The 57,671-nt window shown below is 39.5% G+C and carries 55 protein-coding genes and 1 riboswitch (2 of these 56 cut by a window edge); of the genes, 15 read left to right on the top strand and 40 right to left on the bottom strand.

Annotated elements, in window-relative coordinates; translation table 11 throughout:
• The 3 genes from prmC to AC3EA5_RS12210 all read right to left on the bottom strand — a co-directional run.
• Positions 1-774: the 5' portion of a peptide chain release factor N(5)-glutamine methyltransferase gene (prmC, locus tag AC3EA5_RS12220; RefSeq protein WP_488608594.1), read on the bottom strand. It extends 93 nt beyond the left edge of the window; 774 of the gene's 867 nt are visible here — the first part of the coding sequence; the start codon lies at positions 772-774; its stop codon lies off the left edge, out of view.
• On the bottom strand, positions 758-1,837 hold the full coding sequence (prfA, locus tag AC3EA5_RS12215; RefSeq protein ID WP_394190321.1) for a peptide chain release factor 1: 1,080 nt from the start codon (positions 1,835-1,837) through the stop codon (positions 758-760). Before prfA ends, prmC begins: the two co-directional genes overlap by 17 nt.
• Before the next feature lie 66 nt (positions 1,838-1,903).
• Positions 1,904-2,518, bottom strand: a complete 615-nt coding sequence (locus tag AC3EA5_RS12210; protein WP_488608593.1) for a thymidine kinase — start codon at positions 2,516-2,518, stop codon at positions 1,904-1,906.
• 811 nt (positions 2,519-3,329) lie between these two features.
• Here AC3EA5_RS12210 and AC3EA5_RS12205 point away from each other — a divergent pair.
• A complete protein-coding gene (locus AC3EA5_RS12205) occupies positions 3,330-4,322 on the top strand; it encodes a nuclease-related domain-containing protein (RefSeq protein ID WP_488608592.1) in 993 nt (330 codons plus the stop codon).
• Positions 4,323-5,004: 682 nt separating this feature from the next.
• Here AC3EA5_RS12205 and rpmE read toward each other — a convergent pair.
• From rpmE to AC3EA5_RS12155, 10 genes are all read right to left on the bottom strand, one after another.
• A complete protein-coding gene (rpmE, locus tag AC3EA5_RS12200) occupies positions 5,005-5,220 on the bottom strand; it encodes a 50S ribosomal protein L31 (RefSeq protein ID WP_394190325.1) in 216 nt (71 codons plus the stop codon).
• 176 nt (positions 5,221-5,396) lie between these two features.
• Positions 5,397-6,680, bottom strand: a complete 1,284-nt coding sequence (gene rho / locus AC3EA5_RS12195) for a transcription termination factor Rho (RefSeq protein WP_488608591.1) — start codon at positions 6,678-6,680, stop codon at positions 5,397-5,399.
• Positions 6,681-6,809: 129 nt separating this feature from the next.
• Positions 6,810-7,778 carry a class II fructose-bisphosphatase gene (gene glpX / locus AC3EA5_RS12190; RefSeq protein WP_488608590.1) on the bottom strand — a complete coding sequence of 323 codons (969 nt, stop codon included), beginning with the start codon at positions 7,776-7,778 and terminating at the stop codon, positions 6,810-6,812.
• An 84-nt stretch (positions 7,779-7,862) separates the two neighbouring features.
• On the bottom strand, positions 7,863-9,155 hold the full coding sequence (gene murA / locus AC3EA5_RS12185) for a UDP-N-acetylglucosamine 1-carboxyvinyltransferase (protein ID WP_488608589.1): 1,293 nt from the start codon (positions 9,153-9,155) through the stop codon (positions 7,863-7,865).
• A 33-nt stretch (positions 9,156-9,188) separates the two neighbouring features.
• On the bottom strand, positions 9,189-9,839 hold the full coding sequence (fsa, locus tag AC3EA5_RS12180) for a fructose-6-phosphate aldolase (protein ID WP_488608588.1): 651 nt from the start codon (positions 9,837-9,839) through the stop codon (positions 9,189-9,191).
• A 96-nt stretch (positions 9,840-9,935) separates the two neighbouring features.
• Complete coding sequence (locus AC3EA5_RS12175; protein ID WP_488608587.1) at positions 9,936-10,793, bottom strand: class II fructose-bisphosphate aldolase; 858 nt, start codon at positions 10,791-10,793, stop codon at positions 9,936-9,938.
• A 100-nt stretch (positions 10,794-10,893) separates the two neighbouring features.
• Entirely contained in the window at positions 10,894-11,253 is a 360-nt protein-coding gene (locus AC3EA5_RS12170) for a response regulator (RefSeq protein WP_488608586.1), read from the bottom strand.
• Between the two features lie 498 nt (positions 11,254-11,751).
• Positions 11,752-13,347 (bottom strand): CTP synthase, encoded by a 1,596-nt coding sequence (pyrG, locus tag AC3EA5_RS12165; protein WP_488608585.1) that lies wholly within the window; start codon positions 13,345-13,347, stop codon positions 11,752-11,754.
• 214 nt (positions 13,348-13,561) lie between these two features.
• Complete coding sequence (rpoE, locus tag AC3EA5_RS12160; RefSeq protein ID WP_488608584.1) at positions 13,562-14,119, bottom strand: DNA-directed RNA polymerase subunit delta; 558 nt, start codon at positions 14,117-14,119, stop codon at positions 13,562-13,564.
• A 72-nt stretch (positions 14,120-14,191) separates the two neighbouring features.
• Positions 14,192-14,350, bottom strand: coding sequence for a hypothetical protein (locus tag AC3EA5_RS12155; protein WP_394190343.1), 159 nt, complete (start codon positions 14,348-14,350; stop codon positions 14,192-14,194).
• Between the two features lie 163 nt (positions 14,351-14,513).
• Between AC3EA5_RS12155 and AC3EA5_RS12150 the strand changes: the two genes are divergently transcribed.
• A complete protein-coding gene (locus AC3EA5_RS12150) occupies positions 14,514-16,031 on the top strand; it encodes a hypothetical protein (RefSeq protein ID WP_488608583.1) in 1,518 nt (505 codons plus the stop codon).
• Positions 16,032-16,175: 144 nt separating this feature from the next.
• Positions 16,176-17,705: a hypothetical protein gene (locus AC3EA5_RS12145; RefSeq protein ID WP_488608582.1), complete on the top strand. Its 1,530-nt coding sequence runs from the start codon at positions 16,176-16,178 to the stop codon at positions 17,703-17,705.
• A 249-nt stretch (positions 17,706-17,954) separates the two neighbouring features.
• Here the strand turns inward: AC3EA5_RS12145 and icmF are convergent, their stop codons facing one another.
• From icmF to AC3EA5_RS12085, 12 genes are all read right to left on the bottom strand, one after another.
• Positions 17,955-21,215: a fused isobutyryl-CoA mutase/GTPase IcmF gene (gene icmF, locus AC3EA5_RS12140; RefSeq protein ID WP_488608581.1), complete on the bottom strand. Its 3,261-nt coding sequence runs from the start codon at positions 21,213-21,215 to the stop codon at positions 17,955-17,957.
• Positions 21,212-21,847 carry a TetR/AcrR family transcriptional regulator gene (locus AC3EA5_RS12135; protein WP_488608580.1) on the bottom strand — a complete coding sequence of 212 codons (636 nt, stop codon included), beginning with the start codon at positions 21,845-21,847 and terminating at the stop codon, positions 21,212-21,214. Before AC3EA5_RS12135 ends, icmF begins: the two co-directional genes overlap by 4 nt.
• 12 nt (positions 21,848-21,859) lie before the next feature.
• Positions 21,860-22,999 carry an acyl-CoA dehydrogenase gene (locus tag AC3EA5_RS12130; protein WP_394190353.1) on the bottom strand — a complete coding sequence of 380 codons (1,140 nt, stop codon included), beginning with the start codon at positions 22,997-22,999 and terminating at the stop codon, positions 21,860-21,862.
• A gap of 206 nt (positions 23,000-23,205) precedes the next feature.
• A complete protein-coding gene (locus tag AC3EA5_RS12125; protein WP_488608579.1) occupies positions 23,206-24,342 on the bottom strand; it encodes an acyl-CoA dehydrogenase in 1,137 nt (378 codons plus the stop codon).
• A gap of 12 nt (positions 24,343-24,354) precedes the next feature.
• Positions 24,355-25,206 carry a 3-hydroxybutyryl-CoA dehydrogenase gene (locus AC3EA5_RS12120; RefSeq protein WP_488608578.1) on the bottom strand — a complete coding sequence of 284 codons (852 nt, stop codon included), beginning with the start codon at positions 25,204-25,206 and terminating at the stop codon, positions 24,355-24,357.
• Between the two features lie 33 nt (positions 25,207-25,239).
• Positions 25,240-26,433 (bottom strand): acetyl-CoA C-acetyltransferase, encoded by a 1,194-nt coding sequence (locus AC3EA5_RS12115; protein WP_488608577.1) that lies wholly within the window; start codon positions 26,431-26,433, stop codon positions 25,240-25,242.
• A gap of 251 nt (positions 26,434-26,684) precedes the next feature.
• Positions 26,685-28,838, bottom strand: a complete 2,154-nt coding sequence (locus AC3EA5_RS12110; protein ID WP_488608576.1) for a (Fe-S)-binding protein — start codon at positions 28,836-28,838, stop codon at positions 26,685-26,687.
• Positions 28,839-29,434: 596 nt separating this feature from the next.
• Entirely contained in the window at positions 29,435-30,889 is a 1,455-nt protein-coding gene (locus AC3EA5_RS12105; protein WP_488608575.1) for an adenosylcobinamide amidohydrolase, read from the bottom strand.
• Between the two features lies 1 nt (position 30,890).
• The gene (locus AC3EA5_RS12100; RefSeq protein ID WP_488608574.1) at positions 30,891-31,886 is read right to left on the bottom strand and encodes a FecCD family ABC transporter permease; all 996 of its coding nucleotides are present in this window, start codon (positions 31,884-31,886) and stop codon (positions 30,891-30,893) included.
• Positions 31,879-32,850, bottom strand: a complete 972-nt coding sequence (locus AC3EA5_RS12095) for an ABC transporter substrate-binding protein (RefSeq protein ID WP_488608573.1) — start codon at positions 32,848-32,850, stop codon at positions 31,879-31,881. Before AC3EA5_RS12095 ends, AC3EA5_RS12100 begins: the two co-directional genes overlap by 8 nt.
• A 142-nt stretch (positions 32,851-32,992) precedes the next feature.
• Positions 32,993-33,181: riboswitch (cobalamin riboswitch) on the bottom strand.
• A 453-nt stretch (positions 33,182-33,634) separates the two neighbouring features.
• The gene (gene argS / locus AC3EA5_RS12090; RefSeq protein WP_488608572.1) at positions 33,635-35,302 is read right to left on the bottom strand and encodes an arginine--tRNA ligase; all 1,668 of its coding nucleotides are present in this window, start codon (positions 35,300-35,302) and stop codon (positions 33,635-33,637) included.
• Positions 35,299-35,721 carry a YwiB family protein gene (locus tag AC3EA5_RS12085; RefSeq protein WP_488608571.1) on the bottom strand — a complete coding sequence of 141 codons (423 nt, stop codon included), beginning with the start codon at positions 35,719-35,721 and terminating at the stop codon, positions 35,299-35,301. The genes argS and AC3EA5_RS12085 overlap by 4 nt, the downstream gene beginning before the upstream one ends.
• Before the next feature lie 180 nt (positions 35,722-35,901).
• Here AC3EA5_RS12085 and AC3EA5_RS12080 point away from each other — a divergent pair, with 180 nt between their 5' ends.
• Positions 35,902-36,990, top strand: a complete 1,089-nt coding sequence (locus tag AC3EA5_RS12080; RefSeq protein ID WP_488608570.1) for a diguanylate cyclase — start codon at positions 35,902-35,904, stop codon at positions 36,988-36,990.
• A 286-nt stretch (positions 36,991-37,276) separates the two neighbouring features.
• Here AC3EA5_RS12080 and speB read toward each other — a convergent pair whose 3' ends face one another.
• Together speB and speE are read right to left on the bottom strand one after the other, a co-directional pair.
• On the bottom strand, positions 37,277-38,149 hold the full coding sequence (speB, locus tag AC3EA5_RS12075) for an agmatinase (RefSeq protein WP_488608569.1): 873 nt from the start codon (positions 38,147-38,149) through the stop codon (positions 37,277-37,279).
• 3 nt (positions 38,150-38,152) lie between these two features.
• On the bottom strand, positions 38,153-38,986 hold the full coding sequence (gene speE / locus AC3EA5_RS12070; protein ID WP_394191778.1) for a spermidine synthase: 834 nt from the start codon (positions 38,984-38,986) through the stop codon (positions 38,153-38,155).
• Positions 38,987-39,254: 268 nt separating this feature from the next.
• On the opposite strand from speE, the gene AC3EA5_RS12065 reads away from it, so the two are divergent.
• Positions 39,255-41,348: a transglycosylase domain-containing protein gene (locus AC3EA5_RS12065; protein WP_488608568.1), complete on the top strand. Its 2,094-nt coding sequence runs from the start codon at positions 39,255-39,257 to the stop codon at positions 41,346-41,348.
• Between the two features lie 363 nt (positions 41,349-41,711).
• Here AC3EA5_RS12065 and AC3EA5_RS12060 read toward each other — a convergent pair whose 3' ends face one another.
• A complete protein-coding gene (locus AC3EA5_RS12060) occupies positions 41,712-42,227 on the bottom strand; it encodes a YwhD family protein (RefSeq protein ID WP_488608567.1) in 516 nt (171 codons plus the stop codon).
• 67 nt (positions 42,228-42,294) lie between these two features.
• On the opposite strand from AC3EA5_RS12060, the gene thmT reads away from it, so the two are divergent.
• A complete protein-coding gene (gene thmT, locus AC3EA5_RS12055) occupies positions 42,295-42,480 on the top strand; it encodes a 2-hydroxymuconate tautomerase (protein WP_394191772.1) in 186 nt (61 codons plus the stop codon).
• 239 nt (positions 42,481-42,719) lie between these two features.
• Here the strand turns inward: thmT and AC3EA5_RS12050 are convergent, their stop codons facing one another.
• The 3 genes from AC3EA5_RS12050 to AC3EA5_RS12040 form a co-directional block, all read right to left on the bottom strand.
• A complete protein-coding gene (locus AC3EA5_RS12050) occupies positions 42,720-43,223 on the bottom strand; it encodes a YwgA family protein (protein WP_488608566.1) in 504 nt (167 codons plus the stop codon).
• Positions 43,224-43,239: 16 nt separating this feature from the next.
• A complete protein-coding gene (locus tag AC3EA5_RS12045) occupies positions 43,240-44,538 on the bottom strand; it encodes an HD domain-containing protein (protein WP_488608565.1) in 1,299 nt (432 codons plus the stop codon).
• A gap of 452 nt (positions 44,539-44,990) precedes the next feature.
• On the bottom strand, positions 44,991-45,221 hold the full coding sequence (locus tag AC3EA5_RS12040; protein ID WP_394191766.1) for a YuzB family protein: 231 nt from the start codon (positions 45,219-45,221) through the stop codon (positions 44,991-44,993).
• A 173-nt stretch (positions 45,222-45,394) separates the two neighbouring features.
• On the opposite strand from AC3EA5_RS12040, the gene AC3EA5_RS12035 reads away from it, so the two are divergent.
• Entirely contained in the window at positions 45,395-46,030 is a 636-nt protein-coding gene (locus AC3EA5_RS12035) for an RsfA family transcriptional regulator (protein WP_488608564.1), read from the top strand.
• A gap of 64 nt (positions 46,031-46,094) precedes the next feature.
• Here AC3EA5_RS12035 and lipL read toward each other — a convergent pair whose 3' ends face one another.
• Positions 46,095-46,940, bottom strand: a complete 846-nt coding sequence (gene lipL / locus AC3EA5_RS12030) for an octanoyl-[GcvH]:protein N-octanoyltransferase (RefSeq protein WP_488608563.1) — start codon at positions 46,938-46,940, stop codon at positions 46,095-46,097.
• 2 nt (positions 46,941-46,942) lie between these two features.
• Positions 46,943-47,926, bottom strand: coding sequence for a phosphate acetyltransferase (gene pta, locus AC3EA5_RS12025; protein ID WP_488608562.1), 984 nt, complete (start codon positions 47,924-47,926; stop codon positions 46,943-46,945).
• Positions 47,927-48,323: 397 nt separating this feature from the next.
• On the opposite strand from pta, the gene hemQ reads away from it, so the two are divergent.
• From hemQ to gerQ, 3 genes are all read left to right on the top strand, one after another.
• Complete coding sequence (hemQ, locus tag AC3EA5_RS12020) at positions 48,324-49,073, top strand: hydrogen peroxide-dependent heme synthase (RefSeq protein ID WP_488608561.1); 750 nt, start codon at positions 48,324-48,326, stop codon at positions 49,071-49,073.
• An 86-nt stretch (positions 49,074-49,159) separates the two neighbouring features.
• A complete protein-coding gene (locus tag AC3EA5_RS12015) occupies positions 49,160-49,579 on the top strand; it encodes a cell wall hydrolase (protein ID WP_488608560.1) in 420 nt (139 codons plus the stop codon).
• 18 nt (positions 49,580-49,597) lie between these two features.
• On the top strand, positions 49,598-49,924 hold the full coding sequence (gene gerQ / locus AC3EA5_RS12010) for a spore coat protein GerQ (RefSeq protein ID WP_488608559.1): 327 nt from the start codon (positions 49,598-49,600) through the stop codon (positions 49,922-49,924).
• Between the two features lie 174 nt (positions 49,925-50,098).
• Here gerQ and AC3EA5_RS12005 read toward each other — a convergent pair whose 3' ends face one another.
• The 5 genes from AC3EA5_RS12005 to AC3EA5_RS11985 are packed head-to-tail and all read right to left on the bottom strand — an operon-like array spanning position 50,099 to position 52,418.
• Entirely contained in the window at positions 50,099-50,479 is a 381-nt protein-coding gene (locus AC3EA5_RS12005; RefSeq protein WP_488608558.1) for a DUF423 domain-containing protein, read from the bottom strand.
• 25 nt (positions 50,480-50,504) lie between these two features.
• Positions 50,505-50,771, bottom strand: coding sequence for a YwdI family protein (locus AC3EA5_RS12000; protein ID WP_488608557.1), 267 nt, complete (start codon positions 50,769-50,771; stop codon positions 50,505-50,507).
• A complete protein-coding gene (locus AC3EA5_RS11995; protein WP_394191749.1) occupies positions 50,768-50,947 on the bottom strand; it encodes a uracil-DNA glycosylase in 180 nt (59 codons plus the stop codon). The genes AC3EA5_RS12000 and AC3EA5_RS11995 overlap by 4 nt, the downstream gene beginning before the upstream one ends.
• Positions 50,948-50,979: 32 nt before the next feature.
• Entirely contained in the window at positions 50,980-51,666 is a 687-nt protein-coding gene (locus AC3EA5_RS11990) for a uracil-DNA glycosylase (RefSeq protein ID WP_488608556.1), read from the bottom strand.
• 5 nt (positions 51,667-51,671) lie between these two features.
• Positions 51,672-52,418, bottom strand: coding sequence for a DUF4230 domain-containing protein (locus AC3EA5_RS11985; protein ID WP_488608555.1), 747 nt, complete (start codon positions 52,416-52,418; stop codon positions 51,672-51,674).
• Between the two features lie 115 nt (positions 52,419-52,533).
• Between AC3EA5_RS11985 and AC3EA5_RS11980 the strand changes: the two genes are divergently transcribed.
• Together AC3EA5_RS11980 and pdxK are read left to right on the top strand one after the other, a co-directional pair.
• Positions 52,534-52,794 (top strand): hypothetical protein, encoded by a 261-nt coding sequence (locus AC3EA5_RS11980; RefSeq protein WP_488608554.1) that lies wholly within the window; start codon positions 52,534-52,536, stop codon positions 52,792-52,794.
• 61 nt (positions 52,795-52,855) lie between these two features.
• Complete coding sequence (gene pdxK / locus AC3EA5_RS11975; RefSeq protein WP_394191741.1) at positions 52,856-53,689, top strand: pyridoxine/pyridoxal/pyridoxamine kinase; 834 nt, start codon at positions 52,856-52,858, stop codon at positions 53,687-53,689.
• Positions 53,690-53,902: 213 nt separating this feature from the next.
• Here the strand turns inward: pdxK and AC3EA5_RS11970 are convergent, their stop codons facing one another.
• A complete protein-coding gene (locus AC3EA5_RS11970; protein ID WP_488608553.1) occupies positions 53,903-54,928 on the bottom strand; it encodes an ABC transporter permease in 1,026 nt (341 codons plus the stop codon).
• On the bottom strand, positions 54,928-55,809 hold the full coding sequence (locus AC3EA5_RS11965; RefSeq protein WP_488608552.1) for an ABC transporter permease subunit: 882 nt from the start codon (positions 55,807-55,809) through the stop codon (positions 54,928-54,930). Before AC3EA5_RS11965 ends, AC3EA5_RS11970 begins: the two co-directional genes overlap by 1 nt.
• Positions 55,810-56,010: 201 nt before the next feature.
• On the opposite strand from AC3EA5_RS11965, the gene AC3EA5_RS11960 reads away from it, so the two are divergent.
• From AC3EA5_RS11960 to AC3EA5_RS11950, 3 genes are all read left to right on the top strand, one after another.
• Positions 56,011-56,361: a YojF family protein gene (locus AC3EA5_RS11960; protein ID WP_488608551.1), complete on the top strand. Its 351-nt coding sequence runs from the start codon at positions 56,011-56,013 to the stop codon at positions 56,359-56,361.
• 15 nt (positions 56,362-56,376) lie between these two features.
• Entirely contained in the window at positions 56,377-57,072 is a 696-nt protein-coding gene (gene bshB2, locus AC3EA5_RS11955) for a bacillithiol biosynthesis deacetylase BshB2 (RefSeq protein WP_488608550.1), read from the top strand.
• 161 nt (positions 57,073-57,233) lie between these two features.
• On the top strand, positions 57,234-57,671 hold the 5' end (the start) of the coding sequence (locus AC3EA5_RS11950; RefSeq protein WP_488608549.1) for a YjiH family protein. The gene runs 918 nt beyond the window's last position; the window shows 438 of its 1,356 coding nt (coding positions 1-438); the start codon lies at positions 57,234-57,236; the stop codon falls past the right edge of the window.

Genomic DNA, 57,671 nt, shown 5'->3' with positions numbered 1-57,671 from the left:
TTCTTGCACGGTCGGTCCTTGTTCGTGACCGATTTCAAGACCAATTAGTCCAGGTTTATTCATCATTGAAGGCAACTCTTCAGACAGCCGCTTATATAAATACAGACCTTGTTCTTCAGCAAATAAAGCAGAGTGTGGTTCGTATTCATACACACTATCAGATAGAGTCTCCGCTTCCTCAAACGCAATATACGGTGGGTTAGATAAAACAACATCCCACTTTTGATCAGCGATTGGTTTAGATAAATCACCTTGTTTAAAATGAATATCTGCTCCTAGTGATTCAGCGTTTCTCTTCGCCATATCTAGTGCATCTTGAGACAAATCAGTAACTGTTACTTGGAATGAAGGCTGTTCCAGTTTAAGAGAAATACCTATTACGCCACTGCCAGTTCCGATATCTGCCACTAGGACATCTGTTTTATTCGAAAAAAGAGATTTTACTCTATTTATTGTTTCGTAAACTAGTTCTTCCGTTTCTGGACGTGGAATTAATACATGTTCGTTCACTTCAAAGTTGCGACCGTAAAATTCTTCAGATCCAGTAATATACTGCACTGGTTTTCCTTTTACATGTTCTTCAATGAGCGACCAATAGTGTTCATACTCAGTTTCTGACATTGGTTCTCGCATATCCGCAAGTAATTGAGCATGCGTTTTGTTTAAAACATGTTGAAGCAGCAATCGAGCAACAGGTTCTTCTCTTTTGTTTTCAATTAAAAAAGAAGAAGCCCTAGATAGGGCCTCATATATATACTTATACATCTGATTCATTCATCCGATCTAAACGTTCTGATTGATCCGTTAAGATTAATACATCCACGATTTCATCCAATTTACCTTCCATAATTTGATCTAACTTTTGAATCGTTAAACCAACACGGTGATCAGTCACTCGGTTTTGTGGATAGTTGTACGTGCGAATTCGTTCTGAACGATCTCCTGTCCCAACTGCTGACTTACGAACAGAGTCGTACTCAGCCTGCGCTTCTTGACGGAATTTATCAGCAACACGTGCACGTAAAACCGTCATTGCTTTCGCTTTGTTTTTAATTTGAGATTTTTCATCTTGGCACGTTACAACCGTACCAGTCGGAATATGCGTTAAACGCACAGCTGACATCGTTGTATTAACCGATTGTCCACCGGCCCCTGATGAAGCGTACGTATCCGTACGAATATCATTTTCATGAATTTCTACGTCGACTTCTTCTACTTCAGGTAAACAAGCAACTGTTGCTGTTGACGTGTGAATACGTCCGCCAGATTCAGTTTCCGGTACACGTTGTACACGGTGTGCTCCGTTTTCGTATTTCATTTTCGAATAAGCACCAGTCCCGTTAATCATAAAGATGACTTCTTTATAACCACCAATTCCAGTCGGTGAAGAATCCATAACATCCACTTTCCAGCCTTGAGCATCTGCAAATCGACTGTACATGCGGAATAGATTCCCTGCAAATAAAGCAGCTTCATCTCCGCCGGCAGCTCCACGAATCTCGATGATAACGTTCTTATCATCATTCGGATCCTTTGGAATCAAAAGAAGTTTCAAGCGTTCTTCAATCGCTTCGATTTGTGGTTCAAGTTCATTAACCTCTTCTTTTACCATCTCGCGCATATCGGCATCTAGCTTTTCTTCAAGCATCGCTTTCGCTTCGGCTAATTGGGCTTTAATATCCTTATATTCGCGATACGCATCCACTGTATCTTGCAGGTCAGACTGCTCTTTAGAAAGTGTGCGTAACTTGTTCGTATCATTAACAATATCAGGGTCACTTAGTAATTCATTTAATCGATCATATCGGTCTTCTACCGATTGTAAGCGGTCGAACATGTTATCACCTCATCCGTTCATTTATATCTTTAACAGTATAATTATATAGAAAAAGAGCAGCTTTCGCTACTCTTTGTCATATGCAAGAGTTGTTTGATGAGTTACACCCGCCGGCACCTCGTGATGATGACGACATCTCGGTTCATATGCTTCCGTTGCACCAATCAGAATAATTGGATCTTCGTACCCTGCAGGCTGCCCATTAATAAGTCTTTGCGTTCGACTTGCTGGTGATCCACAAGTTTGGCAAACCGCTTGAAGCTTCGTCACTTGTTCAGCTAGCGACATCATTTTAGGCATAGGACCAAATGGCTCGCCTCTGAAGTCTTGATCTAAACCTGCAACAATGACGCGGAAGCCATGATCTGCTAATCGTTGAACGACATCTGTAATTCCTTCATCAAAGAATTGTGCTTCATCTATTCCGATCACATCATACTCGTCCGAAATATGCGGCCAAATATCTTTTGAACTTTCTACAGGCATCGCAATTACTTTAGTTCCATTATGACTTACGACTTCTTCTTCGCTATAGCGATTATCTATACGCGGTTTGAACACCGCAATCTTTTGTTTTGCAAATTGCGCGCGTCTAACGCGACGAATTAATTCCTCAGATTTCCCGGAGAACATACTTCCGCAAATAACCTCTACCCAACCAGATTGTGTCATCACGTACATAGAAGACACTCCTTTCAAAACTCTCTATTCCCTATCATACCGAAATTCTTTTTACATTACCTCTCTTTATTTTCACAAGAAGTTGTGTTAAGGGTGTCAAACCCTGATTTGGACTGCGTGCTCTTTTGGAGGGAATTCCTATGAGCTCGCGACGGTTATTGGAACAATTACAACTGAGATTGCGATAGTTCTAACTGAGATGGTCATTTCTCTAACTGAGATCCTTATAATTCTAACCAAGATCGCTAAAATTCTAACTGAGACTTCCACACACTAACAGAAACACCCGCCAAGCGCCAAGCGGGCGGGGCTATTCAGCTCTTGAAAATCTAATTTGTGCTACACGCTCTGTTTAGCAGCCTTGTTTGATTGGATTTCCTATGTACTCTCGAAAGATTTTGGCACGATTACAACAGAGATCGCGATTCTTCTAACTGAGATGGTCATTTTTCTAACTGAGATTCTTATAATTCTAACCATGATTGCTAAAATTCTAACTGAGACTCCTACACCCTAACAGACACCCGCCAAAGCGACTGCGGGCGGGGCTATTCAGCTATTGAAACCCTAATTTGTGCTGCACGCTCTGCTTAGCAGCCTTGGGTTTTTGGATTTCCAATGTACTCGCGTAAGATTTGGGCACAATTACAACTGAGATCGCGATTCTTCTAACTGAGATGGTCAATTTTCTAACTGAGATCCTCATAATTCTAACCAAGATTGCTCAAATTCTAACTGAGATAATATTATTCGATAATCCTTTGTCAAAACTTGCTCTTGCAAGCTTAATTATGATAGTTTCGAATTAGGAATGAAAAAAATATTCTATTTTAGGAGGGTCTCTATAAATTCAATAAGAACTGTTCCAAAATCTATTGAAGTATTTAAACGATTATTAAAACGTTTTCCTGAACATCACCCCTACACTAAAGTGATCGCCGATCAACTAAAATATGCGGATTCCGGATTTCATGGTGAAACATATGTTGATCACTTTTTAAATCAAATCGATTTCCCTACCCCACATGTAATTCTCAAAGGTCTTCACATTCAAATTAACCCTAATTCCTATTTACAAATCGATACTCTCATAATCACTAAAAAATATATAGCCATTTTAGAAATCAAAAATATTAAAGGTAAAGTTATTTTTCAGACAAACCCCAAACAATTGGTACGTGAGATAAATGGTGAAACAACTACATTTAAATGTCCTGAACAACAAATAATCCGCCATTATAGAAAACTTCAATTTATTTTATCGAAGTTAAACATTGATATTCCGGTAGAACAAAGAATTGTGTTTGCCTTTTCATCCACTCATATTGCTCAGCCGCCAGAAAATATTAAAGTACTAATGGGCTGTGATATTTCTAATCATCTTGATTTATTAAATCAACTTCCAGATATCATTTCCACAACAGAATTTAAGAAATTAAAAAATTTCTTAAATAAAAACCATTTAGAATTCGTTCCTAGACCATTACATGACATTTATCCTTTTGATTTAAACCATTTGAAAACAGGTATTTTTTGCTCATTATGCGAAATAACTTTAACAAATGAAAACAGATGCCCTACATGTAAAACTTCAAGAAAATCACTTCAAAAGCAAGCAATTGAAGAATGGTTTTACTTATGTAAGAACACTATTTCAAACAAAGAATGCGTATTCTATTTAAACTTAAAGAATAAATTTGATGGTTCTTACGTTTTAAAAAAATTTAATTTGGCACCAAAAAGTAGCAGCAAATATCGTCACTACACCTATTCGGAATCCTTCTGGTTAGTTAAAAAAGAATAGTAGCTAAAAAAGCAGAAGCACAAAATGCTTCTGTTTTTTTACGGTTACAATTACAACTGAGATCGCGATAATTCTAACTGAGATGGTCATTTTTCTAACTGAGATCCTAATAATTCTAACCAAGACTGTTAAAATTCTAACTGAGACTCCTACACACTAACAGAAACACCCGCCAAGCCCCAAGCGGGCGGGTCTATTCAGGCTCTTAAAACCCTAATTTGTACTGCACGCTCTGCTTAGCAGCCTTGTTTGATTGGATTTCCTATGTACTCGCGATAGTTTTTGGAACAATTACAACTGAGATGGTCATTTTTCTAACTGAGATCCTTATTATTCTAACCAAGACCGCTAAAATTCTAACTGAGACTCCTACACACTAACTGAAACTCCCGCCGAACGATTGCAGACTCGGCTATACAGTTCTTGAAACCCTAATTGTGCTGCACGCTCTGCTTAGCAGCCTTGTTTGATTGGATTTCCTATGGACTCGCGATAGTTTTTGGAACAATTACAACTGAGATTGCGATAATTCTAACTGAGATGGCCATTTATCTAACTGAGATCCTCATTATTCTAACCATAACGTCAAATATTCTAACTGAGATTCCCACACACATTAAAATCCCATCGAAAAAAGAAAAATACCCACGAAGAGCAGATGCTCTACGCGGGTATTTGATTACTACTCTTGAATTTCTTCTTTAAGACCGTATTTTTTGTTGAAACGATCAACACGGCCATCCGCTGCTGCGAATTTTTGACGGCCAGTATAGAATGGATGACATTCTGAGCAAAACTCAACATTGATGTTTTCCTTTACTGAACCTGTCTCAAACGAGTTACCACATGAACATGTAACTGTTGCAACTTTGTAATTTGGATGAATTCCTGGTTTCATAAATAAATTCTCCTCTCGCCCTGTACCATCTGGAACAGAGTTGGTTATTGAACTGTCACCTTACACGACCCGTTCAATTCCAGTCGCATATGTCACAGAATATGGTTTTTGTACCGACTTACAGTATATCAAATAGTTAAATGCAAATCAAGAGGTTGATTTACATCCTTTTTTATTTAAATTAACCCTTTGCCGTTACGTTTTTCTTTCATATCAGTATTTAATTGCTCGAAAAAGTCTTCATTCGACTTAGATTGACGCATTTTTTTCAAGAAGCGCTCTCCAAAGTCATGTGAATCAGAGAAGGTTTTACGAATAGCCCATAGCTTGTCTAACTGATCCGAAGGAATTAATAATTCTTCCTTACGCGTTCCAGATCGACGAATATCAAGAGCTGGGAAGATGCGACGTTCTGCCAAACTACGATCAAGATGTAACTCTAGATTCCCTGTACCTTTGAATTCTTCGTAAATGACTTCATCCATACGTGACCCTGTGTCAATTAAAGCAGTTGCTAGAATCGTCAAGCTTCCGCCTTCTTCAATATTACGTGCTGCACCAAAGAAACGTTTTGGACGATGGAATGCTGCTGGGTCAATACCACCAGATAGTGTTCGACCGCTTGGTGGTATAACTAGGTTATACGCACGTGCTAAACGGGTAATCGAATCCATCAAAATAATCACATCTCGCTTATGCTCAACGAGTCTCATCGCACGGTCTAACACTAACTCAGCTACTTTTACATGATTTTCTGGAACTTCATCAAATGTAGAACTCACTACATCAGCATTTACCGAACGTTCAATGTCTGTTACTTCTTCAGGACGCTCGTCTATTAATAAAACAATTAATTCAGCTTCAGGATAATTCGTTGTGATGGCATTTGCGATTTCTTTTAATAACATCGTCTTACCAGCTTTAGGAGGTGCAACAATTAATCCACGTTGGCCAAAACCAACTGGTGCTACTAAATCCATGATGCGCGTAGAAAGTTTATTAGGTTCTGTTTCTAGCTTAATATGACGATCGGGATATAACGCAGTTAAGCCTGGGAAATGAACACGTTCTTTTGCAAGATCCGGGTCTTCTCCGTTTACTAGTTCCACTTGCAATAATCCGTAATATCGCTCGTTCTCTTTAGGAGGACGGACTTTCCCCGTCACTTTATCACCGTTTCTTAAATCAAAACGACGAATCTGAGAGGCTGAGATGTAAATATCTTCTGAGCTCGGAGAATAGTTGATAGGTCGTAAGAATCCAAAACCTTCAGATTGGATAATTTCTAAGACACCTTCCATAAAGAAGAAGCCTTCTTGTTCAGCACGTGTTTTTAATATAGCAAATATTAATTCTTTTTTTGACAGCTTGCTATATGTAGATACTTTAAATTTACGAGCTAACGCATAAAGTTCTTTTAACGTCATATTTTCTAATTCTGTAATGGTCAATGTAGACATATAGTGCACCACTCTTATTCATATTTTATTGTGTTTTTGCAGGGTGAATTGTGTGGAATGGATTCATTCCAAGAAAAGGATATACGTAGAAGATGTCTGGCCCCTAAAGACCAGACATTAATTTTGAAGTTAGTCTTTCATCAAAAGATGAGGTTTTTTCTTCAAGCTGTGTCGTCCCTCTACGAAACGCACGGTACCTGATTTTGCACGCATAACTAGTGAATGTGACTCTGCATAAGCACCTTTAAATTGAACACCACGTAGGAGTTCACCATCCGTTACGCCTGTTGCTGCAAAAATGGCATCATCGCCTTTAACTAAGTCTTCCATTCGGAATACTTTGCTAACATCGAGTCCCATTCGGATACAACGTTGTAATTCTTCGTCATTTTGAGGAACTAGTCGACCCTGAATTTCACCGCCTAGGCATTTTAATCCAACTGCTGCGATTACGCCTTCAGGTGCACCGCCCATTCCAAATAAAATATCTACACCGGTTTCATCAAAAGCCGTATTAATAGCTCCTGCAACGTCACCGTCATTGATTAATTTAATACGCGCTCCTGAAGCACGAATTTCATCAATGATTTTTTGATGTCTTGGACGATTCAAAATGGTTGCTACCACGTCTTCAATGTCTTTGTTTTTAGCACGTGCAACTGCTAACAAGTTATCTGTTACAGAAGCATTGATGTCCACTTTGCCGACAGCTTCCGGTCCAACTGCTATCTTGTCCATGTACATATCTGGAGCATTTAACAGATTTCCTCGGTCTGCAATGGCTAAAACTGCTAATGCATTCCAGCCACCAGAAGCCACAATATTAGTTCCTTCTAGGGGATCAACAGCAACGTCCACTTGTGGACCGCCATTGCCTAAGCCTAGTTTTTCCCCAATATAAAGCATCGGTGCTTCATCCATTTCGCCTTCACCAATAACGACAACGCCTTCCATTGGTATGGAGTTAAAAACGTCACGCATTGCTGTAGTTGCTGCGTCGTCCGCTTCATTTTTCAAGCCGCGACCCATCCATCGTGCTGAAGCAATTGCTGCTGCCTCTGTTACACGTACTAATTCCATCGATAAACTGCGTTCCATTTTGTTAGTCCTCCCGTATTCCGGTTTAAAATCGGTCTTTTATTATCCACATTCCATTGTATCATAAGTGGCAAGATGCGATTTTTAGTGAGTTTCATCTTCAAACTTTTTTACTTTCTCATCAGGCAGTGTTTCACGTCGAATATCTGCTCCAAGACCTTGTAATTTCTCAATCAATGAACTATATCCACGCTCAATGTGTGAAATTTCATGGATTTCTGTTTCGCCTTCAGCGATTAATCCTGCAAGAACTAATGCAGCACCTGCACGTAGATCAGAAGCACGAACCGAAGCAGATTCTAACTTCGTAGGACCTGTAATGATGGCCGTTCTTCCCTCTACTCGAGCACTCGCATTCATGCGTTTCAGTTCATCGATATGTTTAAAGCGGGCAGAATAAATCGTATCCGTTATAACGGAAGAACCTTTTGCTTGCGTCATCAAAACAGAGAATGGCTGTTGCAAGTCTGTTGCAAATCCAGGGTAAACGAGTGTTTTAACATCAACTGCAGTTAAATTCTCTGCTTTTGGAATGAAGACACTTTCTTCGCCTTCTTCAACGATTACACCCATTTCACGAAGTTTAGCTGTCACAGCTTCCATGTGGAAAGGAATCACGTTATCAACTGTAATTCCATCTCCTGCTACTGCTGCCATAATCATAAACGTCCCCGCTTCGATACGGTCAGGAATAATTGTATGATTTGTACCATGTAGTTCTTCTACACCGTCGATACGAATAACATTCGTCCCAGCACCTTTAATTTTTGCGCCCATATTCGAAAGAAGTGTAGCAACGTCAATAATTTCAGGTTCTTTCGCAGCATTTTCAATCGTAGTTTGTCCTTTAGCAAGGACAGCTGCCAACATAATATTAATTGTTGCGCCAACACTAACTACGTCTAAATATATTTTAGCTCCACGTAATTCGTCAGCACGTAAATAAATGGCGCCGTGTTCATTCGTCACTTTTGCACCAAGTGCTTCAAAACCTTTAATGTGTTGATCAATCGGACGAGGTCCTAAGAAACATCCTCCCGGAAGTCCGATAACCGCTTTCTTAAAACGACCAAGCATTGCACCCATTAAATAATAAGAAGCGCGTAGTTTCTTCACGTTCCCGTTAGGTAAAGGCATTCCTTGCATTTTTGACGGGTCGATTGACATCGTTCCGTCAGCAAAGTCCACTTCTCCACCGATTTCTTCTAGCAATTCTTTTAATGTCCATACATCAGAGATTTCAGGTAATCCTTCAATGTTCACTTGCGAATTAGCTAAAATGGAAGCGGGAATTAAAGCAACTGCACTATTTTTCGCACCACTTACTTTGATGGTACCTTGCAAACGTTTTTGTCCATTTATTTTATATACATCCATTATCATTCACCTACAATCAATTCAAGAGTTAACTTATTCTGCACTTTTTCTGCTATTCCAATCCGCTAAAAATCCTTCAATTCCTTTATCCGTTAAAGGATGTTTGAACATTTGTTTCATTACGTTAATTGGCATTGTGCCAATATGTGCGCCATGTAAGGCTGCATCAGTTACATGTTGAGGATGACGGATAGAAGCTGCAATAATTTCAGTTTCAATGTTATGCAGTTCGAAAATTTGTGCAATCGTGCCAACTAAATCCATTCCATTATGACCAATATCATCTAAACGTCCAAGAAATGGCGATACATAAGTCGCTCCAGCGCGCGCTGCAAGAAGTGCTTGATTGGCACTAAAAATTAACGTGATATTTGTTTTAATGCCTTCTTTAGAAAATACAGAACATGCTGCTAAGCCATCCGGCGTCATCGGTAATTTAACCGTGATATTTGGAGCGATTGCTGCTAATTCGCGTCCTTCTTTAATCATGCCTTCAGCGTCTAAAGCAATTACTTCTGCACTTACTGAACCTTCAACTAGTGTAGTGATTTCGCGTAAACGGTCATGAAAAGAAATATTTTCTTTTGCAACGAGTGAAGGGTTTGTCGTAACACCAGATAAAATCCCCCACGCATGCGCTTCTTTTATTTCTTCAAAATTTGCTGTATCAATAAAAAACTTCATATTAGTATTGCCTCCTATTTATGGAAAAAGAGGAGAAGGCCGCAAACAATGTCAACGGACACTTCTCCTTGTTAGTCATTTTCTTGATTATTCAGCTTACGCTTTCCCTGCACTTCCAAAGTCGCGCATTTTCCCTTGCACAGTCGTTTGAATCGCATCACGGGCTGGGATTAAATACTTGCGTGGATCGTAAGCATCCGGGTTGTTATTTAAGAAATCACGAATCGCTTTTGTTGCTGCGATTTGATTTTCTGTATTTACATTAATTTTTGCCGTTCCAAGTGAAATTGAACGTTGAATATCTTTCACTGGAATTCCAGTACCACCGTGAAGTACTAGTGGTAAATCAGATAGTTTAGAGATTTCTTCCATCTCAGCAAAGCCAAGGTTTGGTTCACCTTTGTATGGTCCATGAACAGAACCTAATGCTGGTGCTAAACAATCAATATCCGTACGATTCACTAACTCTGCACATTCTTTTGGATCCGCATAGATAACGCCGTCAGCAATAATATCATCTTCTTGGCCGCCAACTGTACCTAGCTCAGCTTCAACTGATACTCCTTTAGCATGTGCATATTCAACTACTTTAGATGTAATTTCAATATTTTCTTCAAGTGGATGATGAGAAGCATCAATCATAACTGAAGTAAATCCAGCGTCAATTGCTTCCTTACATTTTTCAAAACTAGAACCATGATCTAAGTGAATCGCTACTGGAACAGTAATTTTATAATCATGCATTAAACCTTTTACCATGTGAACTACTGTTGTAAAACCACCCATATATCGAGCTGCACCCTCAGAAACTCCTAGAATTACTGGAGATTTTTCTTCTTGAGCTGCTTGTAAAATGGCTTGCGTGAACTCCAAGTTATTAATATTAAATTGTCCAATTGCATAGCCTTCTTTTTTCCCTTTGATCATCATGTCTTTCATTGATACTAGTGCCATTGAGAAATCCTCCATTTCATCTATAGGAAGTAAATTATCGTAGTTTAACCATCTCTTATCATACCAAAAGCAGCCAGTGATTGCCACTAGCTGCTTTGTTTCAATCTTGTAACATTGTGTTTACAGCATCCCGAACTTCGTAAATATCGAATGGTTTTGTAAAGTAATGAGCTGCTCCTAATTTCATTGCTTCTTGGATTAAGTCAAGTTCTCCATAAGCGGTCATCATAACAACGGGAACCTCAGGCATTTTTGATTTTAATCTTTTTAAAATTTCTATTCCATCCATACCAGGAATCTTCATATCTAATAAAACGCCATCCGGTTTTATACGCTCTGCGATATCCAAAGCTTCAATTCCATTTGCCGCTAAAAACGTTTCATACCCTTCTCGCTTAAAAACTTCATTTAATAAAAGACGAATTCCTTGTTGATCGTCTACGATTAACAATTTTTTCACGATAACCAGACTCCCTTTTTTACCCATTCAACTTACTTTTCTACAATTCTACCAAAAATCCTTCTTTTTTCAGTAATAAATGTGCAAAAAAAATATTTTGTTTACTTTTTAATAGATAAATAGGATCGACACAAGAAATCTCACGTCTATCCGTAGCAGATAAACGATCAGTTTTTTACTTTTAAAAATTTCGTGTACTTCTAAGGTTATTCGAAGATGTTTCCTCGGAAAGGATAACGGTGGGCAATTCAGATCTTAAAAACATAAATTGGTGCTGCCCGCTTCGCTTCCGCAGCCTTTACTGTTGGCATACTCTATTGAACAATTACAACTGTGATGGCGACTCTTCTAACTGTGATGGTAAAAATTCTAACTGAGAACGCCATAATTCTAACCAAGAACCACAAAATTCTAACTGAGATCCAAATCGATCCATAAAAAAAGTGTCCCAAAGTCACCTGACGTGACTAATGGGACACCCTTTTTAATTCAATCTTTTTATTCTCCAACCGATGCGCGAATAAATTCACGGAATAATGGTTGTGGACGTTGTGGACGAGAGATAAATTCTGGGTGGAACTGAGAAGCAACGAAGAATGGGTGATTTGCTAGTTCAATCACTTCAATTAATCGGCCATCTGGACTAGTTCCTGAGAAAATGAAACCTGCAGCTTCAAATTGCTCACGGTATTCGTTATTAAATTCATAACGGTGACGGTGACGTTCGTAAACAAGTTCTTGACCATAAGCTTCATGCGCTTTTGTACCAGGAACCAATTTACACGGTTGAAGACCTAATCGCAGTGTACCACCTAAGTCCTCGACGTCTTTTTGTTCTGGTAATAAATCAATAATTGGATACGGTGTAGCAGGGTTTAATTCAGACGAATGTGCACCTTGTAAATCTAAGATGTTACGTGCGAATTCAACTGTTGCCAATTGCATACCTAAACAGATTCCTAGGAATGGTACGTTATTAACACGAGCGTATTCTGTAGCAGCAATTTTACCTTCTACTCCGCGGTCCCCAAATCCACCAGGCACTAAAATACCATCTACATCGTTTAACCATTCAGTTACATTATCTTGATTTACATGTTCAGCATTGATCCATTTCACTTCGATATCTGCATCAAATGCAAATCCTGCATGTTTCATTGCTTCAACAACTGAAATGTAAGCATCTTGTAACTCAACATATTTTCCAACTAAACCGATGCGAACTTTTTTAGATAGATTTTTAACGCGATCTACTAAAGCAGTCCAATCTGTCATGTCAGCTTCGGGAGCTTTGATTCCAAAGTGATCAAGGACGATTTGGTCCATATGTTGTTCTTGTAATGCTAAAGGTACTTCGTATAAGGATTCCGCGTCACGTGCTTCGATTACTTCGCTTGCTTTAATGTCGCAGAATAAAGCAATTTTATCCTTCATATCTTGAGGAACTGCATGTTCTGTACGTACGACAATAATATTTGGTTGAATTCCTAAACTGCGAAGTTCTTTCACACTATGTTGCGTAGGTTTTGTTTTCATTTCTCCAGCAGCTCGGATGTACGGAATTAATGTACAGTGAATGTACATAACATTATCCCCACCGAAATCGCCTTTCATTTGACGAATTGCCTCTAGGAATGGAAGTGATTCGATATCACCAACCGTTCCCCCAATTTCAGTAATAACAACGTCTGCATTTGTTTCTTTTGCAACCCGTACTAAACGTTCTTTGATTTCATTCGTGATGTGTGGAATTACTTGAACTGTTCCACCTAGGTAATCTCCACGACGTTCTTTTTTCAAGACAGCAGAATACACTTTACCTGTTGTCACGTTTGAGAATTTGCTCACATTAATATCGATGAAACGTTCATAGTGACCTAAATCTAAGTCCGCCTCAGCACCATCGTCCGTTACATACACTTCCCCGTGTTGGTAAGGACTCATTGTTCCTGGGTCCACGTTAATATAAGGATCGAATTTTTGAATGGCAACATTCAATCCTCGGTTTTTTAATAAACGGCCTAGAGATGCCGCTGTGATTCCTTTTCCGAGTGATGATACTACTCCACCCGTTACAAAAATATATTTAGTCAAAGCAAATTCCTCCTTCGGTATTTTAAAATGGTAGGACTTTTATATAGGAATTTCATGCCTAGCTACGAGCGCTTTAGTCGCACTTTTCACTCTTCAATAAAAAAAGCGCCCCACCTGCAGTGTTTGCAGGGGGAGCGCATTATATAAGCGTTCAATCTCCCTTTTTAGGGAGCCCAATTAAAAGAGTAATCGGAAAGGCTAAATAAGTCAAGACCTATTCTTCGTCTTCGTCCTCGTCCTCTTCTTCATCTTCAACGATTTCGAAATCGTCATCCGTCTCGATTAAATCAACTGCTACTTCTACTTCGATTTCAGCAACTTCTTCTTCATCTTCATCATCTTCATCAATGTCGAAGTCATCATCATCGTCGTCAGCATCCACTTCAACGAATTCGTCGAAGTCTTCTTCAAATGTGATTTCGTCATCATCTGTGTCATCTAAATCATCGTCGTCAGCAGCAGCTTTCGCTTTTTTCTTGCGGACTTTGACAGTTGGTGCAGTTTCTTCTTCAATTTGTTCTACAGGATACCATTCACGTAAGCCCCAACGATTTTCAGAAATCGCTAAAAAGCGTCCATCAATATTCATATCTGTATAGTATTGAAGCATGCGCTCTTTCATTTGTGCATTTGTGAAACCGTTTAAAGCCTGAATCTCATTTAACAACTCTTGTAAAGTTAATGATTCATGCTTTTCTTCTAGTACTGCATATCCCAAATCGATAAACGATTCTTCTTTTAGTTGTTCTTTTGTCATTTCACGAAATTTCAACTCGTACACGTCCTTTCTACTTGCCTAAGCATAATACCCATTATATACAATCTATCTCTTAATATGCTACCGTCATTTCTTGTTTTTTGCATGATAGAGTTTTTGCCATCCATAAAAAAACAAATAGAAGGACAATAGAAGAAGGGGTATTGCACCCATTTGTTTATTATACAAGAAAAATGTCACGATTAAACATCCCACAATCACGACTACATGCATCGTATTCTTCATATATGACATCCTCCCCATTCCAATAGGTTTATTATACCTAAAATCGTGCAATAGGTGTCCATTTCAAACATCATTTTCATAATTCTTTGAAATTTATCAACCCATAACTCCCCTAGTATGGCATAATAAGTAAAAATCGTTTTTGATAGAAAAGGAAGATACTATGAAAAAATCTTTTAAAATCATTACACTTCTACTGATAATCATTTGTATAAGCTTTCAGTATTCGATTGCTTTAAAAGAACAAAAAATGCCTCCTTCACCAGATTGGAGTCGATCTATTGAAACTGATAATCATGGAAGCAAATATTTCAAACTTCAAAGTGTTCCAAATGATAATGGTTATAGCATTAGTAGAACAACTTTCAAACAATGGGATTATGTTGAATGTACATACGATTTAGATTGCCAAGAACTTTGGTCGATCGATGACTTTAATTATAAAAAGAAAACTTGGTCAGACGGTCATACAACTTATTTCATTAAAGATGATACTCTATTTAGTTCCACAACTCATGGAGTAAACACTGCTATTTCATCCTCTGTCGTGGACTTCACAAAAACCAAAGATATCTTGGTATATTGGAAAACGAATAATACATTAGTTGTTCAAAAAGGCAGTGATGAACCACAAGAATATGTAACCGATGAGCCAGTTTGGTCAAGCATTGTTGTCGATGATCAAGTATTTATTGTTAGTAAGTCTATCAAAACGAATAAAGTGAGCATCAGTAAAGTAAACGAAACAATTACCCCTTACACTCATTTTATTGCGAAATCCTATGAAACAATTCATTCGTTGGGCATGTTGTCTCTTAATGAAGATCAATATGTTCTTCACCTAGAAATAGGGATGAAAGAGGCTGGCTCGCGCAAGAAGACCCTAAGAGCAGCAGTCTTATCTAAAACAAATCCAGATGATTATAAACTGTCAGATATCATTTTTTTTGATAAAGAGTCGGGTGAAAAATTAAGGAATATGAATTATCCTTCTTTCTTTATAGGAACCAACAAAATTTTATTAACGTTCTCAGCTACTAAATCTTCAGGCAATCATATTTATGTAGCAGAATTTAATCCTAAAATAATCGAAGCTTCTGCTGTTTCAAAAAGTGATAATTATTACTCTCACCCACTTATAATAAATGAAGATACGATTATATATTATAAAGAAACTCGTTCGGGTAAAGTCATGATGTATTCTTCGAAGCTCGAGGAAATAAGAGCGGCTAGTGCCAACGGTTTAAAAGGTGATGCATTAGAAGCTTTCCATTTATTATTTGCACATTTATTCAAAGGGATTTTACTAGCAATGCTTTCCGTTGTGTGGATTGTTCCAGCAAGTTTCGTCAGTTACTTTCTCGTGAATCAACTAGGGAAATATGGTAATCAGTTAAAATACTTATGGATGTATATCGCTTATATGGTTACTCTATTAATCACACAGTTTTTACTTTTTTCCCAATTGCTGCATCCAGAAACCATGGTTAGTAAAATGATCTATCTTTCAGAAACTTGGCATATTTACATGATTTTATTGATCGCAACGATTGTTAGTGTTCTACCAGTATTTCTATCTCTTACAAAACTAGATGACGACAATGCGAATCGCGCCATAGTCCATGCCACAATTTTAAATCTATTTATTTTATTCGTATTGATTGGTCCTTATTTCTATTAATGAAAAACATACGTTATTCCCGTATCCAAAATAAACTCTTGGATACGGGATTTTCTATTAGACTTATTGAAATTTAAACACAAAACGATGGTTAATTATGTCATAATGAATGAAAAATCAATTTTAAATGTAAAGGACATGATTATGAATAAATCATTTAAACTCATCACGACTCTACTCATCATTGTATTTTTAAGTTTTCAATATTCCATTGCTTTAGATGAACAAAAGCAACCACCTTCACCTGAATGGAGTCGTTCATTCCCCACTGATGGAAAAGGAACGGACTATTTTAAACTACAAAGTGTCCCAACTGAAAATGGATTTGGAATAAGCAGAATATCTTTTGATCGTTGGGATTATGTCGACTGCGATTCAAATTTAAATTGTGACCAAGTATGGTCGAAAACCGATTTTAATTATCGAACTCAAGCTTGGACGGACGGAGACTCTACTTATTACATTAAAGACGAGACTCTTTTTCGTTCTAGCAATCCAAATACTGGTGTACCAATATCATCATCGGTAATCGATTTTACAAAGTCTAAAGATATTTTGGTTTATTGGACAACGGACAACAAATTGGTCGTTCAAAAAGAAAATCAAGAACCGAAAGAATATGTAACAGAGGAACCGGTTTGGCAAAGCTTTATAGTAGAGGATCAAGTCTTTGTCGTTTATAAGTCTGTGATCACAAATACCGTCATCATTAACCAAGCAAATGAAACCCTTACACCTTTTGCTCAATTTAAAACAAAAGCGAATGAGAATTTACATTCCATGCATGTATTCGCTTTAAATGCGAATGAATATTCAATTTTACTAGAAATCGGTCTCAAATCAGCTGGTGATCGTCATAAATACATTCGAACTGCCAATATATCTAAAACAACTCCAGAAGATCCTATATTTTCAGAGATCACATTTGTTGATAAAGTATCTGGTGAAAAACTTAGTGATATGAATAATCCAATGATATTTAATGGACAAGGTACACCATACCTAACATTTACAGCTACTATGTCTACCAAAACTGGATCAAGCAATCATATATTTGTTGGTGAGTTGAATCCAGAAAGAATCGAAGCATCAGTTGTGACAAAGAGTGGTGATTTTTATAGCCACCCCGTCATGTTAAATGAAGAAACGATTATTTTTTATAAAAATGTAAAATTAAACAATGAATTGATGTACTCTTCTTCAAGTGAAGAAAAAAGAGAGCTGAGTGAAAATGGATTAAAAGGTGACGCGAAGGAAGCATTCCATTCGTTTTTCACTCAATCATTTAAGGGGATCTTACTGGCGCTACTTTCTTTCTTATGGATTGTGCCTGCTACTTTCATCAGTTATTTCACTGGGACACATCTTCAAAAACGAGGAAATCGACATGTATCTCCTTTGATGTATAGTAGTTATATCGCTACAATGTTCATCAGTCAATTATTAGTATTTTCACAAATACTTCATGCAGATTCTATTGTTAGTAAAATGCCTTATCTATCGGAAACTTGGCATCTTTATCTTCTTTTATTCATTGCAAGTGTTGTGAGTGTATTACCTCTAATCTTGTCTCGAACAAAGATCATTGAAGACAACGCAAACCGTGCCATTGTGCATGCAACTCTACTTAATTTAGTGATTTTGGTTATATTAATTGGACCTTATTTCTTTTAAAAATAGAATAGTAAATGTGGTTGATGATATTTCGCAAAATAGCTTCTTTTTTCCGCGGGCTTGCGCCGAACTAACTCGGACTTAACGTCCGAGTTGATTTCGCCATTACTCTTTTCCCGCTGGAGTCTACGCTTTTTTGCTAAGTATTCATGCTTTGATATGTCTGTGCGAAAAGAGTTTGACCGATAAACAAAACAAAAAATCCCGCTTCCAAGTTTCATACCTTGGAGCGGGATTTTCCTATTGAGCTTACATATTACGACGGTATTGTCCGCCTACTTCATATAGAGCATTTGTGATTTGACCGAGTGATGCCACTTTTACTGTGTCCATCAATTGTTCAAAGATATTACCACCTGTTACAGCTACTTCTTTTAATTTTGCTAAAGCTGCATCTGCTTCAGATTGGTTGCGTTGTTGGAATGCACGTAAGTTACGAATTTGCGTTTCTTTTTCGTCACTTGTTGCACGTGCAATCTCCATGTTATCAATATCATCTGAAGATGGTGGGTTTGGATTTAAATACGTGTTCACACCGATAATCGGTAATTCACCCGTATGTTTTAACATTTCATAATGCATCGACTCTTCTTGGATTTTTCCTCGTTGGTACTGAGTTTCCATTGCCCCAAGAACACCGCCACGATCATTAATGCGATCGAACTCTGTCAATACCGCTTCTTCAACTAGATCCGTCATTTCTTCGATAATGAAAGCACCTTGTAGTGGGTTTTCATTTTTCGCTAGACCTAACTCTTTTGTAATGATCATTTGAATAGCCATGGCACGACGAACAGATTCTTCTGTTGGTGTTGTAATGGCTTCGTCATATGCGTTTGTATGAAGAGAGTTACAGTTATCTTGCAATGCCATTAACGCTTGCAAAGTCGTACGAATATCATTGAAATCGATTTCTTGCGCATGCAATGATCGACCCGATGTTTGAACATGGTATTTCAATTTTTGACTGCGATCATTTGCACCATACTTATCACGCATAACTACTGCCCAAATACGACGAGCAACACGCCCAATAACCGTATATTCTGGGTCTAAACCATTCGAGAAGAAGAATGATAGATTTGGTGCAAAGTCATCAATGTTCATGCCACGGCTTAAGTAATACTCCACGTATGTGAAACCATTCGCCAATGTGAAAGCAAGTTGTGAAATTGGGTTCGCCCCTGCTTCCGCAATGTGATAGCCGGAAATCGAAACCGAATAATAGTTACGTACTTTTTGGTCAATAAAGTATTGTTGAATATCACCCATCATGCGAAGTGCAAATTCAGTTGAGAAAATACATGTGTTTTGACCTTGGTCTTCTTTTAGAATGTCGGCTTGAACCGTACCACGAACTACTTGTAGTGTCGTTTGACGAACTTCCATGAATTCTTCAACCGTTAATGTGCGACCGAATTTTTCTTCATTCACTTTCACTTGTTGATCAATCGCTGTATTCATGAACATCGCTAATATAATTGGCGCAGGTCCATTAATCGTCATTGATACAGACGTAGCTGGCGCACATAAGTCAAAGCCATCATACAGCTTCTTCATATCGTCAAGCGTACAGATGCTTACACCTGATTCTCCAACTTTCCCGTAAATATCTGGACGTTCATCAGGGTCTTCACCGTATAAAGTTACTGAGTCAAATGCTGTTGATAGACGCTTCGCATCATCATCTTTTGATAAGTAATGGAAACGACGGTTTGTGCGTTCTGGTGTTCCTTCTCCAGCGAATTGGCGTTTTGGATCTTCCCCTTCACGTTTGAACGGGAATACACCAGACGTATAAGGGAATGAACCTGGAACATTTTCTTTGTATACCCATCGTAAAATCTCACCGTAGTCTACAAATTTAGGCAATGCCACTTTAGGCACTTTTAATCCTGATAAACTTTCCGTACGCAAAATTGTGCGAAGCTCTTTGTCACGTACTTTTGTAACGAATTCGTCTCCTGCATACGCTTCTTTTAAAGCTTTCCAGTTATCTAAAATTCGTTTCGATTCCGCTGTTAATTCATCACGCACGCCTTGTGCAAGAGAAGTTAATGATTGCACTAAAGCATCATTCGGTGCTTTTTCATTTACCGTTTCGATTGCTCCTTCAAGTTGGAACAAACGACGTGCTAAACCAGCTTGTTGATCAGATTTTTTGTGATAACCACGAACTGCATCCGTAATTTCACGCAAGTAGTAACGACGATCATTTGGAATGATGACATTTTGCTTTTGCGTTTTCACGAATTGTTCATAAGACGTCTGCCAGTCAGTTCCACACACTTCATTCACACGAGCCACTAAAGCTGCGAATAAAGAATTGGTCCCCTTGTCATTGAACTGGCTTGCGATCGTCCCGTAAACAGGCATCGTATCGAGACTTGCATCCCATAGACCGCGGCTACGTTGGTATTGCTTTTGAACTTGACGCAATGCATCTTCCGAACCTTTACGCTCGTATTTGTTGATAACAATCAAGTCTGCAAAATCAATCATATCGATTTTTTCTAATTGTGATGGAGCACCGAATTCACTTGTCATCACATACATAGAAAGATCTGACACGTTCGTGATTTCAGCGTCACCTTGTCCGATTCCGCTTGTTTCAACAACAATCAAATCATAGCCAGCAACTTTTACAACGTCTAAAACGTCGCTAATAGCCCCTGATAATTCCGTACGTGAACCACGTGTTGCAAGACTGCGCATAAATACGCGTTTATTGAAAATCGCATTCATGCGAATACGGTCTCCAAGTAATGCCCCACCTGTTTTTTGTTTCGTTGGGTCAATGGATAATACCGCGATTTTCTTCTCAGGGAATTCTGATAGGAAACGACGAATTAATTCATCCGTAAGACTTGATTTACCCGCTCCACCCGTTCCAGTAATACCTAAAACAGGCGTTCCTTTGGATAGTTCTCGCGCTTTTTCAACTAATGCTTTAGCGTCGCTGTTTTCATTGTTAACCCCGTCTTCAGCGACAGTGATTAAATGTGATAATACTTCAGGGTGTTCCGTATCCGCTTGCGCTAACTGATCCACTGCATTTTTCGTATCAATGGCTTTATCGCAATCTTCTACCATACGGTTAATCATCCCTTGAAGACCTAGTGTACGACCGTCTTCAGGAGAGAAAATCCACGCAATCCCGTAGTCATGTAATTCTTTGATTTCTTTAGGAATGATTACGCCACCACCACCGCCATAAATGCGGATATGTGGAGCCCCTCTTTCTGCTAATAAATCATGCATGTACTTGAAGTATTCAACGTGTCCACCTTGATAAGATGAGATCGCAATCCCGTTCGCATCTTCTTGAATCGCTGCATTTACAACTTCTTCAACTGAACGATTGTGACCTAAGTGAATGACTTCAGATCCTGTTGATTGCAAAATACGACGCATAATATTAATCGATGCATCGTGACCGTCAAAAAGACTTGATGCCGTTACAAAACGAACATGGTTTGTTGGACGATAAACTTCTACTGTTGCTGTCATACTGTTCCCCCATTCCTTTGAATCCCTTGTAATAAAAATCGTGTTTGCACGCTAATAAATTCGTCAATTGTCATATCTTTATGAAGACCCCATCTTCTAAACGCCCACATTTGACCTTGAACGACCACATGATGTGCGGCAAGTTTAACGTCCTCTTGTGCGATGTGTACATCACCAGATAATCGACAATTTTCAATGATTTCTTCGAAGATTGCGACCATGCCGAGTTCTTTATTCAACACATACTGCAAAGCGTCTTTTGGAAGAGATTTAGACTCTTGGTACATCACGACAAACTCATCCTGCATCTCATCGATCAGAAGATAATAATGTCGAATAGAAGATTCGAGTCCGTCTATAGTTCCAGCTTGAGCAGGCAGGGTCGACAAGCGGTCCTGCACTTCCTCATAAATGCTGTCACATACTAAATATAAGACGTCTTCTTTGGTGCGGATGTACTCATATAATGTGCCAATGCTAAAACCCGCTTCTTTTGCGATTTCACGTGTCGTGGTGCGGTGAAAACCCTTCTGTTTGAAGAGTGAAACCGCGCCACGGATCATTTGAATTCGACGTTTAGCAATTAGGCTTTCATCTTTTACAGATGATTGCACTTCACGTTTGGTTTCCACCTCAATCACCACTTATTTCGTTAGCATGCGAGAAATAACAAGACGTTGAATTTCTTGTGTACCCTCGTAAATTTGAGTGATTTTCGCGTCACGCATATAACGTTCTACTGGGTAATCTTTCGTGTAACCATATCCACCAAATACTTGAACCGCTTCAACTGTTACTTTCATAGCTGTATCACCAGCCATTAATTTCGCCATTGCGGATTCTTTCCCATAAGATAATCCGTTAGACTCTAACCAAGCAGCTTGGTACGTTAACAAACGTGATGCTTCAATTGATGTTGCCATGTCAGCTAATTTGAATGAAACCCCTTGATTAGCAGCGATTGGTTTACCGAATTGAACACGTTCTTTCGCATAGTCAACCGAAGCGTCTAATGCACCTTGTGCAATCCCGACCGCTTGAGCAGCGATCCCGTTACGTCCACCGTCAAGTGTCTTCATAGCGATAATGAATCCTTCGCCTTCAGCACCTAGCAAGTTTTCTTTAGGAATGCGGCAGTTATCAAAAATAATTTCTGTTGTTGGTGACGAACGAATTCCTAGTTTCTTCTCTTTCTTACCTACTGAGAACCCTTCGAAGTCCGCTTCAACAATAAATGCACTTGTACCTTTATGTTTTGAAGTTGGATCTGTTACGGCAAATACTACGTAAATATCAGCAATTCCACCGTTTGTAATAAAGATTTTCGATCCGTTTAATACATAGTGGTCGCCATCTAATTTAGCTGTTGTTTTCATGCCACCAGCGTCAGAACCTGAACCAGCTTCTGTTAAACCGTACCCACCAATTTTTGTTCCTTCTGCCATTGGACGAAGGTACTTTTGTTTTTGTTCTTCATTGCCGTATTTGAAAATTGGCCATCCAGCTAATGAAGTATGAGCGGATAGTGTTACGCCTGTAGATGCACAAACGCGTGATAGTTCTTCAACTGCGATACAGTAGGCTAAGTAGTCTGATCCGATTCCGCCGTATTCTTCTGGCCATGGGATACCTGTTAAGCCAAGTTCCGCCATTTTATCGAAGATGTCGCGGTCAAAGCGTTCTTCTTCGTCACGTTCTGCAGCTGTTGGTGCTACTTCTTTCATTGCGAAGTCGCGTACCATTTTACGAATCATTTCATGTTCTTCTGATAGTTTAAAGTTCATTTTTATTCCCGCCTTTTATGTTTTTAGTTTGTATATCCTACCGTGCTGAAAAATTCTCGCCCTTTCCGCCGACTACCCACGAGCCTCCTCGATTGGTTCGTTCCTCACCAATCTGCGGGGTCTCTTAGAGGTAGTTATTCGGCAGGAGTGGCGGGAATTTTTCACCACGTAATCATATAAATAGCACTCTAAGTCCATATATTCTTTTATTTCAATAGATGTTTGCCGATTACGATGCGTTGAATTTCAGATGTTCCTTCATAGATTTCTGTTACTTTAGCGTCACGGAAATAGCGTTCTACTGGGTAGTCTTCTGTGTAGCCGTATCCACCGAAAACTTGAACGGCTTCAATTGAAGTTTCTACTGCTGTTTTCGAAGCAAATAGTTTGGCCATTGAGGCTTCTTTACCGCATGAAATGCCGCGAGAACGAAGATCTGCTGCACGGTAAACCAACAACCTTGTTGCTTCAACAGCTGTTGCCATGTCTGCTAGTTTAAAACCGACACCTTGTTGAGCTGCGATGGGTTTGCCAAATTGTACACGTTCTTTTGCATAGCCAACTGCTGCTTCATAGGCTGCCTCTGCAATACCTAGAGCTTGAGCTGCAATTCCGATTCGACCAACATCTAAGTTGGCTAAGGCGATTTTGAATCCTTCTCCTTCTGCACCTAAAAGGTTTTCAGCAGGTACTTTCATGTCTTCGAAAGTCAGTTGAACAGTTCGTGACCCGTGTAAGCCCATTTTGTGTTCATCTTTTCCGATAATTAAACCCGGAGTGTCTTTTTCTACGATAAAAGCAGACACGCCGCGAGACCCTTGCGACGGGTCTGTTGAAGCGAATACAATGTAAACATCGGCTTCTCCACCATTTGTAATAAAGACTTTCGAGCCGTTAAGTGTGTAAAAATCTCCACCTTTTGTGGCTTTCGATTTCATTGAACCAGCGTCCGAACCAGCAGATGGCTCTGTTAAACAGAACGCTCCTAAATATTCACCAGATGCTAATTTCGGCACGTACTTTTGTTTTTGTTCTTCATTGCCGAAATAAAGAATCGGATTTGTTCCAACCGATGTGTGTACCGAAAGGATTACGCCAACTACTGCACTCACTTTTGATAGCTCATGAATGGCAATGATATAACTTAGGAAATCCATTTCTGAACCGCCGTATTTTTCAGGTGCAGTAATTCCCATAAGTCCTAGCCCGGCCATTTTCTTTAAAATTTCACGAGGAAATTCACCTTGTTCCATTTGGTCAATAAACGGTTCGATTTCCGTTTTAGCAAAGTCACGAACCATATTGCGCATCATTAATTGTTCTTCTGTAAATTTCAGTTCCAAGCTGAGCGCCTCCTATTCGTAAACGTAAAAACCGCGACCTGTTTTCTTACCTAACCAGCCTGCTTTTACGTATTTGCGCAGTAATGGGCATGGACGATATTTACTGTCCCCAAATCCGTCATGCAAGATTTCCATAATGTATAAACATGTATCTAAACCAATAAAGTCAGCTAATTGTAAAGGTCCCATTGGATGATTCATACCCATTTTCATCACGTCATCAATGGCTTCTTTAGTCGCTACACCTTCATACAAAGTGTAAATGGCTTCATTGATCATTGGCATTAAAATACGGTTAGAGACGAATCCTGGGAAATCATTCACTTCAACCGGTACTTTGTCTAGTTTCTTCGTCATTTCTTCAATCGCTGTGTAGACTTCATCTGAAGTAGCAAGACCACGAATAATTTCTACGAGCTTCATTACTGGAACCGGGTTCATAAAGTGCATACCAATTACTTGTTCCGGACGGTTTGTTACCGCTGCAATCTCTGTGATTGGAAGTGAAGATGTGTTTGAAGCTAAAATTGCATGTTTTGGTGTGATTTCATCCAAACGTTTGAAAATCGATTGTTTGATTTCCATGTTTTCAACAGCAGCTTCAATAACTAAATCCACATCACTCGCATCATTTAAATCAAGAGATTTCGTAATGCGTGATAGTACTTTTGTTTTTTCATCTTCTGTCATGCGTCCTTTTTCAACGCTGCGTGATAAGTTCTTCGTAATGATGCCAAGTCCACGTTCGAAAAATTCATCTTTCATATCGTTAAGCTTTACGTCGAAACCAGCTTGCGCACAAACTTGCGCAATACCAGAACCCATTTGTCCCGCTCCGATTACTAATACTTTTTGGATGTTCATATGTTAGCCTCCTTCAATTTTAAAAGACAGTTCTTACGCTTTTGGTACTTCGATCATAATGGCATCACCTTGACCGCCACCTGAACAAATAGCTGCAATACCAATTCCGCCACCACGGCGTTTTAATTCATAAGCCAATGTTAAAATGATGCGGGCACCACTCGCTCCGATTGGATGTCCTAATGCCACTGCTCCACCATTTACATTCACTTTTGTGTGATCTAAATTCGCTATTTTTGAAGAAGCGAGTGCAACTGCTGCGAATGCTTCATTGATTTCAAATAAATCGATTTCTTCAAGTGTTTTACCTGTTTTTTCAAGAAGTTTATTAATCACAAGTCCTGGTGTTTGAGGGAAATGTTTTGGCTCGATTGCGACTTCAGCATGAGCTACCACGTAAGCAAGTGGTGTTTTCCCTTCAGCTTTTGCACGCTCGTCACTCATTAAGACAAGTGCTGCTGCTCCATCATTAACCCCAGGTGCATTCCCTGCAGTGATCGAACCGTCTTTACTAAATGCTGAACGTAATTTCGATAAAGTTTCTAACGACGTATCGCGTCGTGGTGCTTCATCTGTATCAATTGAGATTGGATCCCCTTTACGTTGTGGAATGACTACTGGTGTAATTTCTTCCGCTAAGATTCCGCTATCCATTGCTTTAAATGCTAATTCATGACTGCGAACTGCCCATTCATCCTGCATTTCACGAGTTAAGGTAAATTCATCAGCCGTTGAGTTTCCGTATGTGCCCATATGCACTCGCTCTGGTGTAAACGCACATGATAATCCGTCATAAATCATGCCATCGATCATTTGAGCATCACCCATGCGTAAACCAAATCGACCTTTAGGTAAATAGTAAGGCGCATTTGACATCGATTCCATACCACCAGCAACGATGATTTCTTCATCACCAAGTCTGATTAATTGGTCACCTAGACTAACTGCACGCATGCCTGATGCACAAACTTTATTAATTGTTTCGGTTTTAACACTCCATGGTATACCTGCTTTAGTTGCAGCTTGACGGGAAGGAATTTGCCCTTGACCTGCTTGTAAAACTGTACCCATGATGACTTCATCAACTGATTCAGGAGCAATTCCTGCTTTATTCAAAGCTTCTTTAATGGCTACTCCACCAAGATCACTAGCTGAAAGAGTAGAAAGTGCGCCACCCATTTTCCCAAAAGCTGTACGTGCGCCATCTAAAATAACTGTTTTTGTCATAATTGTTGCCTCCCTATATGAATGGTTGTATACGCTTACAGTTTTTCAAATAAAAATATTCTGATTTTTTACGTTATGGGAAATTGGTTATATGATAACCTCTCTCCCCGGTTATTAATGATTCTTTATCTAATAATATTCACTGACCGAACGCTCGCTCGACAAGTAGACAAACGAAAAGGGAGTGCAAGACTCCCTCTTCAGTTGACTTTATTGTATCTAATTTTTACACATTTATCAATCTACTCTGTTTATTGAAGGATTGGTGTTTCTTCTGTTTCTTCAACAGGTGGTAGGTAATCGCCTAGTACTGAGCGTTCTAGTAATTCTGCGATATCGTAGGTGCCTACTGTTTCTTCCACTTCTTTTGCTTTCGTTCCGTCAGAAAGCATAGTTAAGCAGTATGGGCAACCTGATGAAATCATCGTTGGGTTTACTGCAAGTGCTTGTTCAGTGCGGGCTACGTTGACACGATTTCCTGTATGTTCTTCCATCCACATTAAACCTCCACCAGCTCCACAGCACATTCCTGTTTCGCGGTTACGGTCCATTTCCACAAGTTTCACTCCTGGAATAGCACGTAGGATTTCACGTGGCGGATCATAGACGTCATTGTAACGGCCTAAGTAACATGAATCATGGAATGTAATGGTCTCATCGATTGCATGTTGTGGTTTTAAGCGACCTTCTTGTACTAGGTCAAACAGCATTTCAGTGTGGTGAAGAACTTCTCCGCTCCAACCGAAATCTGGGTATTCATTTTTGAAAATGTTATAAGCATGCGGGTCGATTGTGACAATCTTCGTTACGCCAGCTTTTTCAAATTCAGAAATATTACTTGTTGCAAGTTCTTGGAATAAAAATTCATTTCCTAGACGACGAGGTGTGTCACCAGAGTTCTTTTCTTTATTTCCAAGAATAGCGAACTTCACGCCTGCTTCGTTCATTAAGCGCGCAAAGGAAAGAGCGATTTTTTGTGAACGGCTATCGAAAGCACCCATTGAACCAACCCAGAATAAGTATTCGAATTCTTCATCAGCTTTGGATAATTCTTTAACTGTTGGGATATTGATTTCTGGACGTGCATCTCTCCAGTTTTCTTTCTCTTTACGGTTAAGCCCCCAAGGATTCCCTTGACGTTCGATGTTTGTCATAGCACGTTGAGCATCTGGATTCATGCGACCTTCAGTCATCACTAGGTAACGACGTAAGTCGATAATGTGAGAAACGTGTTCAATCATAACTGGACATTGGTCTTCACAGTTACGACATGTCGTACAAGCCCAAAGCTCCTCTTCCGTGATAACGTCACCGATTAAAGCCGGGTTATAAATATCTTCAATAACTGCACCTTCAACTCGCGCAGCGACTGCTAATTGGTTACCTTGTGTATTCGCGAAAGCCATTGCTGGAACCCATGGCTTTTGTTGTGTCATAACGGCACCTGTGTTCGTTAAGTGATTACGAAGTTTTGTAATTAAGTCCATTGGAGACAGCATTTTACCCGTTCCAGTTGCTGGACACATATTCGTACAACGACCACATTCTACGCAGGCATATAAATCGATCATTTGCTTTTGGTTTAAATCTTGAATTTTACCAACACCGAATGATGGCATTTCATCTTCGCCTGCTTCTTCATCTTCTTCTTCCTCAAAGTTAATCGGACGAAGTTTACCGACGTTGTCTGTACGGTTGAAGTATGTGTTGACAGGACCCGTTATTAAATGGAAATGTTTCGATTGTGGTACATAAACTAAGAAAGTTAAAAGGAATAGTAAATGAGCCCACCACATAATGTAGAAAATTGTAATAGCAGCAACGTCTGGTAAGAATCCAAAGATTGTAGCTACTACTGATGCGACTGGCTCCGCCCATGTTGCTGCGTGGTCATGCCAAATCATGCCCATCCCATTTCCGATTAAAACAGAAACCATTAATCCACCAATGAAAATCAATACTAAGCCTGATTTCCAACCACGTTTTAAACGAACAAGCTTTTCAATATAGCGACGGTAGAATGCCCAAACAACAGCCACTAAAATCATCAAAGTCACAAGTTCTTGGAAGAATGTGAATGCTGGATATAAAGGTCCTAGAGGTAAATGAGATCCAGGCTTTAATCCCTTCCAAATAAAATCGATGGCACTAGCTTGAACAAGAAGGAATCCGTAGAAGAACATGACGTGTATAATTCCACTTTTCTTATCCTTCAATAATTTCTTTTGGCCAAATACATTGACCATGATTTTACGAATACGTTCTTTTACATTGTCATCAAATTCAACTTTTTGTCCGAGTTTGATGTAGCTGTAGCGCGTTTTCAATAAATACGTGAATAACCCAAGTGCGTAAGCGGTTACAACGATAAATAAAATCCAGTTTGCAATTAAAAGGTAATTCATTGTATTCTCCCCTCTCGTTAAAAAAAATCAAAAATGCTATTAATCTGATAACAACAGTTTAGTAGATAGTCTTTGTTATGTCGATGCTTATCTTCAGTTTAAAACTGAATGAGCATTCAGTCAACAGAAATGTGAAGATTCTTAAACTTTGAGATTGTTAAACAAATTTAGGTGTCAGATTTCCATTGCGGTGGACGCTTTCCGCGGGCACGACCTCAGCCGCTTCCCTCGCGTGGCTCAGTCCAGGGTCTTCAGTTCGTGCTGATTCCGCTGGAGTCGCCACCTACATTCCAATCAACAAAATCATATGCAAATCTTTTGAATTCACACATAAGACTTCAATGAAGATTTTTTAGTAGAAGTCCTTACATATCAATACCTGATTCATGAGAACAAGCTAAGATATAAAATTAGTAGAGTAATTCCAATCCTTTTTTCAGCAGTTCTCACTTAGACTTATAGAACACCGCTATTCTTACTTCGAAGCTAACATGGTTGTGCTACAGAGAAAGATATTTTTCACCACCTATATTCCAATCAGCCATATAAGAAAATTAATACCTACAATCAGTAAAACAAAAAAACCAATCGCATTTTCACGATTGGGTTTTGTTGATTGCTTTTATGGTGCATTCGAAGATGCCGCGGCCGATTAGTTTTCCTAACTCTGTTACTGGGCCTGCATAGGGAATGTCGGCTCCGATTTGTGTGGCAGCTACCAGTAGACTGTCGGTCGGCGTCCCTGTTGCAAGTGTTCCACTGTAGGGATCTAACACATGCATATGTTGGAGAGCTTTCGTTTTTGCTTCTGTTGCTGTAATCATCGCTTGGATAAAAGCTTCTTCTGAGAGTTTTCCGTTAATGATAATCCAGGTGTTGATTGTTCCCACCGGTGTTTGTCGTGTGTATTCGTATGATTTTGAGACATCTATCGCGTTGCCAATTCCTGCAGTTACAGCTATTGTGATTTGTCCAAAGTCACCATAATAATCGGAAATTACCACTTTTTCTGGTTGAATGGCTGTCATCATTCCGACGGTGTCGGTGGCTGACAATCCTTGCCTTTGTAGGTACTGTGTCATTTCTTCCATACTATTTTCATGCTCATAGGTAAGCGGGACGTGTCGATTAACAAAGTTACGATACCAACCGGAACCTGCATTGACTACTGCGGAAGATACTGTTTTTAGTGGATTTTCCGTTTGTAGAATCACAAATTCTGATGTGATGCGGAAGTGTGTTTGATTAACCAAAGGCATGGTTTTCGTACTTTCGATACTTGGCAAAAGTGTGATTTGCGGTTTAGGTAGTTCTGGATGTGGATGGCTGACGACTCGCGCTTTGTAGACGTCCATGATTTGTTCTTCTTTTAATACGGCATGTGGTTCACCTATGTGTTGAATCGTTCCGCGGTCCATCATCAATAATCTGTCGCAATATAGAGAAGCGAGATTAATATCATGGAAAACGGAGACGACGGTTAGTCCTTTTGTTAAACAGAGCGTTTTAATGGTGTCGAGTAATTGCTTTTGGTGCGCGATGTCCAAATGGTTCGTCGGTTCGTCTAGTAATAAAATCGGTGCTTTTTGAGCGAGTGCTTGTGCGACAAAGACGCGTTGTTGTTCCCCGCCAGATAACTCATCGAGGTAGGTGTTTTCGTATTGAGTGATATCCGTCAGCTGCATGGCTTCGACGACAGCCGATTCATCTTCCGCTGACCAGGATGAAAACAATCCAGATTGATGAGGATAGCGACCAAGTGAAACCGTTTCTCGAACGGTATAGGTAAATGCATGTGCATGTAATTGTGGCAAAACGGCCATTTGCTTTGCGAGTTGCTTCGATTGGAAGGAAGTGAGCGGTTTCCCATCAATTTGAACGCTTCCAGTTAATGAAGGGAGAATGCCGCTAATGACTTTTAGTAAAGTCGATTTCCCACTCCCATTTGGTCCAAGAATTCCAAGCATTTCTCCTCTTGCGACTGAGAATGAAACATTCTTAACAACGGGTGCGCCTTGATAACCGCCAGATATTTGGTCGACCTGTAACAAATTACGCACCTCCCGTTCGTCGTTGTTTGAAGAAAATAAAGGCAAACACTGGTGCGCCTAGAAATGCTGTGATGACTCCAATTGGAAGTTCTGTTGGTGCAATGATTGTGCGTGAAAGCAAATCACACAGAACTAACAATGATGCCCCGTTTAAAAATGATAATGGGAGTAATTGACGATGGTCTGCACCTGAAACAAGTCGAATCATATGTGGGACTACTAATCCGATGAAGCCAATTGTTCCTGATACTGCGACTGCTGCTCCCGTTAAAATCGAGCCACCAGCTAAGATCATCATTTTACGATTTTTGACGTTGACTCCTAGATGTTTCGCACGTTCTTCACCGAAGATTAATGCATTTAACTCTCTTCTGTTTAGCCAAAGTAATAGCGTTCCTATAACGATAAATGGCAACGCCATATTCACGTAATCCCACCCACGCATTGAAACACTGCCTAAAATCCAGCCAATGATTTGTCTAAGTTCTTCGCCAGTTAAGGCAATCATTAACGAAATGATAGACCCTAAGAATGAACTAAAAATGATTCCGGTTAAAATGATCGTTTCCATTTTCATGGAGCGGTCGACAAGCTTCGCAAACCCAATGACCGCTAACATGGTAATAAAAGCACCTGCCATGCTGAAAACGGGAAGTGTAAAGATGCCCAAGAACGGAATGGATATGCCAAAAAACAAAGTGATTACTGCGCCAACTGATGCACCGGATGACACACCTAATGTGTACGGATCCGCTAGTGGATTTTTAAGCAAACCTTGGAACGCCGCACCCGCAATTGCGAGTGAAGCTCCTACTAACCCGGCTAAAACAACACGCGGCATACGAATGTTCCAAAGTATATTAGATAATGCAGGGTCCGCTTGTCGATTCCAGAGAGTTGATACTGGAATCGACACGGTTCCGATGGTCACACCAGCAATCACAGCCGCGATCAATACGCAGATGGAAACTGCATAAGCGATTCCGGTTTTATTCATTAAAAGCCTCAGGATACACATTCTTCGCTACTAGCTCTAAGCCTTCTGCAAGGCGGGGTCCCATGCGTCCTGTCAAATCCGCATCCATGTCATGAACTGCTTTGTTTTTCACAGCCGTTACATCTGAGAAGCCATTTCGGTTTAACACAAGATTTACCGCGTCAGGTGTGTAATTTCCATAAGTTGTGAGAATGACATCTGGGTTTCGTTTGACAATTTCTTCTGGATCAATTTTAATCCAACCGTCTAGATCAGCTACTAGATTTTCTGCATTAATCATGCCTAACATTTCGTTCATGATTGTGTTTCCAGCTGGTGTGTAAATTTCAGGTTCTGGTGACACTTCCACGAGCACTTTCTTTTTCGTATCGACATCAGCTACTTTGTCTTGTACTTCTTTTATTTTCGCTTTCATGTCTTCTACGATTTTCGTCGCTTCTTCTGACTTGCCTGTTGCTTCACCAATTTCGTGAATGGTTTCGTATGTTGCGTCAAACGTTTCTGCGTTTGTCACTGTGTACACTTGAACACCAGCGTCACGAAGTTGTTGTAACCCTGCATCCCATGTTCCTAATGCTGATTCATGTGCAAGTACTAAGTCTGGATTTAATGAGATGATTTTTTCTACGTTAAATTCCATCCCGCCGATTTTCTCTTTTGAAGCGGCTTCTTCTGGGTAGTTGTCATAATCTGATACGCCCACAATTTCTTCACTTAAGCCTAAAGCGTACAAGATTTCTGTATTGCTTGGAATCATGGATACGATTGCTTTAGGTGCTTCTTCAAGTGTAACTTCATTTCCAGTCACGTCAGTGAGTGTCATTGGGTAAGAAGCGGCTTTTTCTTCTTGAACAGACGTGTTATCCGTTGTGTTTTCTTTCGGTTGAGCGTCATTTTGTCCACATGCGGTTAATAAAGATAGAGCCATTAATGATGTTAGTGCTAATTGCCAAAACTTTTTCATTGTGGTTTCCTCCTAGATGTTTGTGGTTTTTGAAAAACAAAAAATCCTCCGCGCAATGTCGGAGGATGGGAGGTTGAATTAAAGCAAGCACGCTTATGCGTAACTGCTGTCGATTCACACCATTCCTATCCTCGTAGGGTTGCTGAGTGTTAGCACGTAGGCAGGTCTCCTGGCTTGTGGTCAATGGATTGTGCGTCTTCCCAAAGTCGTTCGACTTCAGTGACTTGATGCACGTTCCTCACACATACAGTGGCGGGACCGCGTCGGATTTAAACCGACTTCCCTTTTAACTCTGCGATTTAAGCAGAGCACCTTCGTGTTAAAGCTATGTAATTCATTTTTCATTATACATGATTTGTTGAGCGTGTCGAGAGGGATTTTTTAAGCGGCATGGAGAGTGCAATTAAGATTGGTCTTAGTTATTTTGAGTGGTGGTTTTTTACAGAGTAGTCTTTCACGTTCACTCGGGACCCTTTGACAGAATCGATCAAGCTTTCACTTTCAAGTGAGAGTCTTTCACTTTCATATGAAGACCTTTCACTATATTTCGCTTTCCACGCGCGAAAACCCAGGAGTTTCCAACACCAAAGGCTGCTTTAGCAGCCCTAATTAGCTCTTTTACGCTTCGCTTCTGAGAAGAACTTCTTACTCAGCCTTAGTAACTTGCTCCGTCAATGCGAGATTATGCTATTTCATGCGAAGACCTTTAACTCATATTCATTTACATAATTTTTTCATTAAAAATAGCCACCCCGCTTTTAACGGAATGGCTAAGTTATTTCATTTACATTTTCTCAGGTGCGCTAACGCCAATCAGACGAAGTGCATTGGCAATTGTTGTGCGAACTGCTGTAATAAGTGCGATACGTGCACGTGTCATGTCTTCATTTGAAGGATCCAACACTTTTTCTGCGTTATAGAAGCTATGGAATGTAGCCGCTACTTCTTGAATGTAATTAGCCACGCGGTGTGGTGAGCGATTTTTTGCGGCGTCGGCTACGACTTGTGGGAAGTCTCCTACTTTCTTCAGTACATCAATTTCTTTTTCAGCTTGCAATAAATTCAAGTTCTCAGTCGAAGCTGTAAAGCCTTGTTCCTCAGCTTGTCGTAAAATTGAACTAATACGAGCATGAGCATATTGTGCATAGTAAACCGGGTTTTCGTTCGATTGAGAAACAGCTAGATCTAAGTCGAAGTCCATATGTGAATCGCCAGAACGCATGGCGAAGAAATAACGCACTGCATCTAAGCCGACTTCTTCCACTAATTCACGCATCGTTACCGCTTTACCTGTACGTTTACTCATTTTCATTTTTTCGCCATCTTTATATAGTTGAACCATTTGAATAATCATGACTTCTAACGTTTCTCGGTCATAACCTAACGCTTGGATTGCAGCTTTCATACGTGGGATGTAACCATGGTGGTCAGCTCCCCAAATGTTGATTAACTGATCATAACCACGAGAAATTTTGTCTTCATGATAGGCGATATCTGGCGTTAAATACGTAAAGGATCCGTCGTTTTTAATTAATACACGATCTTTGTCGTCGCCAAATGTTGTAGAACGGAACCAAGTTGCTCCCTCTTCATCAAACACATGTCCATTGGCTTTTAATTTATCTAAAGCAACTTCGATTTTGCCGCCGTCATACAACGACGTTTCTGAATACCAGCTGTCGAAGTTGACACGGAAATCAGCTAAATCTTGTTGCAACTTCGCTAATTCGATTTTCAGTCCATGTGCACGTAAGAAATCGAAACGTTCTTTTTCTGATTTTGCTAATAAAGCATCTCCTTGTTCAGCTACGAGTGCGCTTGCGATATCAATAATATCTTGACCACGGTATCCGTCTTCCGGCATTTCCATGTCTTTTCCTAACGCTTCGTTGTAGCGAACTTCTAGAGATAACGCTAAGTTATTGATTTGATTCCCAGCATCATTGATGTAGTATTCACGAGATACTTGATAGCCTGCGAAGTCTAAGACATTACATAATGAATCACCAACAGATGCTCCACGTGCATGCCCAAGGTGAAGGTCACCAGTTGGATTAGCCGAAACAAACTCGACTTGAATTTTTTCGTTAGCTCCAGCTTGTGATCGTCCGAAATTAGATCCTTGCTCAATAACCGCTTTGATGACATCTGCTAAATAATCTTTACGTAGCGAGATATTTATAAATCCTGGACCTGCGATTTCAATTTTTTCAATTGGTGTATTTGTTGTATCTAGATTTTCTAAAATAGCTTCTGCGATTGCACGTGGTGGCATTTTTGCAATCTTTGTTAACTGCATCGCAATATTTGTCGCGTAATCACCATTGGTTTTGTCTCTCGGTGTTTCCAAATGGATAGCGGGAACACTTTCTGTTTCTGCTAATTTTGCTTTTATCACTGCTTGTTGAATAGCCGTTTTCACAACTTGTTGTACTTGTTCTACTGCGTTCATGGCGATACCTCCGTGTAATTAAATTCGAGGGTGTATTCGCCAACTGGCTGCCCACCAACGATTAGTTCGTACTGAACCAGGAAGTGTCCCTGGTCGTCATTTAATTCAAACGTCATTTGACGTGTTTTGGTTTTCACGATTAATGTGCCAAATTCACTTTCATAATTCCCTGTTTGATCTGCCCCAATTAAAAATGGCAATCGCATATTAACGGCGCCGCTCCTAAAAATAAGACCTTGACTCGACCCCATTTTAACAGTCGTTTTTATGACTTGTTGGTCCTGAATTTCTTCGTATTTTAAATAAGAATGTTCACCTTTTTCGATGAAGGTTCCAGAAGACCATAATTCATATATTTCCGGCTCTTCATTTGGCTGCTGAATGGTCGTCTTTAATTTCACTTTTACTTGTTTACTCATGACGTTTCCACCAGCTCCTTTTTATTGATAACCTTTTTATTATAAGCGATTTTAGCTCTTTATATCAATTAAACAATATATTTGTTCATTTCCTTCCTTTTAAATACTCACTTTACTTGTAATGGATCGAATTAGGTATGATATACTAAATCTACCATACATACCCGGAGGAAAAAGGTCATGCTTCTTGAACTAATTGTCAACTTTTGTATTTTATTTTCATTTGCCGTTTTATCTTATTGGCCTTTTCAAGATCAAGTTCGATTTAGAATGCCGTTCCCTAATTCACATCCCTACATGATTGGGATTATGGCTGGCATAACTGGGTTTATTTTAATGGAATCTTCCATTCAAATAACTGATACGATGATTGTTGATTCTAGGCATGTCATCATTGTTATTGCCGGTTTATTTGGTGGACCGATTGCTCCGATTATAAGTGGACTTATCATTGGTTTATCACGCATGCTTATGTATGATGTGACACCGATTTCCATTGTGGCTGGAGTCAATGCTATTACACTGGGGTTGGTTATTGGCGGATTCAGTTTTAAATTTCCAATGAACTTTAAAAATGCTAAGTACTTCTTTTTTTACGCAACTATTCAGACAAGCATATTAATTGGCGCTCTTCTTTACCTCAATAACGCGAATTATATTCATATCTTGTATTTTATTTTATTTTCTACTTTCTCCTTTTTTATCTTAATGATTATTTTGGATGAGCTGAAAAATCACTTTGATCAAATCCGTAGAATTGAATTATTATCTGAAACTGATTATTTAACCGGACTCTACAATAACCGGAAATTCCATCAAATAACGAAAGCATGTATAACACAGGAACAAAAACCTTTTTCACTCATATCCATTGATATTGATCACTTTAAAAAGGTAAATGATTTATACGGGCATCCTGTTGGGGATGAAATCGTGAAAGAATTAGCTAAGCGTCTAAAAAACTTAGTTTCCCCAAAGGAAGGCATAGTTGCACGAAATGGTGGCGAACAATTTGCAGTCTTGCTTCCAAATGCACCACCTGCAATGGGCATTCATATGGCTGAAAAGATTCGATCGATGGTTGCTCGTGCAGATTTCCCTGTTTCGGGGGATAATGAAATCGGCATAACGGTATCTGTAGGTGTCAGTTCTTATCCAGACAACGGATCCACTCTACAAGAGTTGTATGGAGCTGCAGATAGCGCTATGTATGAAGCCAAAGCCATTGGCCGTAATCGAGTTTTTCATTATACAAATAAAAAAGCGTGAAGCTCTCTTTATGGAGAAAGCTTCACGCTTTTTTTGTTTACTAGGAGCTGCTTATTGCACATGTGGAAACTCAAATGACAGGGTATGAATTTGAGCTTTTTCTTTTTAATGGTTTTGGATCTATTTTTACTAGATTAGCCTTCAAAATTACTAGATTAGCTGTCCAAATTACTAGATTAACCATTAGATTTACTAGATTAGATAAATAATTTACTAGATTCACGTAAAGCTACTGAGTACAAAAAGACCTTGAAACTTTAAAAAGTTTCAAGGTCTTCTTTATGATTTATTTTACCCAACCAAGTAGCATTTCACGGATGAGTTTACTTGCAGTGTTAGCTGTTTGTTCTGATGAATCGTAAATTGGCGCTACTTCAACTAAGTCGAAGCCGACTACGTTTACTTCAGAACCTGCAATTGCATGAATCGACGCTAATAATTCACGTGATGTTATGCCGCCGCAATCCACTGTACCTGTTCCAGGTGCGTGTGCAGGGTCAAGAACATCAATATCAATTGTCACATAGACTGGACGTCCAGCAAGTGTTGGCAATATTTCTTTTAATGGCTCTAACACTTCAAATTTTGAAATGTGCATGCCATTCTCTTTCGCCCACACGAACTCTTCTTTCATTCCAGAACGAATTCCGAATGAATAGACGTTTTTCGGTCCGATATGATGTGCAATTTTGCGAATTGGCGTTGAATGGGAAAGAGCTTCCCCTTCATACGATTCACGTAAATCTGTATGTGCATCCATGTGAATGATTGCTAGGTCCGGATATTTTGCAGCAACTGCTTTCATTACCGGCCATGAAACTAAATGTTCGCCACCCATACCAACTGGCACTTTTCCGTCAGCTAATAATTTTGTTACGAACGTTTCAATTTCATCTAAGCTTTTTTGAGGGTTACCGAATGGTAATGGAATATCGCCAGCATCAAAATATTTTACTTCTTCTAAATCACGGTCTAAATATGGGCTGTATTCTTCCAAACCAATGGACACTTCGCGAATACGCTGTGGGCCGAACCTAGAACCTGGGCGGTAACTAACTGTCCAGTCCATAGGCATTCCATAAATAACTGCTTGTGATTCATCATAATTTGGATGACTTTTAATAAACACATTGCCTGAATAGGCTTCATCAAATCTCATTCTTTATTCCCCCGCCAAGTCTTTTACGAACTTAGGTAGAACGAATGCAGCTTTGTGCAATTCTTTCGTGTAATACTTCGTGTCGATGTCGTGGAAACGAGCATCTTCCACTTCTAATGGATCATATTTTTTAGAACCTACAGTGAAACACCATAAACCTGATGGATACGTAGGAATGTTTGCCGTATATAGACGAGTGATTGGGAAAATTTCCTTCACATCTTTTTGAACTTGCTTGATTAAGTCAGGAGTAAACCAAGGATTGTCCGATTGAGCGACAAAAATCCCGTCTTCTTTTAATGCTTTTGAAATTCCTGCATAGAAGCCTTTTGTGAATAAATTCACTGCCGGTCCAACAGGTTCAGTTGAGTCAACCATAATAACGTCATACTTGTTTTCTGATTCAGCAATATGCATAAAACCATCGCCAACTTGAACATCTACACGAGGGTTATCTAGTTCAGATGCAATCGTTGGTAAATACTTCTTCGAGAACTCAATCACTTTGCCATCGATGTCAACAAGTGTCGCTTTTTTAACTTGTGGATGTTTCATAATTTCACGAATTACCCCACCATCACCACCGCCAACTACTAATACGTTTTCAGGGTTTGGATGTGTGAATAGAGGCACGTGTGCCACCATTTCATGGTAAACAAATTCATCTTTTTCAGAAGTCATTACCATGCCGTCTAGGAATAACATGTTGCCCCATTCAGCCGTTTCCGCCATTTCGAGCAATTGGAAATCCGTTTGCTCCGTATGCAAGGTACGGTTCACCTTCATCGTAATGCCAAAATTCTCGGTTTGTTTTTCTGTAAACCAAAATCCAGCCATAATTGCATTCTCCTTTACTTACGAGGTTAGTGGATCCGTTCCCGGCATGTAGCGAAAAGTGAACGCGGTCTGCCGAAAAACAAATACAGGAAAAGTATAGATGTTTTCAGCAAAAGTGCAACTATTATTTCCTTTTTCGATCATATTTTTCGAAAATCCATCTATTTTATTCGCCAATATCTGCTATTTGTTTCACACTTAAACCCGTTTAATATGAACCATTTGTTCACATACTAGCAAAAAGCTACAGTGAACGGAGCGATAACAAATGCGGCGGATCCAATATCAAAAAAAAATGCGGAGACACCAAAAAGTCCGCAGTATTATATGGGCCTCAATCGTCGTTGTGAGCGCAATTTGTACGGTCTTTTTAGTACTTCGTATTTATGCTCAAATACAAGGTCCGCCTTCACTTGCGGTATCTAAAGCGACTGTGTTTTTAGATCGTAACGGTCATTCAATCGGTGATCGATTTTCAGAACAACGACGGTACTGGGTGTCCCTTGATGAAATGTCACCTTATATCAAATCGGCGATTATTGCTACGGAAGACCAAGAGTTTTATGAACATAACGGGTTTGACTATACACGAATCGCCTCGGCTTTATTAAAAGATGTAAAAGCGATGCGGAAAGTCGAAGGTGCTAGTACCATCACTCAACAGTATGCCCGAAATTTATATTTGACTCATGACAAAACCTGGACTCGAAAAGCACGTGAAGCGTTGTATGCTTATCGAATGGAGGTTTTTTACGACAAAGAGGAGTTGCTTGAAGGGTATTTAAACACCGTCTATTTTGGTCATGGCATGTACGGTGTGGAAGCCGCTAGTAGATTTTATTTTGGAATACCAAGCAAGGATGTCACACTCGCACAAGCCGCTCTTCTCATTTCAATACCAAAAGGACCGAGCTCATTTTCTCCATTAGTAAATGAAGAAAAGGCTTATGGTCGACAAGCATTGGTTCTTTCATTGATGAAATCACAAGGAATTATAAATGAGGAACAACAAAAACGTGCGAAAGAAGAACCGATTGTTTTGAAGAATAAAGAATGGATCGCAACGAAAAGTGTCGCCCCGTTCTTTTTAGATGCAGCATGGCAAGAAGCAGAAAAACTATTGAAAAAAGAAGGTCGAGCTATCGCTGAAGGCGGATGGACAATTGAAACTACTTTGAATCAACATCATCAACAATCAGCGGAAGAAGCGGTCGCTGCGTGGATGCCAGCGAATGGATTAGAAGTCGGATTTGTTAGTATGGAACCGAATACAGGAGATGTAACTGCTCTCATCGGTGGCCGCAATTATACAACCAGTCCCTATAATCGCGTCACACAAGCGAAACGACAGCCTGGATCGACGATAAAGCCAATTCTATATGCTGCAGCCTTAGAAGAAGGCTTCTCTCCCCTAACATTTATGGAAAGCGAGAAAACCATTTTCACCTATGACGATGGTCGATCGCAGTATGAACCGAAAAATGTAAATGGTGAATTTGCAGAACATCCGATTTCATTAGCACAAGCTTTAGCCATTTCGGATAATATTTACGCAGTGAAAACGTTAGAAAAAATAGGCTATAAACCTTTCGAGCAAATGATGAAACGTTTTGGTGTCGATGCTACTATTCAGCACACGCCTTCGATGGCTCTTGGTACAGCCGAAGTAACGTTGAAAGATTTAACAGGCGCTTATAACCAACTAGCAAGTGGCGGATTGAAAAAACCACCACGAACGATTCTATCAATCAAAGACAGTGATGGAAAAACCATTTTCGAAGCAGAGCCTCAAGAACGTAAAGATGAAGAACAAATCATGAAAGCAGATGATGCGTTCATCTTGACTCATTTAATGACGGGCATGTTCGATCCAGTTTTTAATGATTATGCTCCGGCCACTGGCTTATCGATTCGTGGAAAACAAACGCGTCCATATGCCGCTAAGTCAGGAACAACGATCTCAGACCAAGTCATCATCGGGTATTCTCCTACTTTAACGGCTGGTGTTTGGAATGGATACGATCAAGCTACTGAGTTAAAACTTGCCGAGGATCATCAAGCTACCAAAAATATATGGATTGATTTCATGGAAAAAGCACACCAAGGGATAAATCCCGAACCTTTCCTTCCACCTAAAGGTGTCAGAGGCGTCATTGTGGATATTGAAACGGGTGGTCTTGCGGTTTCAGCTTGTTCGAAACAACGCTTATTGTATGTGAAGGAAAAGGATGTTCCAAAACGATTATGTACGGATAAAAAATTGAAACGTTCGCTCGTCGATGAAATTAAAGAACGCAGCGGAGAAGTAGATATGGATTCTGATTTCTGGTCGATCTTCCCGTTTTCATTGTTTGACGAATGATTTGGATTAGACGGTGAATCGTTTGTTGTGGGTGGTTATTCGTTAGGTTTTGTGAGGTTACTCGTCACTTTTAGGGATTTACTCGTCAAACATCTTTATACAATCAAAAAAGCTTTCTCTTCCACGGAGATGTCTCCGAATGGAACAGAAAGCTTTTTTGGTTAGCGCGACATGAGAAACATGGGGCATTCGGCTTGGGTTTGTCAAAAATGTCCCACAACTCTCATGTACAGACGCGTCTCCAATTGTCCTAGCTCACTATTAAATAAGCTATACGTTCAGTTTACTTGCTTTTGTGACGAGATTCAACAATATATCCCATCAAGTATAGAATGTCACATTTTGTACAACTGTTTGGGATTATTATACATTTAATTCTTGGTGAAGTTTTTCTTCGCTTCTCTCCCACATTTCAGGGTTATGTGAAACAAGAAACTCTTTCAAGATTTTTTTAGAGTCATCGTCCATATGTTCAACAATGATATGACGTTTCATCGATTTATCCATACGATTCACATGATCAGCTAACAGTTTAAAACCTCTTCGTTTTTCACGGTTAATAATCATTTCACAACCGGTAACTCCAGCATAGTAAGGTCCTTCAGCTTTATGGTCAATGGTTACCCAGACAAGCCAAAATAGTTTGCCCCCTGCAGAATCTTCGCGATTGGTGGTGAATTTAATTCCACGCTCCGTATCACTTCGTGCATGCATCGCACCTATTTCAACTTTTGCCGTTTTTTCTTCGACATCGATGATTACAGGTGACACATGTTCAAGTGTAAGCGATCCAATTCCAAAACCGCCATGTCCGTCGGTAGGATCATTTTTTATGATGGTGAATCCAAGTTTTTGTTTAGGCTTTTCTTCATTTGTCATGCGTATGTCACCTCCGTTCTGTTATTATAGCGAATATACAAACTTTTGTGAAAGAGGAGGACCTCCAATGCCTTATGTAACCGTTAAAATGTTAGAAGGTCGTACTGACGATCAAAAAAGAGCGCTTGTTGAAAAAGTATCTGCGGCTGTTGCTGAAACTACGAATGCACCTATTGAAAATGTTGTGGTGTTCATTGAAGATATGCCAAAGAATCACTACGCTGTAGCAGGCAAGTTATTCAGTGATAAATAGCATGTAAAAGGAACCGTTTTGCGGTTCCTTTTTTATTAGTTTTGTTAAAGATATTCCGCAAAACAGCTACGCTTTCTGCGGGCTTGCGCCGAACTAACTCGGACAAATCGTCCGAGTGGATTTCGGCACTTCGCTATTCCCGCTGGAGTCTTCGCTTTTTTGCTCCATATCTTGAAATGATGGAGGATTCAACAATGAACTTTGACTTACTATTTGAAGACTATGCGTGTCATTTCTAATTAATTCAAACACGTTTCTAATTCGCTAATAAAGGCGAACGCTTGCGTGATTTCTTCCTCAGAAAAATTGAGTTTCCCTTTCACGACATGAATTTTCTCAATTTGTTGTTCACGTGAGAGGTGATCGAAGTAAAGCAGTGTCGATACGAGTTCTAGAAACCTTGAGCTTTTCTCGTTTAAATGGTCGACACATACTGATAATTTTGCATGACTCCGATTCATCGATGTTAAAAATTGTTGCCCCTCATCCGTACAAGCGTATGTGTATTTCACATATGAACCTTTGTCTTCTAGTTGCTCAGCTAAAAAACCCATGCTACATAATTCTTCAACACGTAATGTCAGTTCCTCTGAATAGGGACCGTATATATGAAATTCATATTTTTCGTGGAAAGGCATTTTCATTTTTTTCGCAATGTACACCATTTTTTGAAGTTTTTTTCTTCCGCTCACTTCACCAGCAAGATGGATGAATTCTACGAGTTTTGCATGTTCTTCTAACAAAAAAGGCACCTCCAGCTTATCCTCTAAGTACTTGTAATATTTGTTTTTTCAACGCTTTCTTTTTACCATCTGGTGTAATTAAATCTTCCGGGAAATAAAGCTTGTGATCCGAACGGCGTTTTCCTGAAATCGCTTCTACAATTTCAGAGGATCTGGACAATTCACGGAGCTCATCATTCGGCATTAACAAATGAATTGGTACTCGTTCTCCTTCTTCACCAGGTCTGTAAAAGTCATATGGTAAATCCGAAGAAGAATCAAACACTAAGTAATAGTCAGGATTAATTCCTGCCTTTTTGAATAGCTGTTCAAGCTCAGACAACTTCCGATAATCTTTTGCAGGATCAAATTCGATGTATTGGAAAAGCTTTCGATTAACAAAGCGATCACATAAATCGGCTAAGATTTCATCTTCTTCTTTCATCCAAGCTTGGAAATAGGTCATCACAATTCCTTCATCTAGAGCTAAATATTCTTCTAAATTGAAGCTGTGATTAAAAAAGCTTTTAAAGTGATGAGGTTCAAAACTAAATTGATAATCAGTTTGACTTAATTCTTTTGCTCGATGCAGTGCTTTTGTTAAAATCACTTCTGCACTACGTGATACGGGATGAAAATACACTTGCCAATACATTTGGTAGCGACTCATAATATAGTCTTCCACAGCATGCATCCCACTGTATTTAATCACAACTTGTTCTTCTCTCGGACGCATAACGCGTAAAATTCTCTCCATGTCAAAATGGCCATAACTTACACCCGTAAAATACGCATCTCGCAGGAGATAATCCATTCGGTCTGCATCAATTTGACTTGATATGAGACTAACCGCTTGTTTATTGGCATAAGTTTTCGCTACAACATCCGACACGTCTTGAGGGAATTGAGGAGAAACTTTGCTTAAGATGGCATTAATTTCCGTTGGTCCAGTTAAAATTTCTTGTGTAAATTTTTCATGATCAAGGTCAAACACATTTTCAAATGCATGAGAAAATGGACCATGACCTAAATCGTGTAGCAAGGCTGCACAAAGCACAACCAATCGTTCAGACTCGTCCCATTCCGGACGTCCTTGAAAAATGTCATCAACAATTCGTCTAACGATTTCATAAACCCCTAAGGAATGATGGAAACGACTATGTTCCGCCCCATGAAAAACTAAATAGGTTGTTCCTAATTGCTTAATGCGGCGCAATCGTTGAAATTCTTTTGTGCCGATTAAGTCCCAAATGACTTGATCACGTATATGTATGTATCGGTGAACGGGATCTTTAAAGACTTTTTCTTCAGCCATTTTCTGCGTTGCATAACTCATAAGAATCCCTCTTCTCTGGCAACTTTTTTCTTGATTTTATTATAACAAGTAAAGTCTGAATGACCACACTATCCATGAATGAAAATGGAAAAAATAGTTTATATAACAAATACAACTGAGACTGCGATTATTCTAACTGAAATCGCTATTTTTCTAACTGAGATACCCAAAACTCTAACTTAGCCATAGTGACGCCAAACAGCAACACCCACTAAGCGTTAGCGTGTGGGGCAATTCATGTTAAGAAAAGCTTAGTTTGGGCTGCATGCTGCGCGAAGCAGCCGTTTTCTGTTTTATTTTCTTTATATTTGGCTAGCCTTCATAAGACAATTACAACTGAGACTGCGATTATTCTAACTGAGATCGCTATTTTTCTAATTGAGTTCACCAAAATTCTAACTGAGACTCCCAATCTTCATTCAAAAAAAGAAACACCACCAAATTTGGCGGTGTTAGATTGTTATTTTTAGTTTAGTACGGACTTTTTCCATTAGCTCTTCTTCAGTCAGCGCTGCCACTGGGCGATTGTTCACAAAGGCGAATGTTTTTTTGCGGCCAGGACCGCAGTAAGACTGACATGCGATATCAATCGTTGCGTTCGGGTCGATTTCATTTAACTTTGGAATCAATGTTTTTAAATGGACGGCCTGACAATCATCGCAAACTCGAAATTCATTTGCCATTTGTCTACAACCCCTTCTACACATCTTTTTGTCTACGAATTCTATTCGTCATTGTACCGTAAGTTTTGTTTATTATTCAAGCCTATCAAATGGTTGACGTGAATAAATACTGTGAATCTTGTACAAGCTTGGAGTAGAACATCGAAACTATGAACTATTCAGGAGGGAAAAGTATGGTTAAAATGCGGCAAGATGCATGGCTGGATGAAAACGATGAGTTATTAGCAGAAACTGTCTTACGCCACGTGCGCGAAGGCAGTACACAGTTGAATGCGTTTGAAGAAGCTGGAGATGCTTTAAATCGAACAGCTGCTGCTTGCGGATTTCGCTGGAATGCGGTTGTAAGAAGAGAATACGAGAAAGACTTAAAAGAAGCGAAAAAAGACAGAAAGCAAAAAATGCGTGTACTTGGAAAAGAATATCGACGTCGCGGTCAATCTCTTTTTCTGGTAGGTCGTGAACCCGAATCACAAGAAGAACGTGTTCAAATTCCACTTTCCGCTCTATCGCTAGATGTCGTCATTGCTTATTTACTTCGCTTGCAACAAAATGGAACGGGTGAAGGAGAATCGTTTAGATGGCGAGCTCTACTTGCTCATTCACAAGAAAAAGTGAGTCAGCTAGAACGTGAAGTTGATCGATTAGAAAAAGAAAATGCAACAATTCGAGAAGACTATGAGCAATTTGTTCATATCATGAATCGCGCAAGACGATTAGTGACGTTAAATGATGATGGTGAAAATGTTTCACCTGTTTTTCAAATGGAGAAGAACGGAAATTTAGTCGTAAAAGAACCGCCAGTCAATTGATTGGCGGTTTTTCTTTTAATTAATTAAAGGTAGGTATAGGGATATTTCTACTAAATTAATAGGATCATCCTATTTTACTCAACATTTTTTGATTTCGCTCAACCACTCGGGTTAAGTAATAAAGATACAAATCCGTTTCGCTCGGTTGGATGGATTGCATATGAACATTGTGCATGACATGGTTCATAAAACGTTGAATATGGATCACTGTATCTTGAACCGTAATCTCTTCACCTGTAATTTCGCTGAGAGACGCCATCACTTCTGGAACAATTTGAGGATATATAAATTTTGTTGGCTCTCCTTGCAGTCCTGCAGCATAAAAATCTTTTATCAAATTAGCCCTTTCAGACCCGCTTCCTTCTATACATAAATAGATTTGAACGGCGATTCCAGATCGTAAACGTCTTTGTGAAATGCCAGCAAATTTCTTTCCATCAATACTTAAATCATAGGAACCTGGACAATACGAACCGACAATTTCATAAGCTTCTATTCTTTCGGCATAATCAGGAAAAATATGTTGAATAAATTCGACCATAATATCGTAACCTGCTCCGATATCTAATGCTTTATCCTTTTCAGATAGAACAATCGAAACATTTAACACACCTTTATCTAAAACAACCGCTAGTCCACCTGAATTTCGAACAATGGATTGGTATCCTTGTTGTTCTAATACTTCCCGACCTTCTGCAATATGAGGTAGACGATGATCTTGAATTCCTAATACTACGGTTTGGTCGTGTACCCATGTCCGAATGGTTGGCAAAGATTCACTCTTCCCAACCAGTTCACACAACATGTCGTCAGCCGCAAACGATTCAAGTGCAGAGCTCGATTGACCACTCATCGATTGATCCCAAAAACGCCATTCTTTATTAACAAATAAATCCTCAAACGCTGACATATTTACTCTCCTGACATCATGCTTTGGGCTGCTGTCATAAGGACGAGTTTATATACGTCATCTGCAGAACAACCTCTTGATAAATCATTAACTGGCATATTTAAGCCTTGTAATATCGGACCAAGCGCTTCAAACCCGCCTAATCGTTCAGTTAATTTGTATCCGATATTCCCTGCTTCTAGGGATGGAAATACAAATACATTGGCGTCACCTTGGATTGGAGAACCTGGTGCTTTTTTTCCGGCAATTTCAGGCACATATGCAGCGTCAAATTGGAATTCACCGTCGATCTGCAATCCTGGTGATTTCTCTTGTGCGAGTTTAGTTGCCTCTTCTACCTTTTTCGTTTCAGCAGAAACAGCTGAACCTTTCGTTGAAAACGATAGCATCGCTACTTTTGGTTCCAATCCAAATGCTTTTGCTGTCTTCGCACTTTCTACCGCAATTTCAGCTAAGTCTTCACTCGTAGGTGCGATGGTAATGGCACAATCCGCGAATACCAATCTCTCTTCTCCTCGAACCATGATGAATGCACCACTCGTTTTAGAGACACCTGGTTTTGTTTTAATAATTTGTAAAGCCGGTCGAACGGTTTCAGCTGTTGTATGAGCAGCCCCACTAACTAATCCGTCAGCATATCCCGTGTAAACTAACATTGTACCGAACGTATTCACATCTTTTAGCTGAATTCTCGCCTGAGCATGAGTCGCCTTGCCGTTTCGACGCTCAACGAATTTCTCTATTAACTCTTCAAGTTGCTCATACTGGACGGGGTCAACAATTTCAATACCGTCCAAATTTATACCTGCTTGATTCGCAGCAACTTCCACAAGTTCTTTTGCTCCAATTAAGATCGGTGTGACGATGCCTTCTTCCTGCAACGTACTTGCTGCTTTTAATACACGCTCGTCTGTTCCTTCCGGTAAAACGATTTTCACTTTTTTATTGGAAATGGCTTGTTTAATTTCATCCATAAAGTTTGTCATGTGGCATCTGTCCTTTCAAGAAGTATCTTTAGGTTTTTTTATATTCATTACTAGCTATGGATTAGTATTGTCTAATTGCGAGGTCTCGTTCGAAAGCAGGCTTTCGCATCGGACCTTCCAGCGCAAGTGTCAGGCTAAAACGGCGCTTTTCGCTTTTCTGATTGTCTAGCTCCACAGGCCAGACCGCACCTCTGCTTCACCACTTCATGCGAAAACTGGTTTTCGATTCAGCGGTTCCAGTATCGGAGTCGGTCTAGAATGGCCTGTTCCGCTTTTCTTTAAGCATACACGAATTTGTCATACTTCGTCATGTCTGAATGGTGACATTGTAGGAATCCCAGAGGGTTTTATGCTACACTTGTCTTGAGATTTTTTATTGAGAAGGAGTGTCCCATACATGAATGAAGCAGCACAAACTTTAGATGGTTGGTACGCGTTACATGATTTCCGTACAATGGATTGGACGTCTTGGAAGCAAATATCGACTGAAGAACGTACAGCCGCAATAAATGAGTTTTTAGGATTTATTGAAGAATTAAATGTCGTGCATGAAGCAAAAACAGGAAGCCATGCTTTTTACTCAATCGTTGGTCAAAAAGCTGATTTCATGTTGATGACTTTACGTGAAACTATGGATGAGTTGCAGCAGCATGAAGCGAAATTCAACAAGTTGGCGATTGCAGAATATACAATTCCTGCTTATTCTTATGTGTCAGTTGTTGAGCTTTCCAATTACTTAGCTGGCGAATCAAATGAAGATCCTTATCAGAATCCTCATGTTCGCTCACGTTTGTACCCTGAACTTCCTCGTACGCAGTATGTATGCTTCTACCCAATGGACAAGCGTCGTGACGGAGATGATAACTGGTACATGCTTGCAATGGAAGATCGTAAGTCAATGATGCGCAGCCATGGTATGATTGGTCGCGGTTATGCAGGTAAAGTAAAACAAGTAATCAGTGGTTCAATTGGATTTGATGACTTTGAGTGGGGCGTTACTTTATTCGCAGATGATGTACTTCAATTTAAAAAATTGATTTACGAAATGCGTTTTGATGAAGTAAGTGCTCGCTTTGCTGAGTTCGGTTCATTTTTCGTTGGAACGTTGTTAGATTCGAATAAAACAACTGAATTTTTAAATGTATAAACTAGTGGGCTACGCATCGCATGCGTAGTCTTTTTTTGTTCTATTTTTAAATGTAATTCATATGTTGAAATGGAGGAGGTTGTGCTGTGGCGGTTGTTCGCGCAACTGAAAAAGACATTCAAACACTTGCCCGCCTAATGAGAGCTGAAGCGGAAGGTGATGGAAAGTTAGGCATGTTGTTAGTCGGAAATGTGGGTGTCAATCGTGTACGATCTGACTGTTTGGACTTTAAAGCGATACGAGACATTCAAGATATGGTGTTTCAAAGTCCAGGTGGTTTTGAAGCCACAACAAAACCCTACTTCTATCAACGTGCACGGGAAGCTGATATAGCATTGGCACGCAGGGTTGTAGCTGGTGAACGTTTCCACCCTGGTACCCGATCTTTATGGTTTTTTGAACCCCCTGGCGAATGTCCCCCACAATGGTATAACCAATGGAACGTTGGGCGTTTTAAGGCACACTGTTTCTATTCACCAACAGCGCAAGATTGCCCGAGAATTTAAATTTGAAAGGATGATCACTTGGTACAATATTATTGGAACCCGGCGTATGCTCAACAAATGCAGCAAACCCCACCACAAATCCCTGCAGGAGGAAGACCACCACAAGCTGCCGCGGAAGAATCTTACATTGAGAACATTCTTCGACTGAATAAAGGTAAGCTAGCGACCTTATATTTCACTTTTGAAAATAACCGTGAGTGGAATGCAAAAGTTATTACGGGCATTATCGAAGCTGCTGGTCGTGATCATGTTATTGTCAGCGATCCGAAAACAGGCAAACGATACTTAATGCTGATGATTTACTTAGATTACGTTACATTCGACGAAGAAATTAATTACTTATAATTCAAGTCAAACCCTTACGTGTCTGCAGAAAATCTTAGTTTTAAGAGTGGCGTAAATGCACCCAATTAATAAAGGAGAGATTCCGTTCAATTTTCGAACGCAATCTCTCCTTTTTGCTTTACTTTAATTTGCGGTATTAAAAAAAGATGCTCTCTAAATGAGAACATCCCCTTATTAACCCATATGTTTAACAACAGCAACAATAACTAAAACCCACGCTATCAGTAACGCTACGCCACCGATTGGCGTAATCGCTCCTAAAATGCCGATTCCACTTAAACTCAAAACATATAATGAGCCAGAGAAAATCACAATTCCAGCAAGCATTAAATATCCTGCCCAGCTAAGTTGTGATACGTGGCCGATAATGCTTGGGCTCATTAGAATCCCAATAACGATTAATCCAATCGCATGATACATTTGATATTGAACAGCTGTCTCCCAAATGGCTAAGTACTTCTCGGATAGTTTTTCTTTTAACGCATGAGCTCCAAAAGCTCCAAACGCTACTGCTAAAAAAGCGTTTATAGCACCAGCAATAATGAAAAATGGCATGACTACATTCCTTTCTTTCTTTCAACTAAAAATCAAATAACGAATCACCGTTTGCACCGTCTTCTTTTAACGGTTCCGCAGATCTAAGTGAAGGGGATTCAGTTTGACGAATCATAGGCACTTCTATTTGACGAGTCGATTGGTATTGAACTACTTTAGGACTTTCACTTAATGCAACATCACATAACGCTCGAATGGCTACTAACGCCTCCCGGGCAACAGAGTCGTCTTGATTATTGGCTGACGAAGCATGCTTTTCTATTTCGGAAATAATTCGGCTAAGTGGGATCATGACTTACCTGCCTCCCTTGGTTTCGGTTGAAAATTCATACATTCCATGCCAGAAGATCGCTTCACAACGATTGACGGCAATTCTTTTGTTTTAAATTGATAAGCGCGACAACCTCTAGGATGGCGTGTGTCCCACGTGACGTAAAAATGGCGACATTGAAAACAATTCACGCTCAAAGTGAACTCACACTCCTTTTTCTCTTACCACTTTACCACGAATTTTCATTTAAGCAAAAGTCGATTGGGGTTAAACCTGAGTTTACTAAATGCTCATTTATTGCCGAAAAAGGTTTGCTTCCAAAAAATCCTCGATGTGCACTTAATGGACTAGGGTGAACGTTTTCGATAATGACATGTCGAGAGCTATCAATAAGTTCTCGTTTTTTCTGAGCAGGTCTTCCCCATAACACAAAAATCACCGGGATCTCTCGATCAGATAACCTTTGAATCACTGTATCCGTGAACGTCTCCCAACCGATTCCTTTATGCGAATGGGCTTGTCCTTGTCGGACGGTTAAGACCGTGTTTAATAATAAAACCCCTTGATTTGCCCACTTTGTCAGATTGCCGTGTTGCGGGATCTCACATCCCAAGTCATCATGTAATTCTTTCAAGATGTTTCGTAAACTTTGTGGATGCTTCACTCCATTTTGTACGGAGAAACTTAGCCCATGCGCTTGACCCTCACCGTGATAAGGATCTTGTCCCAAAATGACAACTTTTACATCTTGAAAGGACGTTTGATGAAAGGCATTCCATATATGATCCATGTCAGGAAAAACAGTTTCGTTTTCATATTCGTCTTTTAAGTGTTCCCGCAGATTTAGATAATAAGGTTTTTCAAATTCATCAGCGAGTACTTTTTGCCAATCATTTTGAAAGATCAATTTAGACAAGATGTTCACTCCTCAAACTCTACCGTTACTTGATAATCCACTAATGAAAACATATCCGTTACAGATCTTGCGGCATTTTCTTCTGCAAGTTCCAACACTCCCTGTGCAGACGTTTCTTCTATCATAAGTTTTTCTGCTTCTTTAGCTAACTCGTAAGCTTCTTCGATATTTGCTTTTTGTCGCAACGCCCCTTCGTATGAAAAGACTTCCACTTGGTCAAATAAAATCTCAGGTCCTCCAAGGAATTCAGCTTTCGGTAGAACAATGGTAGCTGTCTTTGCTTCCTCATTTAATGTCACGTCATTCGCTTCTACTTGTGAGAAGTCGATCCCAGCTTTTATTGACCCAGGAATCACAACCAGCAATTGACGTTTTGTACCAGGCAAGTCAATTCCAATTTCTTGTCCAAACAACTGATTATCTTGTCGTTCAACGATTACTTTTGTAAAAGCTTCAGCTGTCGCAAGCTCATTTAATGATTGTATTTGTTCAAGGAATGCGCCTTTATTTTCCGTAAATGTACTGCCTTTTAACATCCACATCGTTATAAAGGGAATACTAACGATTAAAGCCAGTAAAATCGCAGCGATCCACAAAAACTTGCGTGTCCAAATCGACAATAACAATGAGCCAACTTTCCAAAACCCCGAAGACTGGGGTCTTACACTGTCGATGGTCACTGCAGTTTCATCCTGGGCTTTCAGTTCTTTAAGAAGGAATTCAATTTCTTCGATTCGCTTTTCTTTAGACATGATTCTCCCCCATTCTCTTATATTCGCTATGAATCTAGTACGTTTACCATAATAGAAAGTTTCAAATTGAACAACTCAGACGTGCGTGATAGGATACAAAAAGAGGTGAAGAATCGTGTCGGATTATCAGTGGCGTGAGAAAGTAAGGAATGTGCAACAATCGACAAAAGAAGAAAGCCGAGTTCCAGAGCGAGCAAAATCACTTGGATTTGGGTGTTTCACGCTAGGCATGATATTGATGAGTTTATTTTTAGCATTCTTTGCTTATGGATTATTCACACAAGGACAATGGATGTTCGGTACAGTTTCCATCGTAATGGTCGTTGGAATCGGATTTATGGTATTTAAATTAATAAAAGCGGAAAAGCTACCTTAATTGAAATTCTGCCTACTTTTGATAGTATAGAACTAGAACTAACATGAAAAGAGGGACTAAAATGACTTTGAAAAAAACACTGACAATCGCCGGGTCTGATACATCTGGTGGCGCAGGTATACAAGCTGATTTAAAAACATTCCAAGAGCATGGCACATACGGTATGAATGCTCTTACAGTTATCGTTACAATGGATCCTGATAAAGGCTGGAGTCATGGTATTCACCCTATTCCAGTTGAAACTTTACAAGCTCAATTGAAGACTGCGTTATCTACGAATGTGGATGCAATTAAAACGGGTATGCTTCCTACTGTAGAGATTATTAAAGCAGCAGCAGACGCCATCGATCGTTCAGGTTTAGAAAAAGTTGTCATCGATCCGGTTCTTGTATGTAAAGGTGAAGACGAAGCGTTATTCCCTGAAAACGTAGAAGCGATGGTTCAAACTCTTTTACCTAGAGCATTAGTTGTTACTCCGAACTTATTTGAAGCGGGTCAACTTTCTGGACTAGGAAATTTAACTACAATTGATGACATGAAGCGTGCTGCTGAAAAAATACATGCGGCTGGTGCTAAAAACGTGGTCATTAAAGGCGGCAAACAACTGAAGCATGAGAAAGCCGTTGACTTATTCTATAACGGATCAACATTCACATTGTTAGAATCGGAAAAGACGGACACTTCTTATAACCATGGAGCGGGTTGTACATTTGCTGCAGCTATTACAGCGAACCTAGCAAATGGACTAGCGGTAGACGAATCCGTATTAGAAGCGAAAAAATTCGTTTCAGCTGCAATTGCAAACGGTTGGAAATTAAACGAATATGTTGGACCAGTTATGCACGGAGCGAAAAATCGTTTTGGTGCACCTGACATCACAACATCTGAAATATAGAAGAATGAATGAGACACACCATCCAAAATGATGGTGTGTTTTTTTATGGCGTTTCACTCGAATATTATGGCGTTGGAAGCTTGGAATAAGTCGTTTCGCAATCATAATTTAGCTCAAGGATTAATTAATTGGCGCACAAGATCATTTTTATGGCGTTACGCCTTTTCGCGCGTCAAAAAAGGAAACCAAAATTTGGTTTCCTTTTTACCTACTCTATTTGTTTTTATTGGACTGAAGCAATACTAATTTTTCTTTTAATTGTTGTTGGTTCCACTCGACCACTTCTTCTGAAACGTACTTCATTTTTTTCCGTCGCTTAATGTTGACTTGACCATTCGTTGCTCTCGTATACCCTTCAATCATTGCAGCAATTGCGAGTATGACGAGCGCAAAACTAATCGCAGGTGATAATGGAAGCCAGGGGGCTCCTTGCAAATAGCGGAATGAATTTCCAAAAAGCCCTGCCCATTCATAAGCAATTGACTTGGGCGGATCAGCGAACATTGGATCATAACTTACCAATGTTCCTCCTAAAAATAACTTGAGTAATCCTAAATGGGCAAAAACAATGAGCGACTCCACTACTTGTTGGCCATATAGAACAGCCATTTTTTCTCGCATTTGAGGTACCAAGTGGCGAATAATGATTCTTCGACGACTCGCTCCTAACGTTCTTGCTGCTAATATATATTCTTGTTGATACAACAAGTTGGCTTCATTCCCAATCAACGAAGCGACAATTGGCACAGTAATTACTGCCATGATGACCACTTGGATTACTACACGTTCAAAGACAGTAGTAGTAAACCCCTCCATAGGCATCCAAAGAACAGGTGATAGTAATAGGACAGCAAAAATCGTCATAGGAACATAGTGAATCGGATCAATGATTCCGTTAATCCAAGAGCGTTGACGCTGTAAATACGTTCCAATCACATAACCAAGCGGAACGGCAATGAACATCCGTAAAGCGGCCACGGCCATTGCACCAAGAATTGTATACTTTGCACCTATCATAATTTTCGCGAACATGTCATAGCCAAATTCGTCAGTGCCAAGTGGATGCTTCCAATATGGTGAAATCGGTGGTCCTTCTACTGCACGACCATTTTCTTCGATAAAAAAGGTTTGTTTAGGAATGGATCCGAAAATCCATTCAAATAGAAAACTACCTACTAAAAAGAACGAGATGATGCCAAATCCAAGGATAAATAAAGGCTGTCTCCAAACTGACTTCATTATACCGCCTCCCCTCTTCTAAGTCGGCGGATGAAATACCATTCACCAATACTGTATAAAATGAAAATCGGTACAAAGAAACTCAATACAGTAATAAGGAAAAGAACTCCGCTTATATTGTCATACATAAATAACATAATTCCTGGAATATTAAACATTAATTCGAGAATAAAGAGATTGGATAACATGAACCACATCGTCTTTTTTGACTGGAAAAAGACACTGATAATCGCATTTCGGAAAATGTGCATGAATAGGATAAATGATTTACTAAATCCTAATGACTTAGCAAGTTCAACATATGACTGCCTTTCTTCGGACTCGAAAGTTATCATGCTTAACCGATACAGTTGAATCATCGGTAAAATCATTAGACATAAAACGGGAAGCCAATAGATTCTTTCGTCACCCATCACGGCAATTTTAGAAACAAGAAATCCGGTCTTTTGGAAAATGATGACGACCATTAATTGAGCCAATGTGATAATCAAAATATCCGGTAACGACTCTAAAAAATAAAATATCAGTTTCACTCGAGATCTCGCTCTTTCTTTAAACATCATCGTAATAAATGTTCCGAGTATAGCGATAAGGATCGCCGCTCCGAGTGCCAAAAATAAGAGTTGAAGCGAATACGTCATGTATTCAATAATTTTTGGAAAGACAGCAACTTCCTTAAAAACTCTTCCAGTTGAATATTCGATCGATAGTTCACGGATATTCATAATTGTAACGACATGAAATTTTAATGCTTCTACATACTCCCTCCAAAGAAACTCTCCTTTTTGAAAGCCCGCAATTAATAATTGAGCCCCACTAATCAGTAAAATACTGATGAGCGCAACGATGAATTGAATGACCCATTTTAGAAAACCTTTCATCTATGTATCCTCCTGAAGTTCCTTTGAATCTGTATCTACTAATCAATTCAAAAAAATCTGATAGTTCGATAATATCATATTTCCATTTCGAGTTACGAAAAATTTCCCGATTGATTTTCTCAAGCAAGCTAATCGCTTTCATCATTCGAATTTACTATACTTAGTGTTAGGACTTTGAAAGTGAGTAGGAGGAATTTATTAATGGAAATTGTACAAGTCGAAAAGTTGCAGGAATTGTTGAATTCCTTTGCTAATAAAGATGTCTATATACACCTTGAAACGACAAATGGTGCTTATGCGTCACATTTTGACGAAACCGTTTTTAATGCAGGTGCTTTTATTCGCAATATTGTCGTTCGTTATGAATTAGGAAAAGTTGTTGGAGACAATCCACATCGAGTGGGACTTAAATTACCTCACGGATGGGTGTACGCTCAAGGAATTACTCACTACGAATTGGATGAGCATGGTCGATTATTAATGGCTGGTCATGACTCTACAGGTAAATTAGCAGTAGCTCTTCAAATTAGCGAAACCCCATTTACGTATTAAGAAGGAGGAACCAAAATGACACTTCCACACGAAAGACATGTTTTAGTTGTTTTCCCCCACCCGGATGATGAAGCATTTGGTGTATCAGGGACAATCGCTAATTATATACAGCAAGGCATTCCCGTCACGTATGCGTGCCTAACGCTTGGAGAAATGGGCCGTAATCTAGGAAATCCGCCATTTGCTACAAGAGAATCACTTCCCCATATCAGAAAACAAGAATTAGTAGACGCAGCAAAAGCAATGGGTTTAACCGATTTACGTATGATGGGATTACGAGATAAAACCGTTGAGTTTGAAGATGACGAGGAAATGGTTCAAATGATGACAAAGCTAATAGACGAAACGAACCCTTCTTTAATCATTACGTTCTATCCGAATTACGCAGTTCACCCAGATCACGAGGCAACTGCTCGTGCTGTTGTTCGTGCTGTACGTCGAATAAAAGAAGCGGATCGTCCAAAATTATATGCAGTCGCTTTTGCTAACAATACGAAGGATGAATTAGGAGAACCTGATGTCATTCATGATATTAGGGACACACGTGAGCAAAAGTTAGGGGCTATGCGTGCACATATTTCACAAACGGCATGGATGTTAGCTGAAATGGAGAAACGCTTGGCTGAGGGAGAACCTGAAGCTGAGAACTGGTTGACGTACGAACGATTTTTCAACTATCGTTGGCACGATGATTTCGAAAGTGAATTTTAATGAACTCCTGAAAATACCTTTTTTAATGGTATTTTCAGGTTTTTTCTTGTTCATGCACCAAATTCTGTTTATAAAGAAGTGTGGACATTTTCTATTTCGACAAGTATCATTATTTGAGAATTAACAAACTGAATAATTATACATATTAGGAGGCGTCAGATTTGAAGAAGTTTTCACTATCTACATGGTTATTATTCTTAGTACCTTCAATTATCGGAATATTCTTATTCATGATTCCATTCAAATATGATGGTGAATGGAAGATTCCAGTTGCCATTTTAGCGAACTTGGTTGCAGGTAAAGTTGAAGCGATTATGCCATGGACAGTTACCATCGTCATGATTCTTGCGGCACTTGGCTCCATTCTTTATTTATTTAAAAAGGATGCAAATCCAGAAGATCAAACATTCTTTGAAAAGCTATTTCAAGTGAATTGGTTCTGGACAATCGTTCGAATCATTGGTGCAGTCTTTGCGGTAATGGTGGTTGCAAATATTGGTCCTGAAATGGTTCGCAGTGAAGATACTGGTGGTTTATTATTATCACCTACTGGTTTACTGTCATTCTTATTTACAATCTTCTTATTCGCAGGATTACTA

The organism is Paenisporosarcina sp. (assembly GCF_057785155.1).
Note: the sequence above shows the minus strand (reverse complement) of the source record. Positions and strands in the feature narration are given on the sequence as shown.

Coding starts and splice junctions, on each gene's coding strand:
- AC3EA5_RS12100 (WP_488608574.1), bottom strand. CDS start 31,886: ATGAATAAAACCGGAATCGCTTATGCAGTTTCCATCTGCGTATTGATC.
- AC3EA5_RS12110 (WP_488608576.1), bottom strand. CDS start 28,838: ATGAATTACCTTTTAATTGCAAACTGGATTTTATTTATCGTTGTAACC.
- AC3EA5_RS12000 (WP_488608557.1), bottom strand. CDS start 50,771: ATGATCCCACTTAGCCGAATTATTTCCGAAATAGAAAAGCATGCTTCG.
- AC3EA5_RS12130 (WP_394190353.1), bottom strand. CDS start 22,999: ATGAACTTTAAACTATCAGAAGAACATGAAATGATTCGTAAAATGGTA.
- speE (WP_394191778.1), bottom strand. CDS start 38,986: ATGGCTGGATTTTGGTTTACAGAAAAACAAACCGAGAATTTTGGCATT.
- icmF (WP_488608581.1), bottom strand. CDS start 21,215: ATGACAGCAACAGTAGAAGTTTATCGTCCAACAAACCATGTTCGTTTT.
- argS (WP_488608572.1), bottom strand. CDS start 35,302: ATGAACGCAGTAGAACAAGTACAACAAGTTGTGAAAACGGCTATTCAA.
- AC3EA5_RS12210 (WP_488608593.1), bottom strand. CDS start 2,518: ATGTACGTGATGACACAATCTGGTTGGGTAGAGGTTATTTGCGGAAGT.
- AC3EA5_RS11970 (WP_488608553.1), bottom strand. CDS start 54,928: ATGAAGTCAGTTTGGAGACAGCCTTTATTTATCCTTGGATTTGGCATC.
- rho (WP_488608591.1), bottom strand. CDS start 6,680: ATGTCTACATTGACCATTACAGAATTAGAAAATATGACGTTAAAAGAA.
- AC3EA5_RS12035 (WP_488608564.1), top strand. CDS start 45,395: ATGGTTAAAATGCGGCAAGATGCATGGCTGGATGAAAACGATGAGTTA.
- glpX (WP_488608590.1), bottom strand. CDS start 7,778: ATGGAACGCAGTTTATCGATGGAATTAGTACGTGTAACAGAGGCAGCA.
- murA (WP_488608589.1), bottom strand. CDS start 9,155: ATGGATGTATATAAAATAAATGGACAAAAACGTTTGCAAGGTACCATC.
- AC3EA5_RS12155 (WP_394190343.1), bottom strand. CDS start 14,350: ATGAAGAATACGATGCATGTAGTCGTGATTGTGGGATGTTTAATCGTG.
- AC3EA5_RS12145 (WP_488608582.1), top strand. CDS start 16,176: ATGAATAAATCATTTAAACTCATCACGACTCTACTCATCATTGTATTT.
- AC3EA5_RS11965 (WP_488608552.1), bottom strand. CDS start 55,809: ATGAAAGGTTTTCTAAAATGGGTCATTCAATTCATCGTTGCGCTCATC.
- hemQ (WP_488608561.1), top strand. CDS start 48,324: ATGAATGAAGCAGCACAAACTTTAGATGGTTGGTACGCGTTACATGAT.
- fsa (WP_488608588.1), bottom strand. CDS start 9,839: ATGAAGTTTTTTATTGATACAGCAAATTTTGAAGAAATAAAAGAAGCG.
- thmT (WP_394191772.1), top strand. CDS start 42,295: ATGCCTTATGTAACCGTTAAAATGTTAGAAGGTCGTACTGACGATCAA.
- AC3EA5_RS12095 (WP_488608573.1), bottom strand. CDS start 32,850: ATGAAAAAGTTTTGGCAATTAGCACTAACATCATTAATGGCTCTATCT.
- AC3EA5_RS12175 (WP_488608587.1), bottom strand. CDS start 10,793: ATGGCACTAGTATCAATGAAAGACATGATGATCAAAGGGAAAAAAGAA.
- AC3EA5_RS12060 (WP_488608567.1), bottom strand. CDS start 42,227: ATGACAAATGAAGAAAAGCCTAAACAAAAACTTGGATTCACCATCATA.
- AC3EA5_RS12045 (WP_488608565.1), bottom strand. CDS start 44,538: ATGAGTTATGCAACGCAGAAAATGGCTGAAGAAAAAGTCTTTAAAGAT.
- AC3EA5_RS11960 (WP_488608551.1), top strand. CDS start 56,011: ATGGAAATTGTACAAGTCGAAAAGTTGCAGGAATTGTTGAATTCCTTT.
- AC3EA5_RS12205 (WP_488608592.1), top strand. CDS start 3,330: ATGAAAAAAATATTCTATTTTAGGAGGGTCTCTATAAATTCAATAAGA.
- AC3EA5_RS12065 (WP_488608568.1), top strand. CDS start 39,255: ATGCGGCGGATCCAATATCAAAAAAAAATGCGGAGACACCAAAAAGTC.
- AC3EA5_RS11985 (WP_488608555.1), bottom strand. CDS start 52,418: ATGTCTAAAGAAAAGCGAATCGAAGAAATTGAATTCCTTCTTAAAGAA.
- pdxK (WP_394191741.1), top strand. CDS start 52,856: ATGACTTTGAAAAAAACACTGACAATCGCCGGGTCTGATACATCTGGT.
- AC3EA5_RS12120 (WP_488608578.1), bottom strand. CDS start 25,206: ATGAACATCCAAAAAGTATTAGTAATCGGAGCGGGACAAATGGGTTCT.
- AC3EA5_RS12040 (WP_394191766.1), bottom strand. CDS start 45,221: ATGGCAAATGAATTTCGAGTTTGCGATGATTGTCAGGCCGTCCATTTA.
- pta (WP_488608562.1), bottom strand. CDS start 47,926: ATGACAAACTTTATGGATGAAATTAAACAAGCCATTTCCAATAAAAAA.
- speB (WP_488608569.1), bottom strand. CDS start 38,149: ATGAGATTTGATGAAGCCTATTCAGGCAATGTGTTTATTAAAAGTCAT.
- AC3EA5_RS12080 (WP_488608570.1), top strand. CDS start 35,902: ATGCTTCTTGAACTAATTGTCAACTTTTGTATTTTATTTTCATTTGCC.
- AC3EA5_RS12150 (WP_488608583.1), top strand. CDS start 14,514: ATGAAAAAATCTTTTAAAATCATTACACTTCTACTGATAATCATTTGT.
- AC3EA5_RS12085 (WP_488608571.1), bottom strand. CDS start 35,721: ATGAGTAAACAAGTAAAAGTGAAATTAAAGACGACCATTCAGCAGCCA.
- prfA (WP_394190321.1), bottom strand. CDS start 1,837: ATGTTCGACCGCTTACAATCGGTAGAAGACCGATATGATCGATTAAAT.
- bshB2 (WP_488608550.1), top strand. CDS start 56,377: ATGACACTTCCACACGAAAGACATGTTTTAGTTGTTTTCCCCCACCCG.
- AC3EA5_RS12005 (WP_488608558.1), bottom strand. CDS start 50,479: ATGCCATTTTTCATTATTGCTGGTGCTATAAACGCTTTTTTAGCAGTA.
- rpmE (WP_394190325.1), bottom strand. CDS start 5,220: ATGAAACCAGGAATTCATCCAAATTACAAAGTTGCAACAGTTACATGT.
- lipL (WP_488608563.1), bottom strand. CDS start 46,940: ATGTCAGCGTTTGAGGATTTATTTGTTAATAAAGAATGGCGTTTTTGG.
- AC3EA5_RS12115 (WP_488608577.1), bottom strand. CDS start 26,433: ATGACAAAAACAGTTATTTTAGATGGCGCACGTACAGCTTTTGGGAAA.